This window comes from Candidatus Pelagibacter sp. HIMB1587 (genome assembly GCF_052047775.1).
In the GTDB taxonomy this organism is placed as follows: domain Bacteria; phylum Pseudomonadota; class Alphaproteobacteria; order Pelagibacterales; family Pelagibacteraceae; genus Pelagibacter.
The window spans coordinates 285,703-342,639 of the sequence record NZ_JBNAJJ010000001.1; the positions used below are offsets into that span (position 1 = coordinate 285,703).

Here is a 56,937-nt window from a genome sequence, read left to right on the forward strand (position 1 = left end):
CCAGAAGTTAAAAAATAATCAATTAAGATAAGTGCTTTATTTTTCTAAACTAAGAATCTTATTTGTAACTTTATTTTCTTTATTATTTATTTTAATTGCGTCATCAAATTTATTTAAGTTCGATGATAGTTTTTTTAATAAGAAAATAAACCTTGGTTTAGATTTACAAGGTGGTTCTTACCTTTTACTTGAAATTGATAATGAGCCTGTAATTGAACAAAAATTACAAAATTTAACAACCACTATTAGAAATTATTTCAAAGAGAAAAATATCAAAATTAATAATATTAAAATTGATAATCAAAATATTTTTTTCAATGTTGCTGATTTAGACAAACAAGCAGTACTAGATGTGTTTCAAGATGAAAATAGTGATCTAAATCCTTATTACCCAAGATTTAAATCACACCAACTTGATATCGAAGATAATGGTATCAATTTAAAAGTAAGCTTTTCAAGACAAGGCATAATCAATCTTAAAACTTCATCGCAAGATCAAGCTATAGAAATTGTAAGAAGAAGGGTAGATGAAGTCGGTACTAATGAACCAAATATTTTAAAAAGAGGAAATGATAGAATTCTAGTTGAACTTCCTGGGTTAGATGATCCTCAAAGAATTAAATCACTATTAGGAAAAACTGCAAATCTTACATTTAGATTTGTAACTAATGATGAAAGCGATAGATTTGGTGTTGAGAAGTTAAAATTTGAAGATGGTTTAGAAGAGGCAACAGTAAGCAAAAGAATAATCATCAGTGGTGAAAATCTATTAGATGCACAACCAAAAATGGACACTCAAAACAATCAAACTATTGTGTCATTTACATTAGATAGAGTAGGAGCCAAAAGATTTGGTAAAGCAACATCTACTGGTATTGGAAAACAATTAGCCATTGTTTTAGATGGAAAAATAATTAGTGCACCTGTTGTTAGAGATACAATAGCAAGTGGATCTGGACAGATCAGTGGGGGATTTACTTTCCAAAGTGCTACAGATTTAGCTTTATTATTAAGATCTGGAGCTTTACCTGCACCATTAGAAATCATAGAGGAACGAACTGTGGGTCCAGATCTTGGACAAGACTCGATTAATGCAGGAATGATTGCTTTAGCTATAGGCTTTTTATTAGTTATTATTTTTATGTTTGTTAAATACAAAGTTTTTGGACTAATCACTAACGTAACATTAATAATTAATTTATTTTTATTACTTGGTATTTTAACTTTATTTGAAGCAACACTAACTCTTCCAGGTATAGCAGGGATAATTTTAACCGTTGGTATGGCTGTTGATGCAAATGTACTAATTTTTGAAAGAATTAAAGAAGAACTTAAAGATGAAAGTAATAATATTTTAGCTTTTGATGGAGGTTACACAAAATCAAGAACAGCAATTATTGATGCAAATATTACTACTTTATTAGCAGCTATAATTTTATTTTTTATGGGGTCTGGCCCAGTAAAAGGATTTGCTGTTACTTTAGGTGTTGGAATTTTTACAACACTATTCTCAGTTTATTTTATAGCAAGATTGTTTACTAGTCTTTATGTGACAAGAAATAAAAACAAGGAAAAATTAATCTAATGATAGCTTTTAATAAATATTACAATCACTTTAACATACTATCTATATTGTTGATTTCAGCATCACTTTTATTACTAATTTTTAAAGGTTTAAATTACGGCATAGACTTTAAAGGTGGAACATTGATTGAATTAAGATCATCAGATAGCAAAATTAGCGTAAGTTCATTAAGAGACAAATTTAATCAAATGAATTTAGGAGATGTTTCTGTTAAAAAATTTGGAAATGAAACTGATTTTTTAATTAAATTTGAAAATAAAGATAATAAAATAAATATTATTGAAGAAATTAAAAAAGATTTAGATAGTTCTTTTGGAAATAACTATGATTTTAGAAGAGTTGAAAATGTAGGTCCTAAAGTTAGCGCTGAACTGCTTAAAGCTGGTGTGATAGCCATTTCTTTATCTCTAGCTGTTATGCTTATTTACATTTGGATACGTTTTGAGTGGCAATTTAGTTTGGGTGCAATTTTGGCATTATTTCACGATGTAATAGTAACATTGGGAATTTTTTCATTATTTAGTCTTGAAATTAATTTATCAATTATTGCAGCTGTTCTAACTATTGTTGGTTATTCTATGAACGATACGGTTGTAATCTTTGACCGTGTTAGAGAAAATTTAAGAAAATATTCAGATATTAAAATTTTTGAATTAACAAACATTTCAATCAACGAAACTTTATCTAGAACAATAATTACTTCAGCTACAACATTGTTAGCTTTATTGGCGATATTCTTTTTTGGTGGTGAAATTTTAAAAGGTTTTTCTTTAGCAATGATACTTGGTGTTGTTTTTGGAACGTATTCTTCGATTTATATAGCTAATACAGTTTTAGTGAGATTAAGAGTATCACAAAAAACAGTCTTAAGAGAAGACGATAATAAAACAGTTTAATATAAGTTTTGAGCAGCTACCATTGAAAGCAACATTGGTAGAGATAAAAGTGTATTTGTTCTTGAAAATAACATTGCAGTTTTAGCAGACTTAGCTTTTGTTTCTGGATCAGATTCAACTATTCCTAAAGCTCTTTTTTGGTTTGGCCAAATCACAAACCAAACATTAAAAGCCATTACAATTCCTAACCACATACCAATTCCTATCGCCGTATGTTTTGGAACACCAGATCCAATGCTAAAAGTCATAGCATCGTGTAAATATCCATTTAACAAAGCTAGAATTAATCCTGAAAGAACAGTAAACGCAGCTCCCCATCTAAAATAAAACAACGCAGCTGGAGCAATTACTTTCCCAATAGCAGGTTTTTGTTCATCAGGTATTTTTCCCATATTTGGAATTTGAACAAAGTTAAAATACCACAATAATCCTATCCACATTATTGCAACAACAACATGAATGTATCTGAACAACCAGCTCCAAAAAAGAGTATCGAAAGCAATACCATCATTTAAATAGGAAAGACCTAAAAATAATATAATTGCTAATGCAAGAGATGCATGAATTGTTTTAGATAGTGATGACAATAAACTGCTCATGATTCTTAATTAATATACACTAAATTTAGATTTTTTATAAGTTTTTATATTTAATACAAAAGAGGTTTTAAAAACTGGCCTGTGTAGCTTTCTTTTACTTTGCAAACTTCTTCAGGTTTACCTTCTGCAACAATTTTACCACCTTTAACACCACCCTCAGGACCCATATCAACTATATGATCAGCTGTTTTTATAACATCTAAGTTGTGCTCTATTACAACTACGGTATTTCCTAATTTTACAAAAGTATGAAGAATTTCTAGTAATTTTTTAATATCGTGCTGATGAAGTCCAGTTGTTGGTTCGTCTAATATGTACATGGTTCTACCAGTTGATCTTTTTGATAATTCTTTAGCTAGCTTAATCCTTTGTGCTTCACCACCTGATAGTGTAGTGGCCTGTTGTCCAATTTTAATGTAACCAAGTCCAACTTTTTTTAAGGTTAATAATTTAGATTTAATATTTGAAATGTTTTCAAAATATTCACAACCTTCATCAACAGACATATCTAAAACATCAGCTATACTTTTTCCTTTAAACTTAATCTCTAAAGTTTCTCTGTTGTATCTCGTTCCTTTACACTCATCACACTGAATATAAACATCTGGTAAAAAGTGCATTTCATATGTAATAACACCATCGCCTTCACAGGCTTCACATCTACCACCCTTAACATTAAATGAAAATCTTCCTGGTTTATAACCTCTAGTTTTAGACTCTGGTAAGCTAGTAAACCAATCTCTTATAGGACCAAAAGCTCCAGTATAAGTAGCTGGGTTAGATCTTGGAGTTCTACCAATAGGGGATTGGTCGATATCAATAATTTTATCAATTAATTCTACTCCTTTATAACCTTTAAAAGCTTTGGGGGTTTTTCTAGCTTTATTATTAAGTGTTAAGTTTAATGCATGAAATAATGTTTGTAATACTAATGTAGATTTACCACTTCCCGAAACCCCAGTTACACAAGTAAATGTTCCTGTAGGAATTTTAAGATTAACATTGTTTAAATTATTTCCACTAGCACCATTTATTTCTACAAATCTACCATTCTTTGCTAATCGTCTAGTTTTAGGAATTTCAATTTTTTGTTTATTTGCAAGATACTGTCCAGTTATACTCTTCTTATCCCTTTTAAGTTCTTCGTAAGTTCCTTGAGCTGTTATTTGACCACCATTCGTTCCTGCTTCAGGGCCAAGATCAATAATATGATCTGCATTTTCCATTGTTTCAGTATCATGCTCAACGACAATTACTGTATTTCCAAGATCTCTTAATCTTTTTAATGCATTTATTAATTTAACATTATCTTTTTGATGTAAACCAATTGATGGTTCATCTAAAACATACAATACTCCTGTCAAACCAGATCCAATTTGTGAAGCTAATCTAATTCTTTGAGCTTCTCCTCCTGATAAAGTTCCAGACTCTCTTGAAAGTGTTAAGTAATCTAAACCAACATTAAGTAAGAAATTTAATCTTTCATTTATTTCTTTTAGGACATGTTCTGCAATTTTAAATTGCCTTTTATCTAAATTATTTTCTAAGCTTTTAAACCATTCAGCGGCATCATGAATTGATTTTTTAGTAACCTCACTAATATTTAAATCATTAATCTTAACACATAATGCTTCTTCTTTAAGTCTATCACCATTACAAGCTTCACATGCGGTATCAGATTGATATTCGGCTATTGCTTCTCTTTTCCACTCACTATCAGATTCCAAGAAACGTCTTTCAAGATTATTTATCACTCCTTCAAAGGTTTTTTTATATGAATATTTTTCATATCCATCATCATAATTAAATTTAATTTCGTCCTCATCTGAACCATATAAAATTATATCTTTTATTTTTTTTGGAAGCTTTTTCCATTTTTCATCAAGAGAAAATTCATAATGCTTTGCAAGAGAAGCCAATGTTTGGGCATAATATAAAGTTGTCGACTTAGCCCATGGTTCAATTGCTCCATCTGCTAAACTTTTACGATCATCTGGAACTACTAAATTCGGGTCTACATTTAATTTCATTCCTATACCTTCACATTCTTCACAAGCACCATAGGGACTATTAAATGAAAACAATCTTGGTTCTATTTCTTCGATAGTAAAACCACTTTCTGGACAAGCAAACTTTGTGGAGTAAATTAATTTTTCAATTTTTCTAAATTTTTGAGGAAGAGTTTCATCTTCGTATTCAACAAAAACTAACCCATTAGCTAAATTTACAGCTGTTTCTACGCTTTCAGCTAATCTGTTTCCAAGTTTTGAATTAAGTACAATTCTATCAACTAGAATTGAAATGTCGTGTTTTAATTTTTTATCTAGGTTAGGAGATTTTTCTATATCGTATAATACATTATCAATTTTTATTTTTCTAAATCCACGTCTCTTATAGCTTAAAATATCTTTTTTATATTCTCCCTTACGACCCCTAACTACTGGAGCATAAATATAAATTGTAGATTTTTTTGGTAATTTTTTAATTAAATCAACAATTTGAGTAATTGTTTGAGAAGTTATTGGCTTACCTGTAAAAGGAGAGTAGGGAATACCTGCTCTTGCATAGAGTACCCTCATATAATCATAAATTTCTGTAACAGTTGCAACAGTTGATCTGGGATTTTTTGAAGTGTTTTTTTGCTCAATTGCTATAGCAGGACTTAAGCCTTCAATTAAATCAACATTTGGTTTTTTCATTTTATCTAAAAACTGACGAGCATAAGCAGATAAACTTTCAACATATCTCCTTTGACCTTCAGCATAGATGGTATCAAAAGCTAATGAGGATTTTCCTGACCCAGACAAACCTGTTATCACTACAAATTTATCTTTTGGAATCTCTACAGTCACATTCTTCAAATTGTGTTCTTTAGCGCCCTTAATAACTATCTTTTTCATCATATTTTTTGTTGCTTTGAGTCAATAAAATTAATATTCAGAAGAATTGTGATATAAATCTTATTAATTAATTTAACAAATAGTAAAATATTATGGCTGGAAGTTTAAATAAAGTATTATTAATTGGTCGTTTGGGCGCAGATCCTGAAATTAAACAAATGGTAAACGGGAAGAGTGTAGCCAGACTAAGTCTTGCAACCAGTCAAACATGGAAAGATAAAAATACTGGTGAAAGAAAAGAAAAAACTGAATGGCACCGTATAGTTGTATTCAATGAAGGATTGGTTAATGTTGTTCAACAATATTTAAAAAAGGGTGCTCAAGTTTATGTAGAGGGACAACTGACAACACGTAAATGGAAAGATGAACAATCTGGCCAAGACAAGTATTCAACAGAAATTGTTATACAAGGTTATAATTCTTCACTTACAATGTTAGGTGGGGGAAATGCAGGTGGTGGAATTCAGAATGACACAACTCAACAAAATAATATTGAGGACTCTTCTCAAGTGTCAAATGATATGGATGACGAGATACCATTTTAATTTCTATGCAAAAAACTGAAGAACCGAAAGATAAGAATATTAATCTAATCTCTATGCATGACGAGATGAGCTCGTCTTACTTGTCTTATGCAATGAGTGTGATTGTAAGTCGTGCATTACCCGATGTAAGAGATGGATTAAAACCAGTTCACAGAAGAATTCTTTATGCAATGTACAAAGGTGGTTATGATTGGTCTAAACAATTTAGAAAATCAGCAAGAATAGTCGGGGATGTAATTGGTAAATATCACCCTCATGGTGACCAATCTGTTTATGATGCTTTAGTTAGAATGGTGCAAGATTTTTCGATGAGTTTACCTTTAGTTCAAGGACAAGGTAATTTTGGATCCATTGATGGTGATCCTGCTGCTGCTATGAGGTATACCGAAACAAGATTGTCAAAAGTTTCACAATTTTTAATTGATGATATCGAAAAAAATACGATTAATTTTAAAAGTAATTATGATGAAACAGAGAAAGAACCTAGCGTATTACCTGCGCAATTTCCAAATTTATTAGTTAATGGTGCTGGAGGTATAGCTGTTGGTATGGCAACTAGTATTCCACCTCATAATCTTGGTGAGATAATTGATGGTACTTTAGCCTTAATAGACAATAAAGACATTAAAATAAAAGAATTAATGAAACATATTCCAGGACCAGATTTTCCAACTGGAGGAGTAATAATTGGTAAAGATATAATTAAACAAGGTTACAACAATGGAAGAGGATCATTTAAAATTAGAGGTGAGGTATCGGTAGAAAGCTTAAAGAATGGTAGAGATAGATTGGTAATTACTTCAATTCCATACCAAGTAAACAAAGCCGTACTAAATGAAAGAATTGCACAATTAGTTAGAGAAAAGAAAATTGAAGGTATTAAAGATATAAGGGATGAGTCTAATAGAGAAGGTATAAGAGTTGCTATTGATTTAAGAAATGGTGTTGAACCAGAAACGATTAAAAGACAGCTTTACAAAAATACTCAAATAGAAAGTTCTTTTGGTTTTAACACTTTAGCAATAGTAGAAGGGAAACCAAAAACATGCACATTAAAAGAATTTCTTTCTAATTTTTTATCTTTTAGAGAAGATGTAGTAATCAAAAAGACAAAATTTGATCTTCAAAAAGCAGAGGAAAGAGCTCATATCTTAATAGGTTTATCTGTAGCAGTAGAAAATTTAGATAAAATTATAAAAATTATTAGATCTTCAAAAACACCAGAAGATGCGAAAAATGCTATATTAAAAACTAAATGGAAAATAAGCAAATCACAAAAATTAATTTCTTTAGTAGAAGGAAAAAAAGGTAAAAATGTTTATTCTTTATCCGAACCACAAGTATTAGCTATCTTAGAATTAAGATTACAAAAGTTAACAGCTCTTGGTATCAATGAAATTGAGGTTGAGATTAAAAAATTAGCTGAATTAATTGCAAAATATAAAAAAATTATATCCTCTAAAAAAGAGCTTTTGAGAGTAATAAGTGAAGAATTAAAAAATATTAAAGAAAAATTTGCTGTTCCAAGAAGAACTAAAATCATTGATGCAGTCTTAAATTACGATATCGAAGAAACAATCCAAAAACAATCTGTGATTATTACAGTAACTTTGCAAGGGTATATTAAAAGAGGCTCATTAAATAATGTGAAACAACAAAAAAGAGGTGGAAAAGGTAAATCTGGAATTACTACCAGAGATCAAGACTCTGTAATACAAACCCTTTCAGTAAATACGCATACATCAGTTTTATTTTTTTCAACAGAAGGACTTGTTTATAAAATTAAAGCTTGGAAAATTCCTGAAGGATCGTCAGCTTCAAAAGGTAAATCCTTATTCAATATTCTTCCATTAAAGAGTCATCAATCCATTAGTTCAATTATGCCAATGCCTGATGAAGATACAGATTCAAAAAATTATCAAATTATTTTTGCTACAGCACAAGGTAAAGTAAGAAAAAATAGTTTAGAAGATTTCTCTTCCATTAATGCTTCAGGAAAAATTGCAATGAAACTTGACAACAACGATAAAATTGTTGGAGTTAAAATTTGTAAAGATGATCAAGACATAATTCTAAGTACTAGATTTGGAAAATGTATCCGTTTTGAAGCTAGAAAATTAAGAGTATTTAAGGGAAGGTCTTCTAAAGGAATAAAAGGTATTGAACTTTCTTCTGACGATCAAATTGTTTCGTTATCAGTAATTGATAATGATAAATTGAGTAAAAATGGAAAAAAATCAAAAGATGAAAAATCAGAATTAAAAGCAAAAGAAAAATTTGTTTTAGCAATAAGTGAAAACGGTTATGGTAAAAAGACTTCTCATATTGACTATAGAGTTACTAATAGAGGAGGGAAGGGTATTATTGGAATTATAAATTCACCAAGAAATGGAAATATAACATCATCTTTTCCTGTATTTGAGGGTGATGAAATTTTAATATCTACAAATAAAGGAAGGGTTATTAGAGTTGCAGTGAAAGAAATAAGAACTGCTAGTAGAAATACTCAAGGTGTAAGAATTATAAAATTATCTGGTGATGAAAAAGTTGTTTCTGCAATTAAAATTGATGATAATTTAATTTAATGAGTAAAATTGCTATTTACCCAGGAACTTTTGATCCAATTACTTATGGTCATATAGATGTTATTAAAAAAGCATTAAAACTTTTTGATAAAATAGTAGTCGGAGTTTCAGATGTTAGTAATAAAAATTATTTATTTTCATCAGAGGAAAGAATAGAAATTGTTAATAAAGCTTTATTTAAGGATTTAAAATTAAATAAAAAAAAAATTATAGTTGTTTCCTTTGGTTCACTAACCACAGATTTGTGTAAAAAATATAAATCAAACATTATATTGCGTGGTTTAAGGGCTGTATCTGATTTTGAATATGAATTTCAACTTGCTGGAATGAATAGAAAGTTGAACCAAGACATTGAAACAATTTTTTTAATGTCAGATGTAGAAAATCAAATTATTTCATCTAGATTTGTTAAAGAAATTGTAAAATTAAATGGAAATATTAAAAAATTTACTACCAAAAGCACAATAAAATCTTTAAAAGAAAAATATGAATAGAATTTTATCGTACATATTTATTTTATTTTTTATTAGTGCAAATCAATTAATAGCTGAGGAGAATATAATGATTTTAAAACTAAAAGATGGTGATGTAAAAATTGAATTATTTGAAGACGTTGCGCCAAACCATGTCAAAAGAATTAAAGAATTGGCTAACAGTGGAAAATATGACAACGTTGTATTTCATAGAGTAATAGATGGCTTCATGGCTCAAACAGGAGATGTTAAATTTGGAAATTCAGAATCTAAAGAATTTGATTTAAGAAGAGCAGGTATGGGTGGATCTGATATGCCCGATTTAGAACAAGAGTTTAATAGTTTACCTCATGACAGAGGCACATTATCTATGGCTAGAGCTCAAGATCCAAATAGTGCAAATAGCCAGTTTTTTATTTGCTTTCAACCAGCTCCTTTTTTAGACAGACAGTATACTGTTTTTGGTAAAGTTGTTGAAGGAATGGAGTTTGTAGATAAAATTAAAAGAGGTGACCAAAATAACAATGGTGCTGTAACAGATCCTGATAAAATTATAAGTTTTAAATCTTTGTAAAATATTAAATGGCATTAAAAAATTTTGCCTTTAAAGTTTTAAATAAAGATAAATTTGCTAGACGTGGTGTTATAGAAACTCATAGAGGTGAGATTAATACACCAGCATTTATGCCTGTTGGCACACAAGCATCAGTTAAAGCTTGTACAATCGATGACATAAAGACAACTGGATCAGAAATAATACTATCAAATACATATCATTTAATGATCAGACCTGGGGTGGAAAGAATTCAGTCAGCAGGTGGTTTGCATGAGTTCATGAACTGTGATTTACCAATACTTACAGATTCAGGTGGTTTTCAAGTAATGTCTCTATCAAAGTTAAATAAAATAGATCGTGAAAAAGGGGCCATATTTAATTCACACGTTGATGGAAAAAAATTTTATTTAAGCCCTGAAGAAAGTATTAGGATTCAATTAGGCTTAAACTCAGATATTGTAATGATAATGGATGAGTGTCCAAAAAAAACTGAAGATTATAATTTAATAAAAAAATCTATGGATCTATCTTTGTATTGGGCTGAGAGATCTAAAAAGGCATTTGGAAATAATCCTCACAAAGGTTTATTTGGAATTATTCAAGGAGGATTATTCAAAGATTTAAGATTAAAATCACTTGAAGGACTTACAAAGATAGGATTTGATGGCTATGCAGTCGGAGGATTAGCTGTAGGTGAAACCCAAGATGAAATGTTTGCTACTCTTGATGGTATTAAAGAACATTTGCCAGAAGAAAAACCTCATTATTTAATGGGTGTTGGTACACCTTCAGATATTTTAGGAGCGGTAAAAAGAGGTATAGATATGTTTGATTGCGTTCTTCCAACTAGATCAGGTAGAACGGGTCTTGCTTTTTCATGGAATGGAAGGGTGAATATTAAGAATAACAAATACCAATATGATAATTCTCCCTTAGATCCTAATTGTGAAAATTTAAATTTAAATAAATATTCAAAAAATTACTTAAATCACTTGTTTAATACTAATGAAATATTAGCATCCATGCTTTTAACACTTCATAATATAAATTTTTATCAAGAATTAATGTCTGAAATCAGAAAAAACATTATGAATAACACTTTCGATGAATTTCATGATAAATACATTGATAAGTTGTAGTCTTATCAACTGTGCTATTATGTATAAAACTAATCAGTAAAAACCCTTCATTTATAACAATTTCTTTTTACAAAAAAATACCTTGAACGAATTGAAATATTAAAAATTATCTATATACAAACCATATTCATTTTCATAAAAATGAAAACTATGTGGGCCGTTAGCTCAGTTGGTAGAGCAATTCCCTTTTAAGGAATGGGTCGATGGTTCGAGTCCATCACGGCTCACCATATTTAGATGTTTAGTAAATCTCATTTAAAAAATAATTTTTCCAATTTTTTAACTTTTTATAAAAATAGACTAATTAAAAATAATCAAAGTGGCATGAAAATTGACCACTGTTATGCTTTATTTATCTTGCTTAAAAAAATAAAACCTAAATATGTTATTGAGTCTGGCGTATGGAAAGGCCAAACAACGTGGTTGATTAAAAATGTGTTAAAAAATTCAAAGGTTTTTTCTATTGATATAGATTTATCTCAGCGTGATTTAATTTATAAAGACGTTAAATATTTAGAAAAAGATATTACTAAATATGATTGGTCAAAATTAGATAAAAATAAAACTTTAATTATATTCGATGATCATGTTTGTTTTTCAAAAAGATTAAATTTTATAAAAAAAAACAAATTTAAACATATAATCTTTGATGATAATTTACCAAATCATCATATTAGCTACTACACTCCTAAAATGATTTTTGAAAATCAGTATTTAGTCAAAAAAGAATTTATTAAATATTCTAATTTTTTTAGATTAATAAAATTTATTATAAGATTTTTAAAAAAAGACTTTAAAGATAATACAAAAATAAAAGTTTTTAATAAGTATATAAGAATTACATATCCACCTAAAAATAACGAAAAACTTAAAAAGGATTTCGATATTTTCAGAAAAAATATTAAAATTTACTATGAATTTCCTCCAATAACTAAATTTAATTATAAAAAAAGATTTAAAAAAATACTTAATAATTTTAAAGGAGTCGTGCCCAAAGACTATAAGGTAAAGCTTCCAATTTTTTCAAATTCAAAAATACATTTAGACAAAGAACTCAAAAATGAATTAAATGTTCAATATAGTAATATTTGTTACATTAAATTAACAAATTAAGTAATTTTTATTGGTGGATAATCCAAAATCACTTCATTCATCCATTCATTTAATTGTTTAATTCTGGTATCTGAAGATGGATGTGTGCTCATAAATTGTGGTGGCTCCTTACCTTTGTTGAATTCTTTCATTCTTTCCCAAATTTTAACTGTTTCTCTAATATCATAACCAGATAAAGAAGAAAAAATCATTCCAAGATAATCAGCTTCGCTTTCTTGTTTCCTGTTAAACGGATTCATAATTCCTAATTGAGTTAACATACCTACTGTATTCATTCCTGTTGTCCTGTTTATATCAGACAAAACCCCACCGCTTGCTATATCAATTATTCGTGCTCCAGTATTTAACAATGCGCCTCTACTTGCTCTTTCTACAGAATGTTTAGCTACAGCATGTGCAACCTCATGACCCATCACAGCTGCAAGTCCATTTGTGTTTTTTGTAACATCAAGCATGCCTGTATAAAATGCAATTTTACCTCCTGGCATACACCATGCATTTCTAACTTTTTTATCAATTAAAATATATTCCCAATCAAAATTAGCAGTAGGATCATCTAATTTAGCTCTATAAAAATATTCACTAATAGAGTCTTCCATCTTTTTTCCAATTTCTCTTATCTCATTGAGTGTTTTGGTATCATCACTCATTTTTTCATTCTCTTTAATTTTTTCATAAACTTGGGCCGCTTGAGCATTTAATTTTGCTTCAGGGATTAATTTTAATTGTTTTCGCTCAGTAATAGGTGCACTACTACAAGAATGTAGTAGTAGGCTTCCACAACCACAGCCAATATAAGTCAAAAATTTTCTTCTATCCATTTTCTTTATAAATTGATATTAAATATAAATTATGAATCTTAACAACAAAATCTTAATTGTATTATTTGTCATTGCAATAATTTTTGTCACATATTCAAGTTATAGTTAACAAATGAAAGATAATAAAAAAAAACCTATAAAAAAGAGAGAAATTATAGGTCTATGGTTCTATATATTATCTTTAAAAATTAGAAATTATTTTTTTACAGGTGTTGTTGTTTTAATACCAATAGGACTAACTATTTATTTAAGTAAATTTTTAATAAATACGTCTTCAAAAATTTTACCGTCTCAAATAAATCCTAATTATTATTTGCCATTTAATATACCCGGTCTTGAAATAATTATTTCAATTATTTTCATAACAATCATTGGATTTATATCTTTATCTTATTTAGGGAAAAAATTCCTTCAGTTAATAGACAGTTTATTCAAAAAAATACCACTCCTTGGAACTTTTTGGTCTGCAATTAAACAAATGTCACAATCATTTAAAGAAAGTGGCAGCAAAAGTAAGAGTGTTGTTCTTGTTGAATATCCAAGAAAAGGTGTATGGGCTGTAGGTTTTGCTACTAAAGAAAATTCTGGAGAAATTGCTGAAAAAACAAATCAAAAATTAATAAACGTATTTGTTCCAACAACTCCAAATCCAACAAGTGGTTTTTTGCTAATGTTCCCTAAAGATGACGTTATATTTTTAAACATGACTTTTGAAGAAGCTTCTAAATTTATTGTATCGGCCGGAACAACAACAACAGAAAAAAATTAAGCTATATCGTTAATTATATCTGCTCTGTCGTACAATTTAATTAGAGGTTTAAATTTACTTAAATTTTCATTTTCAAGTTCAATCCTTTTTATTTCTTTTTCAGCTAATTCAAATAAGTCACTATTCTGAATTGGGTCTGCTAATTTAAAATTTTTAACACCACTTTGTTTAAAACCCAAAATATCACCGAAACCCCTGATCTTCATATCTTCTTCAGAAATAACAAATCCATCATTGGTCTCTTTTAATATATTTATTCTTTTTTTAGCATTTTCACTCAAATTTGACTTAAACATCAAAATACATGTTGCTTCTTTCTCTCCACGACCAACTCTACCTCTTAATTGGTGCAGTTGAGATAGACCGAACTTATTTGCATTTTCAATTATAATGACATTGGCATTTGGAAAATCTATTCCAACCTCGATAATAGTTGTAGATACTAATATTTTAAATTCTTTATTTAAAAATTTTTTTAAAATTTCATCTTTTTCATTTATATCTGTTTTTCCATGAAGAATAGAGACTTGTTTTGGGAATAATTTTTTTAAGTATTCAAATTTTTGAATTGCAGAAGTATGATCTAATTTTTTAGACTCTTCAATTAATGGACAGACCCAAAATATTTGATTTCCTGAATTAATTTCTTTTTTAATAAATTTTATAACATCATCAATTTTACTTTCTAATTTACTGTAAGTTTTTATTATTTTACGGTTTTTAGGTTTTTCTCTAATAATTGACAAATCCATATCACCATAAATTGTCATTGTTAAAGTTCGTGGAATAGGTGTTGCTGTCATCAATAGAACATCACAATCATTCCCACCTTTGTCAGATAATCTTTTTCTTTGATTAACACCAAACTTATGTTGTTCATCAATAATAATTAATCCTAATTTTTTAAATTTAACTGTTTTTTGAAAAATAGCATGAGTACCAAAGATTATATTAATCTTATTATTTATTAGTTCATTAAGGATTAATTTTTTTTCCTTGTAGTTAGATTTACCAGAAATTAATTCTGTTGATATGTTTGATGGAAAAATTTTTTTTGCTAAATTATAATGTTGTCTTGCTAGTATTTCAGTAGGGGCCATAACAGCTACTTGGAAACCAGAATTGATAGTATTGAATGCAGCTAATAATGAAACAATTGTTTTTCCACTTCCAACATCTCCTTGTAATAATCTAAACATTTTAGTTGAGGATGATAAATCCTCATTAATTTCATTAATTGATTTAATTTGATCATAAGTTAATGCAAAATCTAATTTATTAATAAGTTGTTTTTGTTTATTAAAATTAATAATTTTATTTTTTTTCTTAACTTTCTTAATTTTTTTTCTTATTTCTGAATTAACTAAAAATGTTGCAAATATTTCATCATATGCAAGTCTTTGATAAAAATGATCTTTGTATTTTCCTATATTTTCGTGCTTATGTAATTCTCTTATTGCATCATTCCAATTGATATTATTGAATTTATTTAAAATTTTACTTGAGTGCCATTCTTTTAAGTTAGGTAATTTATCTATTATTTGTTTTATGATTTTATTATAAATTTTCTCAGATATTCCTTCAGTTAATGAATATTTATTATGAACTTGTTTAATTAAACTTGAGTCTTCAGATACATATTTAGGATTGGTTATTTGATATTTATTTTTAAAATAGCCAATTTTGCCACTTACAGTTATTTCTTTTCCTAAAGGTAATATTTTTTTAATATATCCTTCATAACTATTAAAAAAAACACAATCTAGCTCACCTGTTTCATCTGAACACTTAACTCTATTTGGTAATTTTCTAATTCTTGGAAACAAATACTTATTTGCTACAACAGTAACAGTTTGATTTTCACCGATCTTTAAATCTTTCACTTTTGTTGATAAACTTCTATCTGTATAAGCCTTTGGAAGTTTCCAAAGTAAATCAAAAATATTATTTATATTCTTTTTCTTAAGTAAATTTGTTGTTTTTGCACCAACGCCATTTAAAGCTGTTAGATCAGATAATAAATATTCAAAATTAGTTTTATTATCCATGATAAATTAATTATATTCTAATAATGAGCCTCAATATAGATGAATTAAAAAAAAAAATTATTTACCGTTCTAATTATCGAGGTACCAAAGAGATGGATAAGCTCTTAGGTAAATTTGTAAAAAAATACATTAATGATTTGCAAAAAGAGGATTTAATTGATCTAGATAAATTTCTTAATATTGATGACACAAATTTGTATAATTTCTATAATGGTTTTGATACTGAGTTTGAAATAGAAAAAAACAATATAAGCTTATTGTTTAAAAATTTTAAATATTAAGTTGATGGCGGAGAGACTGGGATTCGAACCCAGGAAAGAGTTGCCCCTTTGCCGGTTTTCAAGACCGGTGCTTTCAACCGCTCAGCCATCTCTCCGTGAGCAAGGTTTTATAATTATAATTATTTAATTCAACCATAAAATAGTCGAAAAAAACTCATTAACGACTAATATCAAAGCTACATGAACAAAGAATTTAATAAAGGGCTTTTACTTGCTGGATTTGGATCTTTTTGGTGGGGTTTTTTTGGGGTTTTATATTTTAAATATATTACTTTTATTGGTTATATTGAGTTAGTAGTCCACAGATGTTTATGGACAACTTTGACTTTAATATTAACAACTTTCTTTTTTTCAAAGTGGGATATTTTTTTTAATATAATTAAAAGTAAACAAAATCTAATTTACCTTTTTATTTCAGGTTTTTTGATTTTCATGAATTGGGGTGTATGGATTTATGCTATTGCTACCAACAGAATAATAGATGCTAGTTTTGGTTATTTTATAATGCCAATATTAAGTGTTCTCCTTGGTTATATTTTTTTTAAAGAAAAATTAAATAATAAAAGAATTTTTTCAATTACTTTAGTTATTTTATCAATTTTATATTTAATTTTTGTAAGTCTAAAATCACTTCCTTGGGTTGGTATACTTGTAGCACTAAGTTGGGGCTTTTATAATTTAGTAAGAAAAAAAGTTAATGTTGATACTGATATTGGACTTTTAATAGAAAGTTTATTTATATTACCAATTGCAATTGTTGCATTCTATCTCATTGCAATTAATGGTTACAATGATTTCTCATTATCCAACCCTCCAATGATGTTAATAATATTGTTGGCAGGTCCAATGACGGTAATACCTTTATTTTTATATGTAAGAGGAGTTGAATTATGTGGATTAGGTCCGACTGGAATGATTTTCTATATCACGCCAACTCTTCAATTTTTACTAGGTTTTTTTTATTACGATGAAGTTTTTTCATTTAATAAACTAGTAAGTTTCATTTTAATCTGGATTGCTGTAATAATATATTTAAGAGATTTATATGAAACTAATTAAACTTATACTTATTTTATCTCTTTTTTTTCATACAAACACATTAGCAGATATCAACATAGAATTCGAAAAATGGAAAAAAAATTTCAAAAAAATTGCTCTAGAAAATAATATTTCTGAAGCAACATTTGATCTAGTTATGTCTAATACTAAGTTTTTACCTGATGTAATTAAATATGATAGATATCAACCAGAGTTTTATGAAGATACAAAAACTTACATATCAAAAAGAACCTCTGACCAAAAAGTAAAAAAAGGAAAAAAACTTTATATAGATAATTTAAGTTTAATTACCTCTGTTGAAAATGAATTTAATATAGAAAAAGAACTTCTCTTATCATTAATGGGTATAGAAACAAATTTTGGTACCTATGTTGGTAAAATGGACATTCTTTCTTCACTTGCTACATTAAGTTTTGACAAAAGAAGGTCAGAATTTTTCACCAAAGAACTTTTAATACTTTTAAACTTAATTGAGAAAAATCAAATTGATTATAAAACATTGTATGGTTCTTGGGCTGGTGCTTTTGGTTACTTCCAATTTATGCCTTCTACTATGAAAAATTATGCGACAGACTATGATGGTAATGGTTCAATAAATTTAAAAAGTAACCCTGATGCGTATGCTTCAGCGAGTAATTATTTAAAGAAAATAGGTTGGAAATCTAATGAACCATGTTTTTATAGAATTGATTTAAATAATGATATTCCAAAAAAATATTTAAATATTTCTGCAAAACAATTACATGATAAAAAACAATTAAAATTTTTTAGACAATACATTCAGAACAGTTCAATTATTTCAAATAATTATGATGATTTAGAAGTTGCAATAATAACACCAGATAAAGATATAATTCCTGATGCAGAAACATTAAATCCAGCTTATGTGGTATTTAATAATTATGAAATAATTTTACAATGGAATAGATCTTTAAGATTTGCTTTAGCTGTCTGCACATTGAAGGATAAATTCAAAGATGAACTTTAAAATAATATTGCAATTATTGTTGTTTATTATTTTTATTGGATGCAAACAATTAGAAACAACTCAAAAAAAAACTATTAAGACAGAACCAGATACATCTACAGCAGAAACAACTTTAAAATCTTCAGATGAAGATGAAGAAGATAGTTCTAAATATATTTTTGATAGAGAGTATACAAACCAAGGCTTTGCATTAATTTACGACGAAAATCTTTTTAATAAAAAAAGTATTTCAAAAAAACTCGATAACAGAGGTTTGTTTATTTTTCATACCAAAATTAGAAAAAATTCTTTTGTGAAAATTACTAACCCTGAAAATACAAAAACTGTTATTGCACAAGTGATATCTAATAAGGCAATTTTTTCAAATTTTTATAATTCAGTAATAACCAAAAGAATTGTTGATGAATTGTTGCTTGATGAAAATGAACCCTATGTTGAATTATCTCTAATTTCTAATGAATCAACTTTTGTAGCAAAAAAAGCTAAAACGTTTGATGAAGAAAAAAAAGTAGCTCAAAAGGCTCCTGTGGATGGAATAACCATAGATAATTTAGGAACTGTAGAGAAAAAGGAATTGCCTAAGACTTCTCAAAGTAATTTTCTATATTCAATTAAAATTGCAGATTTTTATTATAAAGATTCAGCTGAAAATATGATCCAAAGAATTATGGATGAAACAAAGATAACAAATCCTGTTATAAAAAAATTATCTCAAACAAAATATAGGGTATTATTAGGTCCATTTAATGATATAAAAAAAATTCAAGAGTCATTTGACGAAATAGAAAAACTAAATTTTGAAAACCTAAAAATTATTAAAGATGTTTAAAAAATTAAATTTAATTATTTTAATACTCATTTTATTTGCATCTAAATCATTTGCTAATTTTGATGTGAAAGCAAAAACTGCAATAATTCAAGATTATCATTCTGGTGAAATTCTTTTTGAAAAAGAAGCGGACTTATCAATTTATCCTGCATCCATGACGAAAATCATGACCTCTATCATTGCCTTTGACTTAATTAAGTCAGGAGATTTGAGTATGGATGAAAAATTTATTATTTCAGAAAAAGCTTGGCGTTTATCTACATCTGGTTATTCCTCAATGTTTATAATGGTAGGGGACGAAGTCTCAGTTGAAAATTTACTAAAAGGTATAATCATAGCATCTGGTAATGATGCTTGTATTGCATTAGCAGAAGGCATAGCGGGTACTGAAGAAGAGTTTGCAATCTTAATGACTGCAAAAGCTAAAGAGTTAGGAATGGACAATACAAACTTTTCTAATTCATCAGGAATTAATCACCCTGATAATAATTCAACAGTTAGAGACATAATGATCATGTCTAGATACTTAATTAAAGAACATCCAGAATTTTATAAAATGTTTGCAGAAAAAGAATTTACTTGGGATAGAACAGGAGGAGATCCAATAACACAAGGTAATAGAAATCCTTTGTTATATAAAAATCTTGGAGCAGATGGTATCAAAACTGGTTATTTAGCTGTAGAAAAATATTCATTAGCTTCGTCTATAGAGAGAAATGGAAGAAGATTAATTGCTGTTGGCAGTGGTTTTAATTCAAAAAACGCCAGATCAAAAGAAAGTACTAAAATGTTAACTTATGGACTTACAAATTTTGATTTAGTTAAAATTACTGAAGCTAATAAACCTTTTCAAAAAATAGACGTATGGTTGGGAAAAGAAGATACAGTTGATGTTTATACAAATGAAGATATTTACAAAACTATTAAAAAAGCCAAAAAAAAATTATTAAAGGTTTCTGTAAATTATGATGGTCCTGTAGAAGCACCAATAAACAAAGATCAAAAAATTGCAACATTAAAAGTAGTTTATGACCAAGAATTAGTAGGTGAGTATGATTTGCTTGCTTTAAAAGAAATTAAAAAAGTAAATTTCTTTTCTAGATTGCTTAAATCATTAAACTACTTAATTTGGGGCGATGTCTAAGAAGCCAATTATTGTTTTTGAGGGTATAGAAGGCAGTGGCAAAAGTCATCATATAAAAATTGTTTCAAGGTATTTAGACAAAAATAAAGTTAAATATTTAAAAATCAGAGAACCAGGAGGGAGTTTAAATTCTGAAAAAATTAGAAAATTAATATTAAATAAGAAATCCAATTTTAATGTAAAAACTGATTTACTTTTATATCTAGCTGCCAGAAGTGAAAATATTAATCTTATTAAAAAATATTATAAAAAAAGAGTTATTTTAATTGATAGATTTATAGACTCTACAATTGCTTATCAGCATTATGGCATGGGTGTTGATATTAAAATTATAAATATAATTAATAAATATTTATTAAAAAATATTAAGGTTAATTTTACATTTCTTAATGTTGTAAATAAAAAAAATCTTTTCTTAAGATTGAAAATGAGAAAATCTTTGAATAGATATGATCAATTTAATAGCAGTTTCTATAACAAAGTTCAAAATGGATTTCTTAAGTTATCAAAACTAAATAAGAAAAAATATAAGATAATTGATTCAAATTTAGATATTAAGAAAAATGAAAAATTAATTATCAATCAAGTTAAAAAGTTAATTAAATGAATCTAAATTCATCTACACAACAGAATTTGTACGAACATCAAGAGATTTTTAACCATTTATCTAAATTATGTTTAAATAACAAATTACCAAATAAAATACTTTTATCTGGTGAAAAAGGTATTGGTAAAGCAACATTAGGTTATCATCTTATAAACTTTGTATTATCAGAAGATGAAGAGCATTCTTATGATGTTGAAAATAATAAAATTAATTTAGAAAATAAATCATTCAAACTTATACATAATAAATCTAATCCAAATTTTAATCTTATAGACGTAGCTGAAGATAAAAAAAACATTGATATAAATCAAATAAGAGAATTAATTGTTAATCTAAATAAATCTTCATTTAATAATAAAAAAAGATTTGTTTTAATAGACAATATAGAATTATTAAATTTGAATTCTATTAATGCATTGCTAAAAGTCTTAGAAGAACCTAATGAAAATATTATTTTTATCTTAATTAACAATAATAAAAGAGTTTTACCAACTCTTAAATCTAGATGTTTAAATTTCAAAGTTTTTTTAACGAATGCTCAATTTATTAAAATTGTTAATAAATTAATAAACGATGATGTTTATAATTTTATAAATCAAGATTTAGTAAATTACTTTACAACACCAGGTAAATTATATGAATTATTAAAACTTGCAGAAAACTTTGATTTAGATCTTAAGGATTATAATTTAGACACCTTTTTGCAAAGTTTAATATCAAGCAAGACTTACAAAAAAAACAAACCAATTATTCAATTAATATATTCTTTTATTGAAGTTTATTTTAGAAACAATATATCTACAAAAAATACTAAATTATTTCACCTTTATCATTATTTTATAAAAAAAATTAATGATACTAAAATTTATAATTTAGATGAAGAGACATTATTTATGGAATTTGAAGATAAAGTTTTAAATGGATAAAAATTTTTATATTACAACACCTATTTATTATCCATCAGCTAAACCTCATATGGGACACGCTTACTCAAGTATAGCTGCTGATTTTTTTGCAAGATTTAAAATTATTGATGATTTTAAAGTACATTTTTTAACCGGAACAGATGAGCATGGTTTAAAAATTCAAAGATCAGCTGAACGAGCAGGGGAGACTCCACAAAAATTTTGTGATCAAATAAGCAAAACTTTTCGAGATCTTTCAGATACTCTAAATTTATGCAACACTGATTTTATTAGAACAACCGAAGAGAGGCATAAAAAAACAGTGCAATATCTTTGGTCTGAACTTGAAAAGAATGATGATATTTATCTATCAAATTATTCTGGTTGGTATTCAGTATCAGATGAAGCTTTTTATAGCGAAGATGAGATAGATGAAATAGATGGTAAAAAAATAGCTATATCATCAAAATCTCCTGTCGAATGGATTGAAGAAGAGTCGTATTTTTTTAGACTTTCAAAATGGGAAAAACCTCTTTTAAAATATTATGAAGATAATCCTGATTTTATTTATCCAGAGTCTAGACGAAATGAAGTTATTAGTTTTGTAAAAAGTGGTCTAAAAGATCTATCAGTTAGTAGGAAAAGTTTTTCATGGGGTATACCAGTTCCAAGTAATAAAAATCATGTAATTTACGTTTGGCTAGATGCACTTACAAATTATTTAAGCGCACTAAATTACCCAAATAAAGATGATGAATTATTCAAAAAATTTTGGCCTGCATCAATACATTTAATTGGCAAAGATATACTTAGATTTCATGCTGTTTATTGGCCAGCTTTTTTATTAGCTGCCGAGATTGAAGTGCCAAAAAGAGTTTATGGCCATGGTTGGATTTTATCTGGAGATGAAAAAATGTCCAAATCTAAAGGGAATATTTTGGATCCTTTAGAAATAATTGAAGAGTATGGTTTAGATCCATTAAGGTATTATCTAATTAAAGAAGTTTCATTTGGTAATGATGGTAATATTTCTCAAGATAGATTGGAAGATTGTATAAACAGTGATTTAGCAAATAACTATGGAAATTTATGTCAAAGAGTTACTACTTTTGCGATCAAAAATTGTGATGGAAAAATTCCTTCTGAAATTAAATTTCTAGATGAAGATTTTTTAATTTTAGATAAGTATAAAAAAAATTTAGATAATATTAGGTTTAAAATTGATCATCAAAATATTAACTTTTATATAGACTACATTGTTAATTCACTATTTGAGGCTAATAAATATTTTAATGATCAAGAACCATGGAAAAAGAAAGATGATCAAATTAGATTAAATACAATTGTATATACTACATTAGAAATTGTTCGAAAAATAAGTTTTTTATTATATCCAATTATTCCAGAGTCTTCATTAAAAGCACTAAAAATTTTTGATATTAATGAAGCTCAAATAAAATTAAATTCCCTTTCAAATAATGAGTATTTAACTAAAGGAAATAATATTAATAAAATTGATATACTATTTAAAAAAATAGAAAAAAAAAATGATTGATTCTCATTGTCACTTAGATCACGAACCATTATTAAGTGATTTAACAAATGTTTTGCAAAGATCAAAAGATGTGGGTATTGAAAAACTATTAACAATATCAACCTCCTTTGAAAGTTTCTCTAGAGTTAAGGAACTAATTAATAGAGATGAGATGATTTATGGTACAATTGGTATTCATCCTCATGAAAGTTCTACAAATGTAATTACTGCCAATCAAATTATTGACAACTTAAAAAATAACAAAAAAATTATAGGCATTGGTGAAACTGGATTAGATTTTTATTACAAAAATAGTGAAAAAGATAAACAAATTGCAAGTTTTAAAGAACATATTCAAGCATCAATAAAAACTAATGTTCCTCTAATTGTTCATTCAAGAAATGCTGAAGATGAAACATTTGAAATTCTAAATCAATATAAAGATGAGAATATTAAAATTTTAATGCATTGTTTTACTGGTTCAAAAGAATTTTCAGAAAAATTATTATCTTTAAATTCTTACTTTTCTGCTAGTGGAATTATTACTTTTAAAAATTCAGTTGATTTACAAGAGACATTTAAATCAATCCCAACTGAAAATATTTTAATTGAAACCGATAGTCCCTTTTTAGCACCAGTACCAAATAGAGGAAAAAAAAATGAACCATCGTTTATTGATTTTACAGCTGCAAAATTAGCTGAAATAAAGAATATTTCTAAAAAAGAACTGATAGAGCTTACTACTAATAATTTTAATAAACTCTTTTTTAATTAAATAATATGAAATTTATCATTTTAGGGTGTGGAAGTTCGATGGGTGTACCAAGACCGGATGGTTTTTTTGGAAATTGTGACCCAAAAAATAAAAAAAATTACAGAACAAGATGTTCAGCTTTTTTGAAAACTACTGATGAAAATATACTAATAGATACATCCCCAGATTTAAGACATCAGCTTTTAAGGCATAAAATTAAAAAAATTAATAAAGTTTTATATTCACATATGCATGGTGATCAAACACATGGAATAAATGATTTAAGATCATTCTATTTAAATAGTAAAAAACAGTTAAATGTTTATGCAGATACATATACTTCCAAAATATTAAAAAATACTTTTGCTTATATATTTAAAAGTTACTCAAAAGAATATCCAGCAACTTTAAAAATAAATAAATTACCCAGAAATATTCACATAAGAAACAGAAATAGAAAAATAAATATTCAAACAGTCGTGGTAGAACATGGAAAAATTAAGTCTAATTGTTTTATTATTGATAAACAATTGGCATATATAAGTGATGTAAGCAAAATATATGCTAAAGATTACAAATATTTTAAAAACCTAAAATATTTAATTATTGATTGTTTGTGGTATGATTTTCATCCATCTCATTTCAATTTGGAAACTTCTTTAAAATTAATTAAAAGTTTTCAACCAAAGAAAGCTATTCTTACAAATTTATCACCAGTTTTAGATTATAAAGCACTTAAAAAGTTATTACCTAAAAATGTTATGCCTGCTCATGATGGTTTAACCTTAGAGCTATAATATATTTTCAATTGATTTAATTAACTTTTTAGACATTGGTTTAGTAAAAGACGCAAATGTATCTTCAACCTTTCCTTCTTTATTAATTAAAATTTTATGAAAATTCCATTTTGGAATTGCAGATTTACCATGATTATCTTTTGCCCACTTGAAAAGTTCATGAGCATTTTCTCCTTTAACTTCTGTAATTGTTGTTAGTGGAAAATTAATATTGAAATTTACTTCACAGAATTCTTTTACATCAGAATTATTTTTTTTTTCTTGATTAAAGGAGTTTGAAGGGACTCCAAGAACAACCAAACCTTTATTTTTATATAAATCCCATAATTCCTGCAATTCATCATATTGTTTGGTAAAACCACAAAAACTAGCTGTATTGACTACCAGAATAACTTTATCTTTGTAATCTTTTAGATTTATTGTTTCTCCTGTTATGCTTTCAATTGTGAAATCATAAAACTTTTTTTCATAGTTTGCTGTTGCTGAGGTTTTAAAAAAAAACATAACTATAGAAAGTACAAATATTATTTTTCTCATTTTTTGGGTTTATTTGGAGTAAGTAATATTAAAAAATAACCAAATAAAGTGGATAGTAATGATCCAGTCAAAACACCTATTTTTACACCATCTATATATTGCATGTTTTCAACAAAAGCTAAATTTCCTACAAACAAACTCATTGTAAAGCCAATACCAGTAAGAACTCCAACTCCATAAAAATTATACCAACTTGTATCGTTTGGCATTTGAGCTACTTTTAATTTTATTGATACATACGAAAATGCAAAAACACCAAGTTGTTTACCCAAGAATAGACCAAGGACAATACCTAGTGGAACTTTATCCAACAATGAAGCAAAAGATAAACCCTCAAGAGAAACACCTGCATTTGCAAATGCGAACAGAGGCATTATTCCAAAAGCAACATACGGACTAATTGCATGTTCTATTTTTAATAATAAAGAAAAGTCTTTGTCCTTTTTTCTATGAGGTATTGTCATAGCTAATAAAACACCAGCAATTGTAGCGTGGATACCTGAGTTGTGAGTAAAATCCCAAAGGAAAAGCCCAACTACTAAATAAGGTAAAAATTTTTTAATATTAAATTTATTTATTAACAACAAAACAATGAAAGCTAAAAGCATTAAGGTTAAATACTTAATGCTTAAATCTCCAGAGTAGAATAGGGCAATTATTACTATTGCTCCTAAATCATCGATTATAGCTAAAGCTGTTAAAAATACTTTTAAAGATAAAGGAACTCTTTTTCCAAGTAATGACAAAACTCCTAAAGAAAAAGCTATATCTGTAGCTGATGGAATTGCCCATCCGTTTAAAGTTTCACTATCACCTAAATTAATGAAAACATAAAATAATGCAGGAACCAACATCCCTCCTACTGCAGCTATAATTGGTAATAACGCTTGTTTAATATTAGAAAGTTCACCTTGTAGAAATTCTCTTTTAATTTCTAAGGTCACAAAGAAAAAGAATATTGCCATCAATGCATCATTTACCCAATGCAGCACAGATAATTTTAATCCAAAATTATTAACACCTATAAATAAGTATTTATTTAAAGTAGAAAAATATAAATCTGCTAATCCTGAGTTACTAATAAATAATGCGATTATTGCAGCAAATAATAAAACAAGTCCACTTGCAGCTTCTAATTTAAAGAACCATTTGAAGGGTTTTGATATATAATTAATCATAAAGAATTAAATAAAATCTATAATAAATAGTTTAATATCTTGCAATGTTTCAAAAAGGTTGAATAATATTATTTCTAGACCAGGAAATACATTAATTAGTGGAGTTTTAAGTGTATCAACCAAGATTAATAAAGCTAAAAAAGATATAATAATAACTACCAAATAAGAAAAAAATTTAGATTTTTTAGCTTTGTACTTTTCATCAGTCTTTAAATTTTCTTTTTCTATTTTGGCATCAATTATTTTTCCTTGTTGTAATGGTTTTGTAATTTCTAAATTTTTTTCATTTACTGCATTATTATTTTGTTCTGTTTTAATTGTAGAAATATTATTATTTAATTTTAAGGGATTTTCACTTTCATTTTGTGGTTTATAAAACCAAACTCTTTCACATGATCCACATTGCAGCTCACGTCCTTCATGGGGAATTAACGAATTGTCAATTTTAAATTGTTTTTTTTCGCAAGGACAAGTAATAATCATTCACATTTATATAACAGATTTTATACAAAATTCTTTCATTTTAGGCTTCTTTATACATTGAAATTATCAATAACTATTGTATTAGTACTTCGATCGGAGTGTAGCGCAGCCTGGTAGCGCATCTGGTTTGGGACCAGAGGGTCGCAGGTTCGAATCCTGCCACTCCGACCATTTTATCTTATGTTTTTTTCTTTTAAAAAAAATATTTCTAAACAAAAAAATAAAAAACTTAAAATACTCTCAGGTTATAATTTTAGATATAGAAATATAGGTAAAAAATCTGAGGAATGTATCATTAAATATGCAAATTATTTTAATTTTGATTATGAAATTGATAAAACAAATAAATTTGAAAGACATTTTTATTGGTTAAAAATTAAAATGATTATAGAAAATCTTGAAAAAGGAACTCATGATTTCTTATTATGGCTAGATGCTGATACATTTTTTTGTAGATATGAAAATATTTTAGATCATATAGATAAATCTAAACATTTATTTGTGCATAATAATTTTTTTAAATCATCACACCCAACAAAATATAAATTTGTAAATTATTTAACTTGGGTCCCTAATGTTGGAGTTTTGTTAGTACGTAACACAAATTGGTCATTGAATTTTTTCAAAAATGTCTGGAATAAAAAAAAATATTTAGATCACTTTTGGCCAGATAATGCTGCATTTATGGATGAATTGGGTTTCAAAGCTGAGATTTCTAAGATATCTAACAACAGTGTCAATAAAGACACTCTTAAAAAAACTTTTTTTCTGCCTGGTACATGGAACAGTATGCCAAAAAAAAATTATAAAAATCCTGAAAAAGACGAAGTTTCAAATTATTATTTTGATCCTATAATTATACATTTAGCTGGTATTAGAAAACGAGATCGTCTAAAATTTATTAGAGATTATAAGCATTTATTTATATAGTTTGTTTAATATGAAAAAAGCAATTATTTACATACCTAATAAAAATCCGATGCAATCAGGTTTATCAAAAAATAAATGGATACTAGAATATAAAACTGAGGATCCCTCTAGAAACCCTTTAATGGGCTGGGAAAGTTCATCTGATACTTTTACAGAAATCAAGTTGGAATTTTCTTCAAAGGATTTAGCAATAAATTATGCGAAAAAAAAAAAAATTGATTTTGAGATTATTGAGCCCAAAAAAAGAAAAGTAGTTAAGAAATCTTACGCAGACAATTTCTTAAAATAATAAATGTTTAGATTTTTTACTGAAAAAAATTGGTTTTTATGGTCGTGGATTGGATCTTTTATAATTCTTTCATCTTTATGGATACAAGTAAAAATAGATGTGAAAATTAATGAATGGTTTGGTCAATTTTACGATATGATTCAAAAAGCATTAGCTGAACCAAATGCAATAACCATAGATGAGTATTGGTCAAGTTTATTATCATTTATAACCTTAGCAGCCTTATATGTGGGTGTAGCAGTAATAGTAAGTTTTTTTACATCACATTATTTGTTTAGATGGCGAACTGCAATGGTTGAATGGTACCATAGTGTTTATGATAAAGCACGGAAGATTGAAGGTGCAGCACAAAGGGTACAAGAGGACACTATTAAATTTTCAAGAATAATGGAGTCACTAGGCACAAGTCTCATAGAAGCTTTAATGATACTGATTGAATTTATGCCAATCTTATTTGGCCTAAGTGTTGGAATTCCAATATTTTTTTTTGGTGATTGGGAATATGGTCTAATTGTTGGAGCTTTGATTTGGTCTGTAGGAGGAACAATTTTTTTAATTTTTTTAGGATTAATCTTGAGACTTGTTGGTGTTGAGTATGATCTTCAAAAAAAAGAGGCTGCTTATAGAAAAATTTTAGTAATTGCTGAAGATGACGGAACTATTAGACCTAAAACTATTGATGAACTATTTCAAGGAGTTAGAGAAATTCATTTTTTAAGTTATTTGAGATATCTATATTTTAACATTGGGAGAATTGCTTACTTACAAGCAAATGTATTGTCAGCATATGTTTTTTTAGCTCCAGCGATTGTTGCGGGTGCAGTTACTTTAGGTGTAATGCAACAAATTATTAGGGCTTTTGGGAGAGTTGAGGGATCTATGCAATATATTTTAAAAGCTTGGCCAACAATAATTGAACTTGCAAGTGTTTACAAAAGATTAAGAGAATTTGAGTCAAAAATATCTAAAACAGAATTATCTGACCAAGAAATTTAATGGCATTAGACAAAAAATTTATAGATCAATTTGTTAATGTAACCGCCTACGCATCTTTAGCTTCCTCATATTTAGTGGGCAAAAAAGATAAAATTGCCGCTGATAAAGCTGCTGTCGATGTGATGAGATCTGAATTAAATAAGATAAATTTTAAAGGAAAAATAGTTATAGGTGAAGGTGAATTAGATGAGGCACCAATGTTATATATAGGTGAAACAGTTGGTGGTGGAAAAGTTCCAGAGTTAGATATAGCCGTTGATCCTTTGGAAGGTACAAATTTTGCTGCAAATAATTTACCAGGTGCGTTGTCTGTGATTGCTATAACTGAAAAAAATAATTTATTTCATGCTCCAGAAACTTATATGGAAAAAATATCTTCAAGGGTAAATGAAAATGGGGTAATTGATTTAGATTTTACAGTGAAAAAAAATATAAGCAACTTAAGCGATTACTTAAACAAAAATCCTGAAAATTTAACAGCTTGTATTTTAGATAGACCAAGACACAAAAAAATAATTGATGAATTGGAAAAATTAAAAGTAAAAATAAAATTTATAACCGATGGTGATGTTTCTGGTGCATTATTAGTAACTGATGAAAAATATAATGTAGATATATTTTTGGGTATAGGTGGTGGTCCAGAAGGTGTTCTGGCTGCTACAGCTCTCGATTCATTTAATTGCGGCTTCCAGGCTAGATTTTTATTTGAAACAAATGAAGAAAAATTTCGAGCCAAAAAAATGGGTATTAAAGATTTAAATAAAAAATATGAGTTAAATGAAATTGTTTCAGGAGACTCGATTTTTTGCGCCACAGGAATCACATCTGGTGATTTGGTAACTGGAATTAAAATTGAAGGAAATAAATTTATCTCAGAAACATTGGTCACACATAAATCATCAAATTATAAAAAAAAATTAAAATTAATTAAAAACATTAATGATATAGAATAATTATAAAGTTATTGTTAATATTATGGAATCTTATATTACTTGATTAATTAAATTTTTTGAAATAAAAAGCAGCAATTCGGTCCCTTCGTCTATCGGTTAGGACACGTGGTTTTCATCCTCGAAAGAGGGGTTCGATTCCCCTAGGGACCGCCAAATAATGTATTATTATACGTATTTACTTAAATCTATATCACCTGGTACAAATAAAACTTATGCGGGTTACAGTTCAAATGTTGAGAAAAGACTATCAAAGCATAACTCAAATATTGGCGCAAAGTCTACTAAGGGCTATAAGTGGATATTAGTATTTAAAAAAAAATTTAATTCAAAATCGGAAGCTATGGCATACGAATATAAACTTAAAAAAGATAGGACATACAGAAAAAAAATATTAGAAAAATTTGATAAATGAAAATATCAATACTACTTCCATATAAAGAAAACTTTTCTCCAGCTTATGCGGGTGCCGTATCTATTTTTATTAAAGATACTTTGCAAATTAGTAAATTTAGAAAAAATACAATTGTATACGGTAATACCAACTTCAAGCAAAAATATAATACTAAATACGTAAATTTAAATTATAAAAAATCTTTAATTAAAAGTTCTACCCGATCTTATATTAATGAATTTTTAAAAAAGGAAAATAAAAACAAATCTAATATAATCGAATTTCATAATAGACCATCATATCTAAAATATTTGAAGAATCTAAAATATGCAAAAAAAGTTTTATATTTTCATAATGATCCACTGGAGATGAATGGTTCAAAAAATATTAATGATAGAATTTTTCTTTTAGAAAATCTAGATAAAATAATTTTTAATAGCGAATGGTCAAAATCTAGATTTGTAAAAAAATTAAATAATTTTTATGCAAATTCAAGTAAGCTTCAAGTAATAAAACAATCAATTGATATAAAAAAAATTAATTTAAACAACAAAAAAAAAATAATTACATTCGTTGGTAAATTAAATTCTGCAAAAGGTTATGATATTTTTGGAAAAGCAATAATTCCTATATTAGATGAATTTAAGGATTGGTCAGCAATTGTTATAGGAGATGAACCTAGAGAAAAAATTTTTTTTGAACATGAAAGATTAAACATTCTAGGATTTAAAAATCATAAAGATGTTTTAAAAAATCTTGAAAAAACATCCATATCTGTAGTTTGCTCAAGGTGGAATGAACCTTTTGGCAGAACAAGTTTAGAAGCCGCAAGCCGAGGCTGTGGAGTCATAATTAGTAATAGAGGAGGTTTGAAAGAAACTATCACTGATGGAGTAATAATAAATGAAATTAATGCAAAAACATTTTCAAAAAATATTAAAAAACTTATAAAAAATCCAAGTCTACTTAAAAAATACCAAAAAAATTCTCTTAAAAATTTTTATTTAACAAATCAATACGCATCAGATAAAATTGATAAATATCGGGACCAATTGTTAAATATTTATAAATTAAATACAAAAATTTCAAAATTAAAAATTTTACACATAACAAATCTTAATGAAAAACATAATGGTAGACTATTTTATAATACAGGGAGAAGAATAAATAATGGCTTGATAAAATTAAATCATAAAGTTTTAACTTTAAGTGATAGAGATCTTTTAACTAATTATAAATCCATAAGCGATATTACTGGATCAAAAAAACTCAATTCAACTTTTATTGAAACAGTAAAAAATTTTAAACCAGATTTGATTCTTTTAGGACATGCAGATTCAATTAAAACAGAAAGTTTGCAATTAATTAAAAAAGAATACCCATCAATTAAAATATCACAATGGTTTTTAGATAGAATGGATACAAAATGGAAAAATAATAAAATCAGATTTATGGATAAAATAAAATATATGGATTATAGTTTCTGCACAACAGATCCAAAAGTCTTAAATTTAAAAAATCATAAAGTTTCTTATATTCCAAACCCAGTAGATGAATCTCTTGATGATATGAAAGTTTATGAAAATAAAAATCCTGAATTTGATTTGTTTTTTGCTATGTCTCATGGTGTACATAGAGGTGTTTTGAAAAAAGGTAAATTTGATGCAAGAGAAAATTTAATTAATTTTTTAATTAAAAAAAACCCACACCTAAAATTTAATGTTTTCGGTATGAACAATGTCCAACCAATCTGGGGAGATGAATATAAGAGACAACTTTATAACTCAAAAATTGCACTAAATTTAAGTCAGGGTAAACCATTGAAATATTACAGTAGTGATAGAATTGCGCAATTAATGGGCAATGGAATTGCTACATTAATAGATAAAAAAACAAAATTAAATGAATTATTTTCTGAGAAAGAAGCAATATTTTATAATTCAAAAAAAGACTTAAATAAAAAAATTAGTGAAATGATTAAATATAATAATAAAAGAACATTATTAGCAAAACAAGGTAGAAAATCCTATCATAAAAAATTTAATTCACTTTTAGTGGCTGATTATATAATTAGTAAAACATTTAATATTAATAAAAAATTTAATTGGTAGAAATTTATATATTTTATGAATAATAAATTTATTGTAATTACTGGAGGAGCAGGCTTTATAGGTTCTTCGTTAATAAAATACCTAATAAATTTAAAGATTAAAGAAAAAATAATTAGTATTGATAATTATTCGTCTGGTTACAAAAAAAATCATATTAAAAATAAAAATGTTAAATATATCAAAGGCAATAACGAAGATATTGAAATCTTACTAAAAAAATACAAAAAAAATATCAAAGTTATTTTTCATTTTGGTGAATTTTCTAGAATTTATCAAAGTTTTAAAAATTATAAGAAATGTTTTGAATATAACATTCATCATTCATCAAAAGTTATTGAATTTGCTAAAGATAATAAAATTAAACTAATATATTCTGCTACATCCAGTAATTTAGGTAACAATGGAAAAGATGAAAATCTTTCACCTTATGCTTGGTCAAAATCAAAAAATATTGAATTGATTAAAAACTACAATAAATGGTTTGGACTAAAGTATGAATTTGTTTATTTTTATAACGTTTATGGACCAGGACAAATAATGAATTCTCGAATGTCTGCGGTAATTGGAATTTTTGAAGAACAATATAAAAAGAAAAAACCATTAACGATTGTTAAACCTGGTACACAGAGAAGAGACTTTACTCATATTGATGATATTGTAAGAGGCTGCTATCTTGCTTGGAAAAAAGGTAACCAAAATCACTATATGTTGGGAACTAAGAAAAATTACTCAATTATTGAAATTGCCAAGATGTTCAAGACAAAAATTAAATATTTGCCCTCTAGACCTGGTGAAAGATTTGGATCAACTATTTTAAACAATAACGCAAGTAAAATTTTAGGATATAGTGCAAAAATAAATATTAAAGATTATATAAAAAACATAATTAAATATAATTAATGTTTTCAATTTTAATCCCAACTTTTAATAACTTAAATTATTTAAAAATTTGTATAGAAAGTTTAAGAAAAAATTCTAATTTTAATCATGAAATAATTGTTCATGTTAATGAAGGTACTGATGGAACAATTGAATATTTGAATAAAAATAAAATTAAATATACACATACCAATGAAAATATTGGAATGCCAAGAGCATTAAATATTTCATCAAAAGAAGCGCGATTAAATTATATTTTAATTTCACATGATGATTTCTATTATTGTCCTGGTTGGGATATGGAATTTGAAAAAGAAATAAAATTATTAAAACACAATAATTTTTATTTTTCTGGTACAATGGTAGGAGCCGGCCAAGTATATTTCGATGCAGGTGACAAATATGAAAGTTTCAATGAAAGTAAATTGTTAAATAATTTAGAAAGTATTAAAACTTTTAATTTTCAAGGTACAACTAAATGTCCAGGTTTAGTTCATAAAGATATATGGAGTAAAGTAGGTGGTTGGAGTGAGGAATTCTCACCAACAGGAGGTGATGATACAGATTTTGCTATGAAATTATGGAAAAATGATGTCAGAATTTTTAAAGGCCTTGGAAAAAGTTTAGCTTATCATTTCGGATCTATAACGACTAGAAAGAAGGATAAATCATTATTTACATATCTAGGAAGCAGAGGTAACAAAATTTTTTTAATGAAGTGGGGAATGACAATCAATTTTTTTGAAAAATTTTATCTCAAATCAGGATTGGATAACAAGAAAAAACTTATATTTAAAAAATTTGATGGTCCTTTAAAAAATCCACATAAAAATTTTAACTTTTATTTAGAATTATTTAAAGTAAAAGTAATAAAGTTTTATTTAACCTTAACAAAATTTAAATATTAAATGGGAAAAATACTAATTACCGGTGTAGCAGGATTACTTGGATCAAGATTAGCAGATTGGCTAGTAAATAATACAGATTATAAAGTCATTGGTATTGACGATCTTAGTGGCGGTTTCTCTGAAAATATTAATAGAAATGTTGAATTTTATAAATTTAATCTTATTGATTTACAGGCTTTAAAAGGAGTATTTGAAAAAGAAAATATAGAAATAGTTTATCATTTTGCGGCTTATGCAGCAGAGGGATTGAGTCCTTTTATTAGAAAATATAACTACGAAAATAATTTGATTGCTTCAACAAACCTAATAACTTGTAGTATACAATATAATATCTCAAGATTTGTCTTTGCAAGTTCAATGTCTGTTTATGGAAATAAATATGATCCTCCTTTTAATGAAGATTTGCCTCAAGCCCCAATTGATCCTTATGCTATAGCAAAATATGCAGTAGAAATGGATTTAGAAATTGCATATCAACAACATGGACTTAAATATACAATAATTAGACCACATAACTTTTACGGTATTAATCAAAATATATGGGATAAATATAGAAATGTTCTTGGTATTTGGATGTATCAGGTCTTAAACAAAAAAAATCCAACAATATTTGGTGATGGATCACAAGTAAGGGCATTTAGTTATGTCGATGATGCTATAGCCCCAATGTGGAAAGCTTCACAAAGTAAAAAATGCATTGGTCAAATTATAAATTTAGGTGGCATTAAAGAGTATTCGATAAGTGAAGCATGTAATATTTTGATTAACGTAACTGGTTTAAATATAGATCCAATTTACTTAGAACCTAGGCATGAAACAAAATATGCTTGGTCTACATGGGATAAATCCGTTGAGTTATTAGATTTTGAACACAAAATAGATCTAGAAGAAGGTCTTACAAAAATGTGGGGGTGGGCTAAAAATCAACCAAATAGAGAAAGATTTATTTGGCCTAAATATGAACTTAATAAAGGAATTTACGATTACTGGAAACAAGAATAAGTCTATATTCTTTTTGAGGATTGTTTATTCAAAATTGAACTGTACAAGCCTGATCTTCTATTTATATATTTTGTAAGATTTATTTTGTCATTTTTATATTTGTATAAAACAATTCTGAAATTAATTCTTATTATAATTGGTAAGAAATAAATTATAGCAAGAAAGAATCCATAATGTTTTTTGTAGTAATAAAATTTTGACCAAATAAAATGCCATGTTCTAAAATTTGCTTGATTTATTTTATCTTCTTCATTTTTAACTTCTACAGAAGTTCCAATATCATGTTCAATTTTAATATTATTTAACTGATAATTTTTATTTACTTTGTATGATCTAATACAGAAATCATTTTCCTCAAAATATAAAAATATATTTTCATCAAAACCATTAAGACTATCAAAATTTTTTTTGTTAAAAAACATACAAGCGCCACTAATAAATTTCATTGGAGAAATAGATTTATTATCTTCACTTTGTTTGTGTGATTTTGGATTAACATTTAAAAATCTAGGACCTAATGCAGAAAATTTATTTTTTAATTCTTTTGCAGCTTTTACAAAATTCAATACATTAGACTCATTCATTCCTCTAATATCAGGGTTACTTATCAAAAAATATTCAGTCTTAACTAATTTACTACCGAAGTTAATTTGATTAGAATAACCATTATTTGGGATCAGATAAATTTCTACACCAGGGTAAGAGTTTATTATTATTGACTTTAAGTCTAGATCGTTAGAATTATCAATAATAATAATTTTAAATTTTTTATAAAGCTCTTTTATATAATCTAATACTAGTTTTTTACTTTTATGAGTTAATATAAGAATTGTTACCTCTTGATTCATTTATTTAAATATATTTTTTAAAAAATAATTTGTATAAATATTCATAATGAATAATTTATATATATATTGTTTTAGCACTAATGAATCAAAATTTTTAAAAAAACTTCCAGATAATATTATACCTGTTATTTTAGGTAATAGTGGGAGTGGAAATTCAAATTATGAATATGAAAATAATGGAATTAATATTTCTAATTTGAATAAATATTGTGCTGAATTAACTGGAATTTATTGGGTATATAAAAACAAAATTATGCATCATAACGATAATGATTGGATTGGTTTTTGTCATTATAGAAGATTCTGGTTAAATTCATTACTTAAAAAAAAGAAATCATTTTCAAACATCCATTCTAAACTTTTATTAAATAAAATAAATTCATTAAATGACTACGAGACTATGCTAGTTGATCCAATATATTTAAAAAATGAGAATGTGATTGATCATTTCAAGAATAATCATGGAAAAGAAATATTCGAATTTTTACATGAAATTTTAGATGTTAAATTATATAAAGAATTTTTAAATTTTGGTTACAATAGAAAATTCAGTGCGTGTAATATGTTTATAACGAAACCAAAAATCTTTATTAATTATTGTGAAATAGTATTTCCGTTAATAGAAAAACTATTAAAAGAATGTTTAAATAAAAATCTTTGCGTTGGAAAAAATTTAAAATTACCAGCTTATTTTATAGAGAGATTTACACCATATTGGTTTGAAAAACATTCTAAAGTTGGATATCTGTCTTATGCTGTATTTAACAATTTTTATATTTCTGATGCTGTGAATACTTTTTTAAATCCTTTAAAATTACCTTTCACGTCATCTTTTTTTCCTACAAAATTGGATATATAGATGTTTAAAGCAGATGTAATAATAGTTGGCGCTGGTCCTGTTGGCTGTGTTTTGGCGCAAAAAATATCTAATGAATTAAATTTATCTTGTCTTATTATTGAAAAAAGAAATCATATTGCAGGTAATTGCTATGATGAAAAAAACAAAAAGGGGGTTTTATATCATAAATATGGACCTCATTATCTGAGATTTAAAAATAAGAAAATTTTTAATTATTTATCTAACTTTACTGATTGGATCCCTGGTGAATATATAGTTAAATCTTGTGTTGATAAAAAACTTTATCCATTTCCTATAAATTTAGATACCCTTGAAAATTTTTTTGATGTTAAATTTAAATCCAAAAAGGAAGCAATTAAATTTATAAATAAAAAAAAAATTAAAATTAAAAATCCTAAGAATTCTGAAGATTTTATTTTATCTAAACTTGGTTCTGAAATTTATGAAAAATTTTATAAAAATTACACAATTAAACAATGGGGTATTAATCCAAGAAAATTATCAAGTAATATTGCTGGGCGTGTACCGATTAGATTTAATAGGAATCCGTATTATGTAAATGAAAAATTGAAATTTATGCCCAAAAAAGGTTTCACAAAAATGTTTGAAAGAATGATAAGTAATAAAAAAATAAGGCTAAGTTTAAAGACCGATTTTTTTAAAATAAGAAAAAAAATTAAATATAATAAATTTCTTATTTACACTGGAACGCCAGATAAATTTTTTAATTATAAATATGGTAAATTAAATTGGAGATCTTTAGATTTCAAATTTAAAACATTTAAAAAGAAATACATACAGAAATCCGTTCAATATAACTATCCTAATAATTATAAATTTACTAGAAAAGTTGAGATAAAGCATGTAACTAAACAAAAAACTCCTTATACAATCATTTCTAAAGAGTATCCAAAATCGAATGGTGATCCATATTATCCTATTATTAACAATGAAAATTTAAATAAATTTAATAAATATAAAAAATTAATTGATAAAATTGAAAATCAAAATATTTTTTTTGAAGGTAGATTAGCTCAGTATAAGTACTTTAACACTGATCAAGTAATAGAAAGAGCTCTTAATCTATTTAAAAAAATAAAAAAAAAAATAAATTAATATTAGAAATTAAATTTTTATTTTGTTTAGTGCATTATTTTTAAATATATTTGCCTCTCTAATGTATCTTCTAACCATTTGAGTTGTTTTGTGACCTGTCATAGCCATTATGCTCCGCTCATCAGCGCCTGAATCAGCGGCTACTGTTGCAAAACCCGATCTTAAACTATGGCCAGCATAATTTTTATTATCTATACCTGCTAAATTCAAATATTGTTTCATTAACAAAACTACAGATTGGTCGGTTAATCTTTTGTTTGTTAATGATAAACCTTTAGAAAATCTTCTAAAAATAGGACCGGACTTGATTTTGGAAATTTCTATCCATTTTTTAAGATTTGTAACAGGACAGTAAATTTCATTATCGAAGTAGGGTAATCCTTTAATCATTCCCTCACCAAATTGGTCAGTTTTTGATCTTTTAATAGTGATTTTAAGTCCCTCAGGAACAAACTCTAAATCCTCATGATCAATAGAAATGAGCTCAGTTCTTCTAAAACCTCCTCCAAAACCGATTAAGATAATTGATTTGTCTCTAAGTTTTTTTATTTTTTCTGTTTTTTGTTCATTTATTGAGTTAATTATTAGTCTTAAATGGTTAATTAATATAGGTTTTTTACCTTTTTGAATACTTCCTTTAACCCTTCTTATTCCCATTAAATTTTCAACAATAATTGGATGTTTTGTGTCTAGATAATACCCTTTAAGCCTATGCACCATACTTATTGATACCAATCTTCGTCTTAAAGTGCTTATTTTTGAGTTTTTAGAGAGATGGGTTAGGTATAAAGAAACTATTTTTGGCTCTGTTGGTAATGAATTTAATCCATGCTTTGCACAAAATGCTCCGAAGTCTTTAAAGTCAGATTTATATGCCCTTAGTGTATTATTTGATTTAGAGTTTTTATAATTATTTAGAGTTGCTTCATGAAGTGATTTTAGATCTGTTGTTAGTTCACTCATATAATTAGTATTGATAACAATTAATTATCGTTAGTAATATATTAATAGAAAATATAAGTCAAGCATATTAGTAATCAATAATGTTAATAAGAATACTTTTTGCTTTAATTGTTATAATTAGTCCAGTTGGTGCTGAAATTAACGAAAAATTTTTTGAAATTAAACTAAAACCCTGTGATCAAAACTATCAAGAATCCGAATTTAAAGATCCTCATTTCTACCATCCAATCAGTTTTGATATAAATTTTAATAAAAAAATCTATAAAAAACCTATTAATTTAATTAAAGTTTGTACAATATCAAAAAAACTTAAGTTTATAATAAATAAATAATATCAGTTATTTAATAATTAAAATTAAAGTAAATGATTAGAAAAATTAAAAGAAAAGATAAGGAAAAATGGATAAAATTGTACTGCGGATATGCTAAATTTTATAAAGTTCCTATGAAACAAGAGATTTTAGATACTTTATGGAATTGGATACACGATGAAAATCATGTTGTTAATGGAATTTGTTACGAAATTGAAGATAAAATTGTTGGAATTGCACACTATAGAACAATGCCAAGACCATTAAATGGTCAACACATAGGATTTTTAGATGATTTATTTGTAGATAAACACTTTAGGGGCCAGAAAATAGCTCAAAAACTTATAAAATACCTAGAATCTCTATCTAAAGAAAATAAATGGGACGGAATTCGTTGGATAACCCACTCTTCCAATGAGACGGCGAAAAAATTATATGATAAGATTGCTAAAAATACAGGATTTGAATTATATGAACTTAAAAGGGACTAAATTTCAGATAAAAGTTTGGAATTATTTAAAAAAAATACCTAAAGGAGAAGTCAGAACTTACCTCCAGGTCGCAAAAGCTATCGGAAAGCCAAAAGCTCATAGAGCAGTTGCAAATGCAGTTGGGAAAAACCCATATCCTCCAAAAATACCTTGTCATAGGGTAATTAGGACTGATGGGTCGCTCGGAGGATACTCAGGAAAAGGTGGAATTAAGACTAAACTGCGTTTACTTAGATCTGAAAAAGTAGACATTTAAGGTTAAAAAAGTGTTGAAAATAAAGGTTTTTAGGCAATTTTCACACATAATCACGTAAATAGTGCTATTCACCCTTCAGTTGTACTATATATCTAAATATAATTAAATAAATACCCTCTATGGCCGATTAAAGAGCATATTCTATTACTGCATTGCTCTATTTTTCAATGATATCAACCCTTTTTTAAAGTCTTAAATTTGCTGTAATTTGCAGATTTTTTAAGACACCTGCCCTACAATTTTTGATAAAAAAAAATATTTTAGAATTTTATTAGTAAAAAACTGTTGAAATTAAACACTTCTAGCAATTTATATTGTTTTTAAACTCTATTAACTATATTTGTTGTTTTTTGTATATCGATATAATCCAAATAAGCTTTTAAAATTAAAGATTATAATTAAAGAACTCAAAAGTTAGTCTATTTTACCATGTATTAATCCTTTTTTATTATATTTTTATATATATAATTTATTCAATAATTACAATAATTTAATTTTATATATTAATGTTAAACATTAATAATTAGTATAAAAATGATTACTATTAATTACTTTTTTTTAAGATGTACTCTCTTCTAGTAATATAAAGGCCACTTAAGACAATTATGAATAGACCTAAATAAGTCCAATTATCAGGTAATTCGTTAAAGAAATAATAGCTAATTAAAATATTGGTTATAATTTCTGTATAGCCCAAAGGAGCTAATTTTGAGGCATCGGCATATTTGAGTGATAAAATTAAGAAAAGATGGGCTACAGAGGCTATAAGGCCGATTAAAGCCATTAAAATCCACTGATTTGTAGTAGGCTTTACCCATACAGAAGGCATAAATAGGCTAATAATGACTGTTCCTATTAATCCGGAAAGCAAAAGCGTTAAAAGAGGGTTATCTGAAGTGCTAAGTTTTCTTGTTATAATAAGGTAAAATCCATAACAAATTCCATTACCTAAAGCAGCTAAAGTAGCTAGATTAAGTTCAATAAATCCAGGTCTAATAACAATCAAAGTACCAACAAATCCTAACGATACAGCGGTCCATCTTTTCACCCCTACTTTCTCATTTAAAAAAAATGGAGATAAAGCTGTGACACAAATTGGTGCTACAAATGCTAAAGTTAAAGCTTTAGGGAGTGAAATTTCAGAAATCGCATAAAAGAATAAATACGTAGAAAAAACAAATATCAAACCTCTTATTAGTTGAAGAGCCGGTTTTTTAGTCCAAACTAATGACTGTCTATAAAATATAAGCATTAAAGACAGAGTAAAAACTACGGTAAAAAAATATCTAGCCCATGTTATTTGCAAAACATCCATTGATGAGCTTAAATATTTAGCAAACGCATCCATAACAGGGACAATCATCCAAGCAGATGCATTTAAAATTATAGCCTTCACAACTGAAAGATATATCTTAATAGAAGTATTTTAAAGCAAAGAATACAACTATTGGAACTGTAATAAATGACATTAATGTAGAAACAACAATTGTGCTAGCAATGTTATCGACTATTTCCTTTGGTGAGTACATTGATCCAATTAAATAATTTAAAATAGCGCTTGGCATAGCAGATTGAATTAAAATTACACCTGCACCAAATCCAGAAAGATCGAAAAAAATTATAATTAAAAAACCAATTATAGGTCCAATGATTACTCTTCCAATAGAGGCAATTATTGAATTAGTGAAAGAAAAAACTTTTAATTTTGTTAATGCAATTCCTAACGACATTAATATTAAAACAATTGCTGTATATGTTAACAATTCAGTTAGATTAATAATTGCCTTGGGCATCTCCAAGTCAAAATAAATAAAAGTAACTGAAAATATGATTGCGTAAAAAGGTGGATTTTTAATTAAAATATTAAAGTCAAATTTTCTGTCGGCTAAAAACACTCCTAATGTAAAGTGAAGTAAAATTATAAGCGAAGATATTGATGCAGCTATTCCTAAACCTTGTGAACCATAAGCAAAAAGACAAATAGGAATACCCATATTTCCATTATTAGGAAGAAGAAAAACTGGGATTTCTCTAATAATATCTTTAGTTTTTAATAGATATAAAATAATTATGCCTGTTAAACCAAAACCAGCAATAGCAATTAAATAATAAATAAAATAACTAGTATATTGTTCAAATGTTATACCTGTAGAAGTAATAGAATATATAACCATTGCAGGCGTACCAACATTTGAGGCAAAAGTAGTTATAAAGGAATTATCGAAATCTGGTTTTTTCTTACCAAGATAATATCCAATCCCAACAACAAAAAATACAGGAAATAATACTTCAATAAGTTTGAAATATATTTCCATTAATCAAGCAATCTAATTAACGTAGGTGATTTTAAGATATTCTTATTTTTTTTAAATATAGATAAACAGCTATTACAATTTAATTCTGTGGTTTTATGAGTAACTATAACGATTGTAGCTTTATTATTTTTTTTATCTGGAGTTTGAATTAATCTTTTTACAGAAATTTTATATTTAGCTAAACGATTAGTTATTTGAGATAAAACACCTGGTTTATCTTTAACTTCAAATCTTAAATATAGAGAATTAACATAATTATTTACGTTGTAAGACTTTAAAGTTTTTAGCTTATTTACACTTACACCAAATGGCTTTTTGATATTTCCTCTTAAAATAGATAATAAGTCAGATAATAAAGATGATGAAGTAGGACCTGGTCCAGCGCCCTCCCCTTGGAGTACACTTTCTCCTACTGGTTTACCATTAAGGATCACAGCATTCATTACTCCATTTACATTGCCAATATATGATTTTTTACTTACAAGACATGGATGAACAGTTTCAAAAAGTTGATTATTTTTGAGTTCAGAGATACCCAGTAGTTTAATTCTTAAATCTAATTGATTTGCAATTTTAATATCTTTTAAATCAATTTTTTCTATTCCTTCCATTAAACATTTTTTATTAGATATTTTACTATTAAAAGCTAAAGCAGATAAAATTCTTACTTTTGCAAATGCATCAAAACCATTTAAATCTAATTTTGGATTTCCTGGTTCAGCATATCCAAGCTGTTGAGCTTTTTTCAAAACATCTAAAAAATTCTGCTCAGAATTTTCCATCTCTGATAATATATAATTTGAAGTACCATTTAAAATTCCATAAACTTTAGATAATTTATTAGTAGCTAATCCTTCTTTAATAGATCTCAATATCGGTATCCCCCCAGCAACAGATGCTTCGAATTCTAAATTGACATTATTTTTTTCAGCTAGTTTCGCTAAATTGTTTCCATGTTTTGAGATTAAAGCTTTGTTAGGAGTAATTACGTGTATTTTATTTTTTAAAGCAGTTTCAACTAATTTTTTAGAAACCCCATCAGATTGTCCAATTACCTCAAATAATATATCAACTTTTTCTTTTTTAAAAATTTCAAAAGGGTTTTTATAAAAAATTTTTCTATTAATTTTATATTTTCTTTTTTTATTTATATTTTTTGCGGATATAGCTACTACGTTAACTCTTTTGCCTGTTTTAAGTTCAATATCTTTTTTTTTAACAATTAGTTCATTGAATAAATAATTACCAACTTGACCAAGTCCAACAACTGCTATATTCACTATATTATTCATTTGCTTATATCTGGATATTTACTTTTTTTAGTATAGTCATCTATATAAATCTCATATTCTTCTAATGTCATTTTTGTTATATCGTCTGACTTTTTAAGTATTTCAGTTATTTTTTTTTGATTTTTTTTATTTTCGGTAGGATGTTCTGTCCAATACTGAGAATCTTTATTTAAAGAGCAATTACATAAAAAAATTAGAAAAATAATTAATAAGTATTTCATTTTAAAGCTGTTCTTTCAGGAAAATTAAATTTATTATTTAAATTTTGAACAGCCTGACCTGCTCCACCTTTGATTAAATTATCTATTGCAGAAATAATGATTATTTTGTTTTTATATTTTGATTTACACACTGTGATAAAGCAATTGTTTGTATTGATAACATCATTTGTGCTCAAAAGTTTATCAGAGTCTAATATTTTAACAAAATTTTCTCCCTTATAAGATATCTCAAGTGTTTTGATGATTTTTGATTGATTAACATTTTTTTCTAAATCTAAATAAATTGTGCTTAATATGCCTCTAAACATTGGAGATAAATGTGGAGTAAAACTAAATTGAAAATTTTTATTTGTAAATTTGCTTAAAAATTGATGAATTTCAGAATTATGTCTATGAAAACCAACACCATAAGCACTTAATGACTCGTATAAATTCTTATCTTTATATTTTTTATGAACTCCTCTACCGGCACCAGAATATCCAGATTTTGAATCAATAATTATATTGTCTAATTTAACTAATTTTTTTTTAATTAGCGGTACAAGAGGTAATAATATTGATGTTGGATAACATCCTGGACATGAAATAATATTGTGATTTTTTAATTCATCACGATTTATTTCGGGTAAACAATAAATGCTTTTCTTCTGTAGTTTTGGAGCACGATGTTTTTGTTTATACCATTTTAAATAATCATTAACTTTTTTTAATCTAAAATCTGCTGCTAAATCAATTAGAGTAATATTATCATTAAGTTTTTTTGCTATATCTTGAGCTTCACCATTTGGTAGAGCTGTAAAGACAACATCAATACCATTTAACAATTTAGGATTAAATTTTACGATTTTAGGTAATTTTTTTTTTGATAGAGATTTATCATAATAAGAAATATTTTTTCCAACAGACGAATTTCCACATAGATATTTAATATTAATATATTTGTGGTTAATTAATAACTTGATTAATTGAACACCAATATATCCTGTAGATCCGGCAACTAATGCATTAAGCTTAGGCATTTTTTATTATAGCAGTTTAAATTGTAAAAAAAATTATCTTTTAGAAAACTGGAAGCTTCTTCTAGCTTTTCTTCTACCAGGTTTTTTTCTCTCAACAGCTCTAGAATCTCTGGTTGTAAGCTTTTCAGTTTTCAATGTTGTTTTTAAATTTTCATCAAAGAGAACCAAAGCTTTAGAAATACCATGAACCATTGCTCCAGCTTGACCTGTAGGTCCACCACCTTTTACGCTACATCTAACATCATAATCTGTAGCTTGATTTATAATCTCAAAAGGTCTTGTAATTTGCATTTTGTGAATTTCATCAGCAAAATATTCATTATATAATTTGCCATTTACATAAATTTTACCAGAACCTTTTTTTAACCAAACTTTCGCTATTGAAGTTTTTCTTCTACCTGTAGCGTACTTACTATCTTTAAAATCTAACTTTAATTTTGGAGTTTTTGTGTTTGATTGTACGTTTTCCATATTAATTTCTTGCAATGTTTTTATTGTTTAGTTTATCTAATTCAATAACTTTTGGATTTTGTGCAGCATGAGGATGTTCACTTCCTGAATAAATTTTTAATTTTGTTAATTGCTTTCTACCCAAAACACCACCTGGTAACATTCTTTTAACTGCTAGTTTCAAAGTTTCTCCAGGTTTTTTTTCATGAAGTTTTTCTGGTGTAGTAACTTTAATTCCACCAGGATGTCCTGTATGTCTATAGTACTTTTTATTTTGAAACTTCTTACCAGTAAATTTTGCTTGTTCGATATTTTTTACTACAACAAAATCTCCATCATCCATGTGAGGTGTATAAGTAGTCTTATTTTTACCTCTAATAATATTAGATACAACGGTCGCTAATCTTCCGACAACTGCATTTTTTGCATCTATCTCGTACCAAGATGATGTAACTTGATCTTTTTTTGTGAATTTTGTCATTGTGCGAGGATTAATACTATTAAATTATTCAAAGTCAATTTTATATTTAGCTTGTAAAACATAACTAATATGCTATTTATCACTTGCCGATTTGATCCTATTGCGGGCATAAAACTGCTAAAATGGAATTTTCATAAAATTATAATCGGTAGGCATTTGAACTGTATTGTGCGCCTTGCATAAAGCAAAAGCACTAAAAAAGGAGTAAAAATGAGTACAAAAAGAAATAATCCAGAAACTATTGCGATACATGGTGGAGATTATAGAAGTGATCCAGCTACAAATTCAGTAGCAGTTCCAATTTATAGAACAACCTCGTATCAATTTAATAACACAGAACATGCAGCAAATTTATTTGCGTTAAAAGAGTTTGGAAACATCTATACACGAATAATGAATCCAACAAACGATGTGTTGGAAAAGCGAATTGCTGCTCTCGAAGGTGGTCTTGCAAGTTTAACTGTAGCTTCTGGTCAAACTGCATCTACTTTTGCAATATTAAACGTTGCTCAAGCTGGAGATAATATAGTTAGTTCAACAGATCTATATGGCGGAACAGTTTCGTTGTTCACACATACTTTAAGTAAGCTTGGTATAGAAGTAAGGTATGCAGATCCGTCTGATCCAAAAAACTTTGAAAAAGCAATAGACGATAAAACTAGAGCTTTTTATGGAGAAACGTTACCAAACCCATATTTGAGAGTTTTTCCAATTAAAGAAGTTTCAGATATTGGTAGAAAATATAACATTCCATTAATCCTGGATAACACTGCTGCCCCAGTGATATGCAAACCAATTGAACATGGTGCTGCTGTGGTTGTTTATTCTTTAACAAAATATATAGCAGGTCATGGAACAGTAGTTGGAGGTGCACTAGTAGATGGTGGAAATTTTGATTGGACAGCAGATCCAAAAAGACAGCCACTATTTAATGAACCTGATGCAAGTTATGGAGGTGTTGTTTGGGGTAAAGCTGTGCCTGAATTAACTGGAGCAAATGTTGCTTTTGCAGTAAGAGCGAGAGTGACCTTGTTAAGAGATTTAGGATCTGCACTTTCTCCAGATAATGCATTCGGTGTCATACAAGGACTTGAAACAGTTGCTTTAAGAATGAAACAACATTGTGATAATGCTGCAAAAGTGGTTGAGTACTTAAAAAATCATAAAGCAGTTAAGAGAGTTATTTATGCTACCGAACATAATGAGGAGATATCAAATAGAGCAAAAAAATATCTTAAAAATGGTAATGGTGCTTTAGTTGGTATTGAATTATCTGGTGGCATAGAATCTGGTAAAAAGTTCATCGAGGCTTTAAAAATGTTTTACCACGTTGCAAATATAGGTGATGCTAGAAGTTTAGCAATACACCCAGCAACAACAACTCACAGTCAATTAAATGATGATGAATTAGCTGCTTCAGGTGTAACCCCTGGATATGTTAGACTTTGTATTGGTTTAGAACATATAGATGATATCATCGATGATTTAGATCAAGCTTTAGACAAATCATCAAAAGGTAATTTAAAAGCAGTTAGTTAATTTTATTTATATGTCTACAAATAGAAATTAATTAATTTGCTTTTTATATTTTGAGATAAATAAAAAATATAAAGTTGAAAGTATTATCAAAATAGAATTTATCTGGTGTAAAGATGCAAATAACATTTTTACTCCAGATAAAATAGTTACCACACCAAGAAAAATTTGAAATGCCAAAGTCAAACCAATTACAGTAATGGGTTTGTATAATTTTTTGTTTCCAGTTTTAATTACTTTAAAGAGGATTAAAGCATAAAAGACAATAATTAAATATGCTAAATTTCTATGCATAAATTGAACAATAGAGGGATTATCAAAAACTTTTAAATTCAAAAACTCTTTAAAACTACTATCGTCAGGAAAATAATTAACTCCCATCAATGGCCAAGTGCTGTAGATTTTACCAGCATCCATACCAGATACAAAGGCACCTATAATTAGTTGCAAAAATAATAAAACTAAAAAAATTTTTACTATAAAAAGATTAATAGAAATTGTTTGATTTGAAGAGGATGATAACTTCAAAAATTGCCAATATACAATTGATAAAATAATAAAAGCTGTTACCAAATGTATTGCTAATCTATAATGACTAACATCAATTCTTTCAACTAATCCACTTGATACCATGTACCAACCTAAAAATCCCTGAAAACAAACTAGCAAAAAAATAAGTCCATATTTTTTTATAATCCAAACTCCATGTTTTACTGAAAAATAAACCATTGGGAATAATACGGTTAAACCAATTATTCTGCCTAACTGCCTGTGTCCCCACTCCCACCAGAATATCACTTTGAATTCATCAAGAGTCATATTGAAGTTTTGTTGGCTGTATTCAGGAATTGTTTTATATAAACTAAAATATTCCAACCATTTTTCATTTGTAAAAGGAGGAAAAAAACCAACAAATAATTCCCAAGTAGTAATTGATAGACCCGAGTCAGTTAATCTAGTTAAGCCTCCAACCAATATTATTAAAGAAACTAAAACTAATAATGTTAGCATCCACAATTTAAGTTGATTATTTAAATGATTATTCTCACTGTACATGCTCAGATAAATATAATAATTATTAAGTATTCCAATAAATTAAATGTCGCCAAATAATAAAAAAAAACTAGATTTAATAAGAGTTAAGCTAGATAAATTAGATAATAAACTGTTATCACTTATAAAATATAGAACAAAACTAGTTGAGGAAGTTTTAAAACTTAAAGAATTTAAAAAAGAAATCGTAGATAAGAAAAGAATTAATTTTATTTTAAAAAAAATTAAAGCAAAATCCTTAAAAAAAGGCATAGATCCAAAGATAACTAATCGTATTTGGAAGAATATGATTTGGTCTTATATTGATTACGAAAGAAGAAATTTTAAAAAAAAATAGCTTATTTACTATGTGGTGGAAGCTTTTTCTCCACAAACATTTCGTGTTTTCTAGTATCAGGATTGTATTTTTTTGCAGATAATTTTACTTTAGCTTTTTCGCCACCTGCTGGTTTTTTTACATAATAAAAGTAAGGACTATCTGGTTTAGCTTCAGGTACCATTCTAACTTTTACGTGTGTTTTTTTCGCCATTTATTTTAGTGTTTTTAAAATATTTGATATTTTAGTTAACTTATTTTTTAATTTTTCAGCTTTTATAGATTTATCTGCCATTTCGTCAAGCTTTAAAGTATCTTCATTATTAAGGATCTTTTTAACTCCATTAATTGTCATTCCTTGATCTTTAAGCAAATATTTAATCTTCTTAAGAAGATCTATATTTTTTTCATCATAATATCTTCTATTAGAATTAAGAATTTTTGGCTTAATTTGTTTAAACTGTGTTTCCCAAAATCTTATTATGTGAGTGGGCAAAGAACCTTTCTTATTGACTTTTAAGTCTAAAATTTTAGCAACTTCACCAATAGTTTTATAAGCTTGATCAGCTTTATCCATAATCTTTAAGATTTATAAACTCTTTAAATTCTTTTGAAGGTTTAAATAAAACAACATCCCTACTAGTTATTACTTTAGTTTCCTTAGTTTTTGGGTTTCTACCAATTCTACTTTTTTTCTGTCTAATAGAAAAAGTTCCAAATTTAGATAATTTTAGCTTTTTCTCAGATTTAATGTTGGAAACAATTGTTGATAAAAAATCATCAATTAAGTTTTCTGAAATCTGTTTAGAAAAACCTAGTTGCATATAAACTAAATTAACTAAATCTTTTTTAGTTAAATTGATTCTCATTTAAAGATTCTGTTTAATCTTTTCTATCAAATTACCTTTAACAATTCTATGGCAAACATCTAATGAGTTAGCAAAGCCAACGAAATCAGTGCCACCATGACTTTTTACTACTGGAGAGTCCAATCCTATAAAAATTGCACCATTGTACAGTCTTGGATCTAATCTTTTTTTAAATTTTCTTAAATTTGCAATATTTAAAAGGGAAGAAAACTTACCTATCCAATTTCCAGTCATCGCTTTTTTTAATTCACTTGTAATAAAATTTGCAGTTCCCTCTGCTGTTTTTAATGCTACATTTCCTGTAAATCCATCTGATACAATTACATCAACTTCACCGTCCATAATGTGGTTACCCTCGATATATCCTTTAAAATTAAAATTTTCAGATTTTTTGTCATTTAGAATTTGATATGTTTCTTTTATTACCTCATTACCCTTTAATTCTTCTGAACCAATATTCAATAAAGCAACATTGGCCATTTCATTTGGATATAACGAGTTATAAAGTGCAGCTCCCATCGAAGAAAAATCACTTAGATTTTTTGCACTACATTCAATATTAGCCCCAAGATCTAATACAACGCTCATACCTTTTTTATTTGGCCAAAGAGCAGACAAAGCTGGTTTGTCTATATTTTCGATCATTTTAAGATTTAATTTTGATACAACTAATAGAGCACCAGTATTACCAGCAGATATAACTATATCAGCCTGTTTTTCTTTAACACTCTGAATAGCAAGCCACATGCTTGTGTCTTTTCCTCTTTTTGCACCTTCTAGAGGACTATCTGTACTTTTAATTGCATTCTCTGTATGAAAAATTTCATAGAACTCTTTATTAATTTTATTTTCAATTAATGGAGAAATTTTATTTTTATCTCCAAATATTTTATAAAAATTGTTTTTATTTGATTTGTGGTTGTAAATGATACCATCAATAACTTTTTTTGGTGAACCGTCACCTCCCATTGCATCAACTGCAATTTTAATTTTTTCGGACATTTAAATTATTATACTATTCTTTTGGGTCTAAAACTTGTCTACCCTTATACATACCAGTTTTTAAATCTAGATGATGAGAAAGCCTGTATTCACCTGATTTTTTATCCTCAACTATATTTTTAGTTGAAAATTTCATTGTTTGTGCCCTTCTCATTCCAGTTCTGGATGGGGTTTGTTTTCGTTTAGGTACAGCCATAATTATGGGTTACTTACACTTTTTAAATAAGAATTCAAAGTTTTTTTTGATAAATTTGAGTTAAATTCCTCAAAATATTTAAGCAAATCCTCAATATTATTAAAATCTTCCAAAAATATTGATAATTTTTCAATTTTATCAATTTTGGATAAGTTATCCCAAAAATGAATCTCTGAAACCATTGAATGAAACAAATTAATATAATTTTTCATTTTTTTGTTTATAGACTGATCTCCATATCCAATCTCTCTAATACTCAGTTCTAATTGCCTGAAGTTAAAATCGTAAATTTCTTGTAGAGTTTTTTTATTTTCCTCACTTTTATAATTTTTTAAAAAAAATGAAAAATGGAGTAAAAATAAAGTTAATCTGTCTGAAAAACTATCTTCCCTATTTAAATTCTTATATAAATCTTTATTTCTAGTGAAATTAATTAAATTGTTATAAATATGTATATACTCATTACTCATGAATAAATTATATATATTTTTTTTATTTTTAATACTTTCAAATTGCTCTTTTAAACCTGTTGTAAAACATCATGGAGTTCCGTCTTTAGAAAAGAAACAAAAATCTCTAATAATTAGTAAAACCAATATAAACGATATAATAAAAATACTAGGTAGTCCATCAACAACAAGTAAATTTGATAATGATGTATGGATATACATAGAAAGAAAACAAACACAATCAAGATTAAAAAACCTTGGAAGAATGAAAATATTCAAAAATGACATTCTTGTTTTAGAAATTGATGATTATGGGATTTTAAATAAAAAAGAGTTTTACAATAAAGATGATATGGAAAATATCAAAATAAGTGAAGCAACTACACAATCAGGATTCAAGAAAAATTCCTTCATATATGAATTTCTCAGTAGTATGAGACAGAAAATTGATGACCCTCTTGGTCAGAGGGCCAAAAAACGTAAAGAGCTTATGAAGCGATAACAGCCAATAATAACAAAGCTACAATATTTGTAATCTTAATCATTGGATTAACTGCTGGTCCCGCGGTGTCTTTATATGGATCTCCGACTGTATCACCAGTAACTGCAGCTTTATGAGCTTCTGATCCTTTTCCACCATGGTTTCCATCTTCAATATATTTCTTAGCATTATCCCATGCACCACCTCCAGCGGTCATTGAAACAGCTACAAATAATCCTGTTATAATAACTCCTAAAAGCATTGCACCAACTGCAGCTAAAGCAGCAACCTGGCCACCTATTGATAAAATTATAAAATATAAAACTACAGGTGACAACACAGGTAATAATGAAGGAATTATCATTTCCTTAATTGCTGCAACAGTCAACAAATCAACTAATTTTGCATAATCAGGCTTTTGCTTTCTTTTCATGATACCTGGATATTTTTTAAACTGTCTTCTTACTTCTACAACGACAGCACCACCTGCTCTACCTACAGCTTGCATACCCATAGAACCAAATAAGTAAGGTAACATTCCACCAATTAATAACCCAACAACAACATAAGGATTTGATAAATCAAAAGTTACAACGATACCTTCTAATGCAGAGCCTGCTTCTTTAGAAAAATGTTTGATATCTTCAGTGTAAGCTGCAAATAAAACTAGTGCACCTAAACCAGCAGAACCAATTGCATATCCTTTTGTAACAGCTTTAGTAGTGTTACCAACAGCATCTAAAGCATCAGTCGTTTTTCTAACTTTTTTATCCAAGTTAGACATTTCAGCTATCCCTCCAGCATTATCAGTAACTGGACCGTAAGCATCTAAAGCTACAACCATTCCAGCTAATGCAAGCATTGTTGTTACAGCAATTGCAATACCAAATAGACCGGCAATAGAGTTTGTAATTAAGATACCAGCAACTATAATTAAGGCTGGTATTGCTGTTGCTTCCATTGATACAGCCAAACCTTGAATAACATTAGTTCCATGACCAGTTGTTGATGATAAAGCAACTGATTTAACAGGTCTATAACTTGTACCTGTATAATATTCTGTAATCCAGATTAATAAACCAGTAATAACTAAACCAATTACTCCACAGTAATATAAATCCATTCCATTAAATGTATTTCCACTGACAGTGTATTCATTTGTAAAACCAATTACATGATCTGTTACAGGCCAAAGAATAGCTAATGATGCAACAGCAGATACAATAAATCCTTTGTACAATGCGTTCATCACATTGTTGTCTTTTCCAAGTTTAACAAAGAATGTACCTATAATTGAAGTCAATAAACAAGCAGCGCCGATTGTAAGAGGATAAATCATCATATTAAGATCACCTACGAAGAAAATTGATGATAAAACCATAGTTGCAACAATAGTAACTGCATATGTTTCAAATAAATCAGCTGCCATTCCAGCACAGTCACCTACGTTATCTCCAACGTTGTCAGCAATTACCGCTGGATTTCTTGGGTCATCCTCGGGAATACCAGCTTCAACTTTACCAACAAGATCAGCTCCAACATCTGCACCCTTAGTAAAAATACCTCCACCTAATCTTGCAAAAATTGAAATTAAAGAAGCGCCAAACCCTAAAGCAACTAGAGCATTCACTATTTCTCTTTCATCTATATCAAATTTCAATAGTAAAAAATAATAAACTGCTATTGCCAACAATGCCAAACCAGCAACCAACATACCAGTTACAGCACCAGACTTAAAAGCAACTGAAAGACCTTGAGCAAGACCTTTTCTTGAAGCTTCAGCAGTTCTAACGTTAGCTTCTACTGAAACTAACATACCAACATATCCTGCAATACCAGATAATGCTGCACCTATTAAATAACCAAGACCAACTAATGGACTAAATGCAATACTAACAATTACAAGAACAGCTGCACCAACAATTGCAATTGTTTTGTATTGTCTTGCTAGATAAGCTTTTGCTCCAATTTGGATAGCTGATGCAATATCTTGCATTTTTGCATTTCCTGCACTTGAATTTAAAATGTTTTTTCCAGTTAAGAACCCGTAAACGATAGATAAAAAACCGGCTCCGATTGTATATAATAAAATAGTTTCGACAGTTGCGCTCATATAACCCTTAGTTGTTGGTTGTTAATTTTTTAAGCCCGGACAATACAAAAAAAGTCAAAAAAGACAATAATTAACTTCAAAATTGGTGGACATAACCACTTACATTTTTGGCGATTTCTCTGCCTTTTTTATCTAAAATTAAAGACTTGTTTTTACCAGATAGAATAGTTCCTATTTTAGAAATTTTTACACCGAGAGATTTACCTAATTTATTTATGATTCTGGCATTGTTTGGTTTAGCAGTAAACAAAATTTGATAATCATCTCCATTAGAAACTAGATCAATTTTTTTTAAATTCTTACTATTGATCAGATTGGTAAGATTTCTTGATACAGGAATAAATTTTTCATAAATTTTATAAGAAACATTTTGCTTATTTATTAGTTTGTTTAAGTCAGTGATCAAACCATCGGATATATCCATAGAACTAGTTGCTAGAGAAAGTAAATTTTTAGAAAACTTATTTTGGATATCTGGCATATAATATTTATTTATAAAATACTTAGTTTTAGATTTATTCAACTTAATTTTATTTTTTAAAACTTGAAGTCCAATAAAACTATCACCTAAATTTCCTGTAACATATATATCATTATTTACATTAGATTGATTTCTGAAGATTATTTTTTTTGAATATCCTACTGAAGTTATTGTAAAGCTAAGTTTATTAGAAAAAGTTGTATCCCCTCCTCCTAATAATAAATCATATTTTTTCTGCTCTTCCTTTAAAGAATTAGATATTTTTTTAAGATTATTTTTTGTGAAGTTTTTTTTGTTACCTGATCCAGCAATAAAATAATATTTTGGGTTAACTCCTTTACAAATTAAATCAGAAATTGAGGATCTTAAAATCTTTTTAATAACTAAATCTGGTCTTTTGAAATCTATAAAATGTGTACCTATGTTGTATGTGTCTACTGAAATAACTAATCCTTTTTTTTTGTCAAAAAAAACATCATCATTTAAATTTAATGCTGCTTTATTTTTTTTGGAAATATTAGAAAAATAATTATTTATTAATTCAAATTCATGCATTTGTTCTCAATTTTTTTCCAACATTATCAAGCAAAGCATTTAGGTACTTAGTTTGTGAATTTTCTAAGAAATAATTTGATGAATTTAAATACTCTTTAATAATGATGTTTAAGGATAAATTAGGTTTGTACATTAATTCATATGTAGCAGCTTTTAAAATAGTTTGAAAAACCTTATCTAAATTTTCAAAGACAAATTCTTCACCTAATTTATTTTTTAATTCATCTATAATTAGATCATTTCTTTCGATAGTTCCTATTACAATATCTTTAATAAATTTTTTAAATCTGTGTTTTGGAAACTGTAATTGATCATCTTCGTTATAAAATTTACCATAGAGTTTTTGAATTATTATAACTCTAGGATTATTTTTTGGATTAAAATGTGTTCTCATTTTTGAGATAAAACAGAAATTACTGCTTCAGCTGCTTCTGCACCTTTTTTCTTTCTCGCTTTAGCTTGAGACATATTCAAGCAAGTAATTATTCCATTCCCAATTGGTTTTTTACTCGAAATTGATAACTCCATAATACCATTGGTTGCTGCTTGAGAAATAAAATCAAAGTGAGGTGTTTGACCTTTAATAACGCAACCTAAAGCTAAAAAAGCATCATACTTATTTATGTTTTTTGAAATAGTTACTGGTATTTCAAAAGCTCCAGGAACGTTAATGACTTTTATATTATTTTTTTTTGAGATTAACTTTAAAGCACTTTTAAGTAGTCCATCTGCAATATCTTTGTAATAATCAGCTATAACAATCAAAATTTTTTTCTTCATTATATTAATTCTTGTTTAGTAATTTTTATACCATAACCATCTAAACCAATAACTTTTTTTGGAGATTTCGTGATTAGTATCATATTTTTAATTTTTAAATCTTTTATAATTTGAGCTCCAATTCCATAATTTCTTATTAATTTATCATTACCCTTTTTATAAAATTTTTTATTTTTATAATCTTTCAGAGTTTGTGTTACAGATTTTAAATTAGAGTCTTTAATAAAAACTAATACACAATTGTTATATTTTCTAAAATAATTTAAAGTTTTGTTAAATGAGTTTGGTAATTGTTGATTAATTAAATAATTTTGAACTACATTTGAAGAGATCACTCTTACCCTTGGAGCAATGCCCTTTTTTATTATTCCTTTAATTAGAGCAAAATGTTCTGCACCATCAATTAAATTTTCATAAATTCGAATATTGTACTTTTGATCTTTTACAATTATTGAGCTTTGTTTTTTTAATTTAATTAATTTTTCTTTTTTAAGTCTATAAGCAATCAAATCTTCAATCTTACCTATCTTAAGTTTATGCTTATTTGCAAAATTAAATAAATCCTTACCTTTAGCCATTGTTCCATCTTCATTCATAATTTCACAAATAACAGCTGAATTATTTTTTTTTGCCAATTTTGAAATATCAACTGAAGCCTCTGTATGCCCAGCTCTAACAAGCACACCTCCATCTTTTGCTATTATTGGAAACACATGACCTGGAGATACAATTTCATTTTTGTTAGCATTTTTCTTTGAAGCAACTTTAATCGTTTTGGCTCTATCCTTTGCTGAAATTCCTGTTGTAATTCCTCTTTTTGCTTCAATTGATATTGTAAATGCAGTTTTATTTCTTGATTGATTAATTGGTGACATTAATGAAAGGTTTAATTTTTTAGCC

The 56,937-nt window shown here is 27.2% G+C and carries 65 protein-coding genes, 4 tRNA genes and 1 riboswitch (2 of these 70 cut by a window edge); of the genes, 40 read left to right on the forward strand and 29 right to left on the reverse strand.

Annotation, left to right across the window (positions count from 1 at the left end; all coding sequences use genetic code 11):
- The 3 genes in view from yajC to secF are tightly spaced (at most 13 nt apart) and all read left to right on the forward strand, a layout consistent with a single transcriptional unit that may run on beyond the window.
- A protein-coding gene (yajC, locus tag ACTTBE_RS01575) for a preprotein translocase subunit YajC (protein WP_262589219.1) crosses the window boundary here: on the forward strand, positions 1-18 show its 3' end. It extends 273 nt beyond the left edge of the window; only the last 18 of its 291 coding nucleotides appear in the window; the start codon falls outside the window, past its left edge; the stop codon is at positions 16-18.
- A 13-nt stretch (positions 19-31) separates the two neighbouring features.
- Positions 32-1,585, forward strand: a complete 1,554-nt coding sequence (secD, locus tag ACTTBE_RS01580; protein WP_262589218.1) for a protein translocase subunit SecD — start codon at positions 32-34, stop codon at positions 1,583-1,585.
- A complete protein-coding gene (gene secF / locus ACTTBE_RS01585) occupies positions 1,585-2,481 on the forward strand; it encodes a protein translocase subunit SecF (protein WP_440676879.1) in 897 nt (298 codons plus the stop codon). Before secD ends, secF begins: the two co-directional genes overlap by 1 nt.
- Here secF and ACTTBE_RS01590 read toward each other — a convergent pair.
- Entirely contained in the window at positions 2,478-3,080 is a 603-nt protein-coding gene (locus ACTTBE_RS01590) for a urate hydroxylase PuuD (RefSeq protein ID WP_440676880.1), read from the reverse strand. The two genes, secF and ACTTBE_RS01590, sit on opposite strands and share 4 nt — an antisense overlap.
- A 50-nt stretch (positions 3,081-3,130) precedes the next feature.
- Complete coding sequence (uvrA, locus tag ACTTBE_RS01595) at positions 3,131-5,983, reverse strand: excinuclease ABC subunit UvrA (protein ID WP_440676881.1); 2,853 nt, start codon at positions 5,981-5,983, stop codon at positions 3,131-3,133.
- An 89-nt stretch (positions 5,984-6,072) separates the two neighbouring features.
- Here uvrA and ssb point away from each other — a divergent pair, with 89 nt between their 5' ends.
- The 7 genes from ssb to ACTTBE_RS01630 all read left to right on the forward strand — a co-directional run bounded on the left by ssb (position 6,073) and on the right by ACTTBE_RS01630 (position 12,391).
- On the forward strand, positions 6,073-6,525 hold the full coding sequence (ssb, locus tag ACTTBE_RS01600; RefSeq protein WP_440676882.1) for a single-stranded DNA-binding protein: 453 nt from the start codon (positions 6,073-6,075) through the stop codon (positions 6,523-6,525).
- A 5-nt stretch (positions 6,526-6,530) separates the two neighbouring features.
- A complete protein-coding gene (gene gyrA, locus ACTTBE_RS01605) occupies positions 6,531-9,110 on the forward strand; it encodes a DNA gyrase subunit A (protein WP_440676883.1) in 2,580 nt (859 codons plus the stop codon).
- Positions 9,110-9,604 carry a pantetheine-phosphate adenylyltransferase gene (gene coaD / locus ACTTBE_RS01610; protein WP_440676884.1) on the forward strand — a complete coding sequence of 165 codons (495 nt, stop codon included), beginning with the start codon at positions 9,110-9,112 and terminating at the stop codon, positions 9,602-9,604. Before gyrA ends, coaD begins: the two co-directional genes overlap by 1 nt.
- A complete protein-coding gene (locus ACTTBE_RS01615) occupies positions 9,597-10,157 on the forward strand; it encodes a peptidylprolyl isomerase (RefSeq protein ID WP_262589211.1) in 561 nt (186 codons plus the stop codon). Before coaD ends, ACTTBE_RS01615 begins: the two co-directional genes overlap by 8 nt.
- A gap of 8 nt (positions 10,158-10,165) precedes the next feature.
- Complete coding sequence (tgt, locus tag ACTTBE_RS01620; protein ID WP_440676885.1) at positions 10,166-11,278, forward strand: tRNA guanosine(34) transglycosylase Tgt; 1,113 nt, start codon at positions 10,166-10,168, stop codon at positions 11,276-11,278.
- A gap of 154 nt (positions 11,279-11,432) precedes the next feature.
- Positions 11,433-11,508: transfer RNA gene (locus ACTTBE_RS01625), tRNA-Lys, on the forward strand.
- 7 nt (positions 11,509-11,515) lie between these two features.
- Positions 11,516-12,391, forward strand: a complete 876-nt coding sequence (locus ACTTBE_RS01630) for a hypothetical protein (protein WP_440676886.1) — start codon at positions 11,516-11,518, stop codon at positions 12,389-12,391.
- Here the strand turns inward: ACTTBE_RS01630 and ACTTBE_RS01635 are convergent.
- Positions 12,388-13,212 carry a M48 family metallopeptidase gene (locus ACTTBE_RS01635; protein WP_440676887.1) on the reverse strand — a complete coding sequence of 275 codons (825 nt, stop codon included), beginning with the start codon at positions 13,210-13,212 and terminating at the stop codon, positions 12,388-12,390. The genes ACTTBE_RS01630 and ACTTBE_RS01635 overlap by 4 nt on opposite strands.
- A 112-nt stretch (positions 13,213-13,324) precedes the next feature.
- On the opposite strand from ACTTBE_RS01635, the gene ACTTBE_RS01640 reads away from it, so the two are divergent.
- Positions 13,325-13,981 carry a DUF502 domain-containing protein gene (locus ACTTBE_RS01640; RefSeq protein ID WP_440651405.1) on the forward strand — a complete coding sequence of 219 codons (657 nt, stop codon included), beginning with the start codon at positions 13,325-13,327 and terminating at the stop codon, positions 13,979-13,981.
- Here the strand turns inward: ACTTBE_RS01640 and recG are convergent.
- Entirely contained in the window at positions 13,978-16,029 is a 2,052-nt protein-coding gene (gene recG / locus ACTTBE_RS01645) for an ATP-dependent DNA helicase RecG (protein WP_440676888.1), read from the reverse strand. The genes ACTTBE_RS01640 and recG overlap by 4 nt on opposite strands.
- Positions 16,030-16,052: 23 nt before the next feature.
- On the opposite strand from recG, the gene ACTTBE_RS01650 reads away from it, so the two are divergent.
- Complete coding sequence (locus ACTTBE_RS01650) at positions 16,053-16,310, forward strand: succinate dehydrogenase assembly factor 2 (RefSeq protein ID WP_440614375.1); 258 nt, start codon at positions 16,053-16,055, stop codon at positions 16,308-16,310.
- Between the two features lie 5 nt (positions 16,311-16,315).
- Here ACTTBE_RS01650 and ACTTBE_RS01655 read toward each other — a convergent pair.
- Positions 16,316-16,405 (reverse strand) — tRNA-Ser (locus ACTTBE_RS01655).
- A gap of 85 nt (positions 16,406-16,490) precedes the next feature.
- Here ACTTBE_RS01655 and rarD point away from each other — a divergent pair.
- Genes rarD through ACTTBE_RS01700 form a run of 9 tightly spaced genes read left to right on the forward strand, consistent with a single transcriptional unit; the run spans position 16,491 to position 24,927 of the window.
- Positions 16,491-17,369, forward strand: a complete 879-nt coding sequence (gene rarD, locus ACTTBE_RS01660) for an EamA family transporter RarD (protein WP_440676889.1) — start codon at positions 16,491-16,493, stop codon at positions 17,367-17,369.
- Complete coding sequence (locus ACTTBE_RS01665; protein ID WP_440676890.1) at positions 17,356-18,357, forward strand: lytic murein transglycosylase; 1,002 nt, start codon at positions 17,356-17,358, stop codon at positions 18,355-18,357. The genes rarD and ACTTBE_RS01665 overlap by 14 nt, the downstream gene beginning before the upstream one ends.
- On the forward strand, positions 18,347-19,186 hold the full coding sequence (locus tag ACTTBE_RS01670; protein WP_440676891.1) for a hypothetical protein: 840 nt from the start codon (positions 18,347-18,349) through the stop codon (positions 19,184-19,186). Before ACTTBE_RS01665 ends, ACTTBE_RS01670 begins: the two co-directional genes overlap by 11 nt.
- On the forward strand, positions 19,179-20,330 hold the full coding sequence (locus ACTTBE_RS01675; RefSeq protein ID WP_440676892.1) for a D-alanyl-D-alanine carboxypeptidase family protein: 1,152 nt from the start codon (positions 19,179-19,181) through the stop codon (positions 20,328-20,330). Before ACTTBE_RS01670 ends, ACTTBE_RS01675 begins: the two co-directional genes overlap by 8 nt.
- Complete coding sequence (tmk, locus tag ACTTBE_RS01680) at positions 20,323-20,937, forward strand: dTMP kinase (protein ID WP_440676893.1); 615 nt, start codon at positions 20,323-20,325, stop codon at positions 20,935-20,937. The genes ACTTBE_RS01675 and tmk overlap by 8 nt, the downstream gene beginning before the upstream one ends.
- On the forward strand, positions 20,934-21,863 hold the full coding sequence (locus ACTTBE_RS01685) for an AAA family ATPase (protein WP_440676894.1): 930 nt from the start codon (positions 20,934-20,936) through the stop codon (positions 21,861-21,863). The genes tmk and ACTTBE_RS01685 overlap by 4 nt, the downstream gene beginning before the upstream one ends.
- Positions 21,856-23,397 carry a methionine--tRNA ligase gene (metG, locus tag ACTTBE_RS01690; RefSeq protein WP_440676895.1) on the forward strand — a complete coding sequence of 514 codons (1,542 nt, stop codon included), beginning with the start codon at positions 21,856-21,858 and terminating at the stop codon, positions 23,395-23,397. The genes ACTTBE_RS01685 and metG overlap by 8 nt, the downstream gene beginning before the upstream one ends.
- Positions 23,390-24,151, forward strand: a complete 762-nt coding sequence (locus ACTTBE_RS01695; RefSeq protein ID WP_440676896.1) for a TatD family hydrolase — start codon at positions 23,390-23,392, stop codon at positions 24,149-24,151. The genes metG and ACTTBE_RS01695 overlap by 8 nt, the downstream gene beginning before the upstream one ends.
- Before the next feature lie 5 nt (positions 24,152-24,156).
- Positions 24,157-24,927: an MBL fold metallo-hydrolase gene (locus tag ACTTBE_RS01700; protein WP_440676897.1), complete on the forward strand. Its 771-nt coding sequence runs from the start codon at positions 24,157-24,159 to the stop codon at positions 24,925-24,927.
- Here ACTTBE_RS01700 and ACTTBE_RS01705 read toward each other — a convergent pair.
- From ACTTBE_RS01705 to ACTTBE_RS01715, 3 genes are read right to left on the reverse strand one after another with little or no spacing between them, the layout of a single operon-like run.
- The gene (locus ACTTBE_RS01705) at positions 24,922-25,464 is read right to left on the reverse strand and encodes a glutathione peroxidase (protein WP_440676898.1); all 543 of its coding nucleotides are present in this window, start codon (positions 25,462-25,464) and stop codon (positions 24,922-24,924) included. The genes ACTTBE_RS01700 and ACTTBE_RS01705 overlap by 6 nt on opposite strands.
- The gene (gene nhaA / locus ACTTBE_RS01710; RefSeq protein WP_440676899.1) at positions 25,461-26,642 is read right to left on the reverse strand and encodes a Na+/H+ antiporter NhaA; all 1,182 of its coding nucleotides are present in this window, start codon (positions 26,640-26,642) and stop codon (positions 25,461-25,463) included. Before nhaA ends, ACTTBE_RS01705 begins: the two co-directional genes overlap by 4 nt.
- A 6-nt stretch (positions 26,643-26,648) precedes the next feature.
- A complete protein-coding gene (locus ACTTBE_RS01715; protein ID WP_440676900.1) occupies positions 26,649-27,125 on the reverse strand; it encodes a zinc-ribbon domain-containing protein in 477 nt (158 codons plus the stop codon).
- 94 nt (positions 27,126-27,219) lie between these two features.
- On the opposite strand from ACTTBE_RS01715, the gene ACTTBE_RS01720 reads away from it, so the two are divergent.
- From ACTTBE_RS01720 to ACTTBE_RS01770, 11 genes are all read left to right on the forward strand, one after another.
- Positions 27,220-27,296: transfer RNA gene (locus tag ACTTBE_RS01720), tRNA-Pro, on the forward strand.
- A 9-nt stretch (positions 27,297-27,305) separates the two neighbouring features.
- Entirely contained in the window at positions 27,306-28,055 is a 750-nt protein-coding gene (locus tag ACTTBE_RS01725; RefSeq protein ID WP_440676901.1) for a putative nucleotide-diphospho-sugar transferase, read from the forward strand.
- A 10-nt stretch (positions 28,056-28,065) separates the two neighbouring features.
- Entirely contained in the window at positions 28,066-28,344 is a 279-nt protein-coding gene (locus ACTTBE_RS01730) for an ETC complex I subunit (protein ID WP_440676902.1), read from the forward strand.
- Between the two features lie 3 nt (positions 28,345-28,347).
- Positions 28,348-29,340, forward strand: coding sequence for a putative transporter (locus ACTTBE_RS01735; protein ID WP_440676903.1), 993 nt, complete (start codon positions 28,348-28,350; stop codon positions 29,338-29,340).
- Complete coding sequence (glpX, locus tag ACTTBE_RS01740) at positions 29,340-30,293, forward strand: class II fructose-bisphosphatase (RefSeq protein WP_440676904.1); 954 nt, start codon at positions 29,340-29,342, stop codon at positions 30,291-30,293. The genes ACTTBE_RS01735 and glpX overlap by 1 nt, the downstream gene beginning before the upstream one ends.
- A gap of 78 nt (positions 30,294-30,371) precedes the next feature.
- Positions 30,372-30,446: transfer RNA gene (locus ACTTBE_RS01745), tRNA-Glu, on the forward strand.
- Positions 30,447-30,450: 4 nt separating this feature from the next.
- Complete coding sequence (locus tag ACTTBE_RS01750) at positions 30,451-30,705, forward strand: GIY-YIG nuclease family protein (protein ID WP_440676905.1); 255 nt, start codon at positions 30,451-30,453, stop codon at positions 30,703-30,705.
- Complete coding sequence (locus ACTTBE_RS01755) at positions 30,702-32,795, forward strand: glycosyltransferase (RefSeq protein WP_440676906.1); 2,094 nt, start codon at positions 30,702-30,704, stop codon at positions 32,793-32,795. Before ACTTBE_RS01750 ends, ACTTBE_RS01755 begins: the two co-directional genes overlap by 4 nt.
- Before the next feature lie 15 nt (positions 32,796-32,810).
- Positions 32,811-33,695 (forward strand): NAD-dependent epimerase/dehydratase family protein, encoded by an 885-nt coding sequence (locus ACTTBE_RS01760; protein ID WP_440676907.1) that lies wholly within the window; start codon positions 32,811-32,813, stop codon positions 33,693-33,695.
- The gene (locus tag ACTTBE_RS01765) at positions 33,695-34,582 is read left to right on the forward strand and encodes a glycosyltransferase family 2 protein (protein ID WP_440676908.1); all 888 of its coding nucleotides are present in this window, start codon (positions 33,695-33,697) and stop codon (positions 34,580-34,582) included. The genes ACTTBE_RS01760 and ACTTBE_RS01765 overlap by 1 nt, the downstream gene beginning before the upstream one ends.
- Complete coding sequence (locus ACTTBE_RS01770; RefSeq protein ID WP_440676909.1) at positions 34,583-35,584, forward strand: NAD-dependent epimerase/dehydratase family protein; 1,002 nt, start codon at positions 34,583-34,585, stop codon at positions 35,582-35,584. It abuts the gene before it with no gap.
- A gap of 2 nt (positions 35,585-35,586) precedes the next feature.
- Here ACTTBE_RS01770 and ACTTBE_RS01775 read toward each other — a convergent pair whose 3' ends face one another.
- Positions 35,587-36,432, reverse strand: a complete 846-nt coding sequence (locus ACTTBE_RS01775) for a glycosyltransferase family 2 protein (protein WP_440676910.1) — start codon at positions 36,430-36,432, stop codon at positions 35,587-35,589.
- 46 nt (positions 36,433-36,478) lie between these two features.
- Here ACTTBE_RS01775 and ACTTBE_RS01780 point away from each other — a divergent pair, with 46 nt between their 5' ends.
- Together ACTTBE_RS01780 and glf are read left to right on the forward strand one after the other, a co-directional pair.
- Positions 36,479-37,291, forward strand: a complete 813-nt coding sequence (locus ACTTBE_RS01780; RefSeq protein WP_440676911.1) for a DUF4422 domain-containing protein — start codon at positions 36,479-36,481, stop codon at positions 37,289-37,291.
- Positions 37,292-38,407 carry a UDP-galactopyranose mutase gene (gene glf, locus ACTTBE_RS01785; protein WP_440676912.1) on the forward strand — a complete coding sequence of 372 codons (1,116 nt, stop codon included), beginning with the start codon at positions 37,292-37,294 and terminating at the stop codon, positions 38,405-38,407.
- Between the two features lie 9 nt (positions 38,408-38,416).
- Here the strand turns inward: glf and ACTTBE_RS01790 are convergent, their stop codons facing one another.
- Entirely contained in the window at positions 38,417-39,370 is a 954-nt protein-coding gene (locus tag ACTTBE_RS01790; RefSeq protein WP_440676913.1) for a site-specific integrase, read from the reverse strand.
- Positions 39,371-39,450: 80 nt separating this feature from the next.
- On the opposite strand from ACTTBE_RS01790, the gene ACTTBE_RS01795 reads away from it, so the two are divergent.
- From ACTTBE_RS01795 to ACTTBE_RS01805, 3 genes are read left to right on the forward strand one after another with little or no spacing between them, the layout of a single operon-like run.
- Complete coding sequence (locus ACTTBE_RS01795; RefSeq protein ID WP_440676914.1) at positions 39,451-39,702, forward strand: hypothetical protein; 252 nt, start codon at positions 39,451-39,453, stop codon at positions 39,700-39,702.
- A 32-nt stretch (positions 39,703-39,734) separates the two neighbouring features.
- On the forward strand, positions 39,735-40,172 hold the full coding sequence (locus ACTTBE_RS01800) for an N-acetyltransferase family protein (protein ID WP_440676915.1): 438 nt from the start codon (positions 39,735-39,737) through the stop codon (positions 40,170-40,172).
- Positions 40,153-40,428, forward strand: a complete 276-nt coding sequence (locus ACTTBE_RS01805; protein ID WP_440618399.1) for a methylated-DNA--[protein]-cysteine S-methyltransferase — start codon at positions 40,153-40,155, stop codon at positions 40,426-40,428. Before ACTTBE_RS01800 ends, ACTTBE_RS01805 begins: the two co-directional genes overlap by 20 nt.
- A gap of 544 nt (positions 40,429-40,972) precedes the next feature.
- Here ACTTBE_RS01805 and ACTTBE_RS01810 read toward each other — a convergent pair.
- The 7 genes from ACTTBE_RS01810 to rplM are packed head-to-tail and all read right to left on the reverse strand — an operon-like array spanning position 40,973 to position 46,206.
- Positions 40,973-41,824, reverse strand: coding sequence for a DMT family transporter (locus tag ACTTBE_RS01810; RefSeq protein WP_440676916.1), 852 nt, complete (start codon positions 41,822-41,824; stop codon positions 40,973-40,975).
- A 16-nt stretch (positions 41,825-41,840) separates the two neighbouring features.
- Positions 41,841-42,743, reverse strand: coding sequence for an AEC family transporter (locus ACTTBE_RS01815; protein WP_440676917.1), 903 nt, complete (start codon positions 42,741-42,743; stop codon positions 41,841-41,843).
- Positions 42,743-44,035, reverse strand: coding sequence for a homoserine dehydrogenase (locus tag ACTTBE_RS01820; RefSeq protein ID WP_440676918.1), 1,293 nt, complete (start codon positions 44,033-44,035; stop codon positions 42,743-42,745). Before ACTTBE_RS01820 ends, ACTTBE_RS01815 begins: the two co-directional genes overlap by 1 nt.
- Positions 44,032-44,256, reverse strand: coding sequence for a hypothetical protein (locus ACTTBE_RS01825; protein ID WP_440676919.1), 225 nt, complete (start codon positions 44,254-44,256; stop codon positions 44,032-44,034). The genes ACTTBE_RS01820 and ACTTBE_RS01825 overlap by 4 nt, the downstream gene beginning before the upstream one ends.
- Complete coding sequence (argC, locus tag ACTTBE_RS01830) at positions 44,253-45,275, reverse strand: N-acetyl-gamma-glutamyl-phosphate reductase (protein ID WP_440676920.1); 1,023 nt, start codon at positions 45,273-45,275, stop codon at positions 44,253-44,255. Before argC ends, ACTTBE_RS01825 begins: the two co-directional genes overlap by 4 nt.
- A 33-nt stretch (positions 45,276-45,308) precedes the next feature.
- Positions 45,309-45,746 (reverse strand): 30S ribosomal protein S9, encoded by a 438-nt coding sequence (gene rpsI / locus ACTTBE_RS01835; protein WP_440614345.1) that lies wholly within the window; start codon positions 45,744-45,746, stop codon positions 45,309-45,311.
- Between the two features lies 1 nt (position 45,747).
- Positions 45,748-46,206, reverse strand: coding sequence for a 50S ribosomal protein L13 (gene rplM, locus ACTTBE_RS01840; RefSeq protein WP_440614344.1), 459 nt, complete (start codon positions 46,204-46,206; stop codon positions 45,748-45,750).
- 141 nt (positions 46,207-46,347) lie between these two features.
- Positions 46,348-46,414, forward strand: a riboswitch (SAM riboswitch).
- A gap of 2 nt (positions 46,415-46,416) precedes the next feature.
- Between rplM and ACTTBE_RS01845 the strand changes: the two genes are divergently transcribed.
- On the forward strand, positions 46,417-47,745 hold the full coding sequence (locus ACTTBE_RS01845) for an O-acetylhomoserine aminocarboxypropyltransferase/cysteine synthase family protein (RefSeq protein ID WP_440676921.1): 1,329 nt from the start codon (positions 46,417-46,419) through the stop codon (positions 47,743-47,745).
- A gap of 27 nt (positions 47,746-47,772) precedes the next feature.
- Here ACTTBE_RS01845 and ACTTBE_RS01850 read toward each other — a convergent pair whose 3' ends face one another.
- On the reverse strand, positions 47,773-48,753 hold the full coding sequence (locus tag ACTTBE_RS01850) for a COX15/CtaA family protein (RefSeq protein ID WP_440676922.1): 981 nt from the start codon (positions 48,751-48,753) through the stop codon (positions 47,773-47,775).
- A gap of 88 nt (positions 48,754-48,841) precedes the next feature.
- Here ACTTBE_RS01850 and ACTTBE_RS01855 point away from each other — a divergent pair, with 88 nt between their 5' ends.
- Positions 48,842-49,132, forward strand: a complete 291-nt coding sequence (locus ACTTBE_RS01855; RefSeq protein WP_440676923.1) for a chorismate mutase — start codon at positions 48,842-48,844, stop codon at positions 49,130-49,132.
- A 1-nt stretch (position 49,133) separates the two neighbouring features.
- Here the strand turns inward: ACTTBE_RS01855 and ACTTBE_RS01860 are convergent, their stop codons facing one another.
- From ACTTBE_RS01860 to ACTTBE_RS01885, 6 genes are read right to left on the reverse strand one after another with little or no spacing between them, the layout of a single operon-like run.
- Positions 49,134-49,325: a 50S ribosomal protein L33 gene (locus tag ACTTBE_RS01860; protein ID WP_023853780.1), complete on the reverse strand. Its 192-nt coding sequence runs from the start codon at positions 49,323-49,325 to the stop codon at positions 49,134-49,136.
- On the reverse strand, positions 49,326-49,688 hold the full coding sequence (locus ACTTBE_RS01865; RefSeq protein ID WP_440676924.1) for a MerR family transcriptional regulator: 363 nt from the start codon (positions 49,686-49,688) through the stop codon (positions 49,326-49,328).
- Entirely contained in the window at positions 49,681-49,980 is a 300-nt protein-coding gene (locus ACTTBE_RS01870) for an HU family DNA-binding protein (protein ID WP_262589169.1), read from the reverse strand. The genes ACTTBE_RS01865 and ACTTBE_RS01870 overlap by 8 nt, the downstream gene beginning before the upstream one ends.
- Complete coding sequence (plsX, locus tag ACTTBE_RS01875) at positions 49,981-50,982, reverse strand: phosphate acyltransferase PlsX (protein ID WP_440676925.1); 1,002 nt, start codon at positions 50,980-50,982, stop codon at positions 49,981-49,983.
- Between the two features lie 13 nt (positions 50,983-50,995).
- Positions 50,996-51,178 (reverse strand): 50S ribosomal protein L32, encoded by a 183-nt coding sequence (gene rpmF / locus ACTTBE_RS01880; RefSeq protein ID WP_023853776.1) that lies wholly within the window; start codon positions 51,176-51,178, stop codon positions 50,996-50,998.
- Between the two features lie 2 nt (positions 51,179-51,180).
- A complete protein-coding gene (locus ACTTBE_RS01885) occupies positions 51,181-51,648 on the reverse strand; it encodes a ubiquinol-cytochrome C chaperone family protein (protein WP_440676926.1) in 468 nt (155 codons plus the stop codon).
- Here ACTTBE_RS01885 and bamE point away from each other — a divergent pair.
- Positions 51,647-52,129 carry an outer membrane protein assembly factor BamE domain-containing protein gene (bamE, locus tag ACTTBE_RS01890; protein ID WP_440676927.1) on the forward strand — a complete coding sequence of 161 codons (483 nt, stop codon included), beginning with the start codon at positions 51,647-51,649 and terminating at the stop codon, positions 52,127-52,129. The two genes, ACTTBE_RS01885 and bamE, sit on opposite strands and share 2 nt — an antisense overlap.
- Here bamE and ACTTBE_RS01895 read toward each other — a convergent pair.
- The 5 genes from ACTTBE_RS01895 to ribB form a co-directional block, all read right to left on the reverse strand.
- On the reverse strand, positions 52,116-54,221 hold the full coding sequence (locus ACTTBE_RS01895) for a sodium-translocating pyrophosphatase (protein ID WP_440676928.1): 2,106 nt from the start codon (positions 54,219-54,221) through the stop codon (positions 52,116-52,118). The two genes, bamE and ACTTBE_RS01895, sit on opposite strands and share 14 nt — an antisense overlap.
- Positions 54,222-54,297: 76 nt before the next feature.
- Positions 54,298-55,257, reverse strand: a complete 960-nt coding sequence (gene thiL, locus ACTTBE_RS01900; protein WP_440676929.1) for a thiamine-phosphate kinase — start codon at positions 55,255-55,257, stop codon at positions 54,298-54,300.
- Positions 55,250-55,651, reverse strand: a complete 402-nt coding sequence (locus ACTTBE_RS01905) for a transcription antitermination factor NusB (RefSeq protein WP_440676930.1) — start codon at positions 55,649-55,651, stop codon at positions 55,250-55,252. Before ACTTBE_RS01905 ends, thiL begins: the two co-directional genes overlap by 8 nt.
- Entirely contained in the window at positions 55,648-56,037 is a 390-nt protein-coding gene (gene ribH / locus ACTTBE_RS01910) for a 6,7-dimethyl-8-ribityllumazine synthase (RefSeq protein ID WP_440614335.1), read from the reverse strand. Before ribH ends, ACTTBE_RS01905 begins: the two co-directional genes overlap by 4 nt.
- Positions 56,037-56,937, reverse strand: the 3' portion of a protein-coding gene (gene ribB, locus ACTTBE_RS01915) for a 3,4-dihydroxy-2-butanone-4-phosphate synthase (RefSeq protein WP_440676931.1). It continues 200 nt past the right edge of the window; 901 of the gene's 1,101 nt are visible here — the last part of the coding sequence; the start codon falls outside the window, past its right edge — the gene reads right to left on this strand; its stop codon occupies positions 56,037-56,039. Before ribB ends, ribH begins: the two co-directional genes overlap by 1 nt.

Coding starts and splice junctions, on each gene's coding strand:
- secF (WP_440676879.1), top strand. CDS start 1,585: ATGATAGCTTTTAATAAATATTACAATCACTTTAACATACTATCTATA.
- ACTTBE_RS01590 (WP_440676880.1), bottom strand. CDS start 3,080: ATGAGCAGTTTATTGTCATCACTATCTAAAACAATTCATGCATCTCTT.
- uvrA (WP_440676881.1), bottom strand. CDS start 5,983: ATGATGAAAAAGATAGTTATTAAGGGCGCTAAAGAACACAATTTGAAG.
- ssb (WP_440676882.1), top strand. CDS start 6,073: ATGGCTGGAAGTTTAAATAAAGTATTATTAATTGGTCGTTTGGGCGCA.
- gyrA (WP_440676883.1), top strand. CDS start 6,531: ATGCAAAAAACTGAAGAACCGAAAGATAAGAATATTAATCTAATCTCT.
- coaD (WP_440676884.1), top strand. CDS start 9,110: ATGAGTAAAATTGCTATTTACCCAGGAACTTTTGATCCAATTACTTAT.
- ACTTBE_RS01615 (WP_262589211.1), top strand. CDS start 9,597: ATGAATAGAATTTTATCGTACATATTTATTTTATTTTTTATTAGTGCA.
- tgt (WP_440676885.1), top strand. CDS start 10,166: ATGGCATTAAAAAATTTTGCCTTTAAAGTTTTAAATAAAGATAAATTT.
- ACTTBE_RS01630 (WP_440676886.1), top strand. CDS start 11,516: ATGTTTAGTAAATCTCATTTAAAAAATAATTTTTCCAATTTTTTAACT.
- ACTTBE_RS01635 (WP_440676887.1), bottom strand. CDS start 13,212: ATGGATAGAAGAAAATTTTTGACTTATATTGGCTGTGGTTGTGGAAGC.
- ACTTBE_RS01640 (WP_440651405.1), top strand. CDS start 13,325: ATGAAAGATAATAAAAAAAAACCTATAAAAAAGAGAGAAATTATAGGT.
- recG (WP_440676888.1), bottom strand. CDS start 16,029: ATGGATAATAAAACTAATTTTGAATATTTATTATCTGATCTAACAGCT.
- ACTTBE_RS01650 (WP_440614375.1), top strand. CDS start 16,053: ATGAGCCTCAATATAGATGAATTAAAAAAAAAAATTATTTACCGTTCT.
- rarD (WP_440676889.1), top strand. CDS start 16,491: ATGAACAAAGAATTTAATAAAGGGCTTTTACTTGCTGGATTTGGATCT.
- ACTTBE_RS01665 (WP_440676890.1), top strand. CDS start 17,356: ATGAAACTAATTAAACTTATACTTATTTTATCTCTTTTTTTTCATACA.
- ACTTBE_RS01670 (WP_440676891.1), top strand. CDS start 18,347: ATGAACTTTAAAATAATATTGCAATTATTGTTGTTTATTATTTTTATT.
- ACTTBE_RS01675 (WP_440676892.1), top strand. CDS start 19,179: ATGTTTAAAAAATTAAATTTAATTATTTTAATACTCATTTTATTTGCA.
- tmk (WP_440676893.1), top strand. CDS start 20,323: ATGTCTAAGAAGCCAATTATTGTTTTTGAGGGTATAGAAGGCAGTGGC.
- ACTTBE_RS01685 (WP_440676894.1), top strand. CDS start 20,934: ATGAATCTAAATTCATCTACACAACAGAATTTGTACGAACATCAAGAG.
- metG (WP_440676895.1), top strand. CDS start 21,856: ATGGATAAAAATTTTTATATTACAACACCTATTTATTATCCATCAGCT.
- ACTTBE_RS01695 (WP_440676896.1), top strand. CDS start 23,390: ATGATTGATTCTCATTGTCACTTAGATCACGAACCATTATTAAGTGAT.
- ACTTBE_RS01700 (WP_440676897.1), top strand. CDS start 24,157: ATGAAATTTATCATTTTAGGGTGTGGAAGTTCGATGGGTGTACCAAGA.
- ACTTBE_RS01705 (WP_440676898.1), bottom strand. CDS start 25,464: ATGAGAAAAATAATATTTGTACTTTCTATAGTTATGTTTTTTTTTAAA.
- nhaA (WP_440676899.1), bottom strand. CDS start 26,642: ATGATTAATTATATATCAAAACCCTTCAAATGGTTCTTTAAATTAGAA.
- ACTTBE_RS01715 (WP_440676900.1), bottom strand. CDS start 27,125: ATGATTATTACTTGTCCTTGCGAAAAAAAACAATTTAAAATTGACAAT.
- ACTTBE_RS01725 (WP_440676901.1), top strand. CDS start 27,306: ATGTTTTTTTCTTTTAAAAAAAATATTTCTAAACAAAAAAATAAAAAA.
- ACTTBE_RS01730 (WP_440676902.1), top strand. CDS start 28,066: ATGAAAAAAGCAATTATTTACATACCTAATAAAAATCCGATGCAATCA.
- ACTTBE_RS01735 (WP_440676903.1), top strand. CDS start 28,348: ATGTTTAGATTTTTTACTGAAAAAAATTGGTTTTTATGGTCGTGGATT.
- glpX (WP_440676904.1), top strand. CDS start 29,340: ATGGCATTAGACAAAAAATTTATAGATCAATTTGTTAATGTAACCGCC.
- ACTTBE_RS01750 (WP_440676905.1), top strand. CDS start 30,451: ATGTATTATTATACGTATTTACTTAAATCTATATCACCTGGTACAAAT.
- ACTTBE_RS01755 (WP_440676906.1), top strand. CDS start 30,702: ATGAAAATATCAATACTACTTCCATATAAAGAAAACTTTTCTCCAGCT.
- ACTTBE_RS01760 (WP_440676907.1), top strand. CDS start 32,811: ATGAATAATAAATTTATTGTAATTACTGGAGGAGCAGGCTTTATAGGT.
- ACTTBE_RS01765 (WP_440676908.1), top strand. CDS start 33,695: ATGTTTTCAATTTTAATCCCAACTTTTAATAACTTAAATTATTTAAAA.
- ACTTBE_RS01770 (WP_440676909.1), top strand. CDS start 34,583: ATGGGAAAAATACTAATTACCGGTGTAGCAGGATTACTTGGATCAAGA.
- ACTTBE_RS01775 (WP_440676910.1), bottom strand. CDS start 36,432: ATGAATCAAGAGGTAACAATTCTTATATTAACTCATAAAAGTAAAAAA.
- ACTTBE_RS01780 (WP_440676911.1), top strand. CDS start 36,479: ATGAATAATTTATATATATATTGTTTTAGCACTAATGAATCAAAATTT.
- glf (WP_440676912.1), top strand. CDS start 37,292: ATGTTTAAAGCAGATGTAATAATAGTTGGCGCTGGTCCTGTTGGCTGT.
- ACTTBE_RS01790 (WP_440676913.1), bottom strand. CDS start 39,370: ATGAGTGAACTAACAACAGATCTAAAATCACTTCATGAAGCAACTCTA.
- ACTTBE_RS01795 (WP_440676914.1), top strand. CDS start 39,451: ATGTTAATAAGAATACTTTTTGCTTTAATTGTTATAATTAGTCCAGTT.
- ACTTBE_RS01800 (WP_440676915.1), top strand. CDS start 39,735: ATGATTAGAAAAATTAAAAGAAAAGATAAGGAAAAATGGATAAAATTG.
- ACTTBE_RS01805 (WP_440618399.1), top strand. CDS start 40,153: ATGAACTTAAAAGGGACTAAATTTCAGATAAAAGTTTGGAATTATTTA.
- ACTTBE_RS01815 (WP_440676917.1), bottom strand. CDS start 42,743: ATGGAAATATATTTCAAACTTATTGAAGTATTATTTCCTGTATTTTTT.
- ACTTBE_RS01820 (WP_440676918.1), bottom strand. CDS start 44,035: ATGAATAATATAGTGAATATAGCAGTTGTTGGACTTGGTCAAGTTGGT.
- ACTTBE_RS01825 (WP_440676919.1), bottom strand. CDS start 44,256: ATGAAATACTTATTAATTATTTTTCTAATTTTTTTATGTAATTGCTCT.
- argC (WP_440676920.1), bottom strand. CDS start 45,275: ATGCCTAAGCTTAATGCATTAGTTGCCGGATCTACAGGATATATTGGT.
- rpsI (WP_440614345.1), bottom strand. CDS start 45,746: ATGGAAAACGTACAATCAAACACAAAAACTCCAAAATTAAAGTTAGAT.
- rplM (WP_440614344.1), bottom strand. CDS start 46,206: ATGACAAAATTCACAAAAAAAGATCAAGTTACATCATCTTGGTACGAG.
- ACTTBE_RS01845 (WP_440676921.1), top strand. CDS start 46,417: ATGAGTACAAAAAGAAATAATCCAGAAACTATTGCGATACATGGTGGA.
- ACTTBE_RS01850 (WP_440676922.1), bottom strand. CDS start 48,753: ATGCTAACATTATTAGTTTTAGTTTCTTTAATAATATTGGTTGGAGGC.
- ACTTBE_RS01855 (WP_440676923.1), top strand. CDS start 48,842: ATGTCGCCAAATAATAAAAAAAAACTAGATTTAATAAGAGTTAAGCTA.
- ACTTBE_RS01860 (WP_023853780.1), bottom strand. CDS start 49,325: ATGGCGAAAAAAACACACGTAAAAGTTAGAATGGTACCTGAAGCTAAA.
- ACTTBE_RS01865 (WP_440676924.1), bottom strand. CDS start 49,688: ATGGATAAAGCTGATCAAGCTTATAAAACTATTGGTGAAGTTGCTAAA.
- ACTTBE_RS01870 (WP_262589169.1), bottom strand. CDS start 49,980: ATGAGAATCAATTTAACTAAAAAAGATTTAGTTAATTTAGTTTATATG.
- plsX (WP_440676925.1), bottom strand. CDS start 50,982: ATGTCCGAAAAAATTAAAATTGCAGTTGATGCAATGGGAGGTGACGGT.
- rpmF (WP_023853776.1), bottom strand. CDS start 51,178: ATGGCTGTACCTAAACGAAAACAAACCCCATCCAGAACTGGAATGAGA.
- bamE (WP_440676927.1), top strand. CDS start 51,647: ATGAATAAATTATATATATTTTTTTTATTTTTAATACTTTCAAATTGC.
- ACTTBE_RS01885 (WP_440676926.1), bottom strand. CDS start 51,648: ATGAGTAATGAGTATATACATATTTATAACAATTTAATTAATTTCACT.
- ACTTBE_RS01895 (WP_440676928.1), bottom strand. CDS start 54,221: ATGAGCGCAACTGTCGAAACTATTTTATTATATACAATCGGAGCCGGT.
- thiL (WP_440676929.1), bottom strand. CDS start 55,257: ATGCATGAATTTGAATTAATAAATAATTATTTTTCTAATATTTCCAAA.
- ACTTBE_RS01905 (WP_440676930.1), bottom strand. CDS start 55,651: ATGAGAACACATTTTAATCCAAAAAATAATCCTAGAGTTATAATAATT.
- ribH (WP_440614335.1), bottom strand. CDS start 56,037: ATGAAGAAAAAAATTTTGATTGTTATAGCTGATTATTACAAAGATATT.